The 48,595-nt window shown below is 73.1% G+C and carries 44 protein-coding genes; 22 read left to right on the forward strand and 22 right to left on the reverse strand.

From position 1 onward, the window contains the following. Both E4099_RS02090 and E4099_RS02095 read left to right on the forward strand, forming a co-directional pair. Positions 1 to 4,120 (forward strand): TIGR02680 family protein (locus E4099_RS02090; protein WP_245244513.1); only part of this gene is annotated, 4,120 nt, incomplete at its 5' end. After that, the gene (locus tag E4099_RS02095) at positions 4,111 to 5,421 is read left to right on the forward strand and encodes a TIGR02679 family protein (protein ID WP_135337154.1); all 1,311 of its coding nucleotides are present in this window, start codon (positions 4,111 to 4,113) and stop codon (positions 5,419 to 5,421) included. The genes E4099_RS02090 and E4099_RS02095, both read left to right, overlap by 10 nt. A gap of 111 nt (positions 5,422 to 5,532) precedes the next feature. Here E4099_RS02095 and E4099_RS02100 read toward each other — a convergent pair whose 3' ends face one another. The 3 genes from E4099_RS02100 to E4099_RS02110 form a co-directional block, all read right to left on the reverse strand. After that, positions 5,533 to 6,468 (reverse strand): D-alanyl-D-alanine carboxypeptidase family protein, encoded by a 936-nt coding sequence (locus E4099_RS02100; RefSeq protein ID WP_135337155.1) that lies wholly within the window; start codon positions 6,466 to 6,468, stop codon positions 5,533 to 5,535. Positions 6,469 to 6,565: 97 nt separating this feature from the next. After that, the gene (locus E4099_RS02105) at positions 6,566 to 7,276 is read right to left on the reverse strand and encodes an HAD family hydrolase (protein WP_135337156.1); all 711 of its coding nucleotides are present in this window, start codon (positions 7,274 to 7,276) and stop codon (positions 6,566 to 6,568) included. An 18-nt stretch (positions 7,277 to 7,294) separates the two neighbouring features. Next, complete coding sequence (locus E4099_RS02110) at positions 7,295 to 7,792, reverse strand: Lrp/AsnC family transcriptional regulator (protein ID WP_135337157.1); 498 nt, start codon at positions 7,790 to 7,792, stop codon at positions 7,295 to 7,297. A gap of 458 nt (positions 7,793 to 8,250) precedes the next feature. Here E4099_RS02110 and E4099_RS02115 point away from each other — a divergent pair, with 458 nt between their 5' ends. Beyond that, entirely contained in the window at positions 8,251 to 9,753 is a 1,503-nt protein-coding gene (locus E4099_RS02115; RefSeq protein ID WP_135337194.1) for an FUSC family protein, read from the forward strand. Positions 9,754 to 9,955: 202 nt separating this feature from the next. Here the strand turns inward: E4099_RS02115 and E4099_RS02120 are convergent, their stop codons facing one another. The 5 genes from E4099_RS02120 to E4099_RS02140 form a co-directional block, all read right to left on the reverse strand. Beyond that, positions 9,956 to 10,939 carry a sirohydrochlorin chelatase family protein gene (locus E4099_RS02120; RefSeq protein WP_135337158.1) on the reverse strand — a complete coding sequence of 328 codons (984 nt, stop codon included), beginning with the start codon at positions 10,937 to 10,939 and terminating at the stop codon, positions 9,956 to 9,958. A gap of 70 nt (positions 10,940 to 11,009) precedes the next feature. Continuing rightward, the gene (locus E4099_RS02125) at positions 11,010 to 12,062 is read right to left on the reverse strand and encodes an N-acetylglucosamine kinase (RefSeq protein ID WP_135337159.1); all 1,053 of its coding nucleotides are present in this window, start codon (positions 12,060 to 12,062) and stop codon (positions 11,010 to 11,012) included. Positions 12,063 to 12,066: 4 nt separating this feature from the next. After that, positions 12,067 to 12,879, reverse strand: coding sequence for an LURP-one-related family protein (locus E4099_RS02130; RefSeq protein ID WP_135337160.1), 813 nt, complete (start codon positions 12,877 to 12,879; stop codon positions 12,067 to 12,069). A gap of 121 nt (positions 12,880 to 13,000) precedes the next feature. Further along, positions 13,001 to 13,681, reverse strand: coding sequence for a uracil-DNA glycosylase (locus E4099_RS02135; RefSeq protein WP_386390872.1), 681 nt, complete (start codon positions 13,679 to 13,681; stop codon positions 13,001 to 13,003). Between the two features lie 254 nt (positions 13,682 to 13,935). Further along, a complete protein-coding gene (locus tag E4099_RS02140) occupies positions 13,936 to 14,601 on the reverse strand; it encodes a DUF305 domain-containing protein (RefSeq protein WP_245244517.1) in 666 nt (221 codons plus the stop codon). A 140-nt stretch (positions 14,602 to 14,741) separates the two neighbouring features. Between E4099_RS02140 and E4099_RS02145 the strand changes: the two genes are divergently transcribed. Continuing rightward, the gene (locus E4099_RS02145) at positions 14,742 to 16,208 is read left to right on the forward strand and encodes an LVIVD repeat-containing protein (protein WP_386390875.1); all 1,467 of its coding nucleotides are present in this window, start codon (positions 14,742 to 14,744) and stop codon (positions 16,206 to 16,208) included. Between the two features lie 43 nt (positions 16,209 to 16,251). Here the strand turns inward: E4099_RS02145 and E4099_RS02150 are convergent, their stop codons facing one another. Next, a complete protein-coding gene (locus E4099_RS02150; protein ID WP_135337164.1) occupies positions 16,252 to 16,884 on the reverse strand; it encodes a TetR/AcrR family transcriptional regulator in 633 nt (210 codons plus the stop codon). A gap of 409 nt (positions 16,885 to 17,293) precedes the next feature. Between E4099_RS02150 and dnaK the strand changes: the two genes are divergently transcribed. The 4 genes from dnaK to E4099_RS02170 all read left to right on the forward strand — a co-directional run bounded on the left by dnaK (position 17,294) and on the right by E4099_RS02170 (position 21,462). Then, entirely contained in the window at positions 17,294 to 19,171 is a 1,878-nt protein-coding gene (dnaK, locus tag E4099_RS02155; protein WP_135337165.1) for a molecular chaperone DnaK, read from the forward strand. Then, positions 19,168 to 19,752 carry a nucleotide exchange factor GrpE gene (grpE, locus tag E4099_RS02160; RefSeq protein WP_135337166.1) on the forward strand — a complete coding sequence of 195 codons (585 nt, stop codon included), beginning with the start codon at positions 19,168 to 19,170 and terminating at the stop codon, positions 19,750 to 19,752. The genes dnaK and grpE overlap by 4 nt, the downstream gene beginning before the upstream one ends. A 306-nt stretch (positions 19,753 to 20,058) precedes the next feature. Next, positions 20,059 to 21,090 (forward strand): zinc-dependent alcohol dehydrogenase family protein, encoded by a 1,032-nt coding sequence (locus tag E4099_RS02165; RefSeq protein ID WP_135337167.1) that lies wholly within the window; start codon positions 20,059 to 20,061, stop codon positions 21,088 to 21,090. Between the two features lie 126 nt (positions 21,091 to 21,216). Further along, complete coding sequence (locus E4099_RS02170) at positions 21,217 to 21,462, forward strand: hypothetical protein (RefSeq protein ID WP_167828272.1); 246 nt, start codon at positions 21,217 to 21,219, stop codon at positions 21,460 to 21,462. Between the two features lie 82 nt (positions 21,463 to 21,544). On the opposite strand, the gene E4099_RS02175 is transcribed toward E4099_RS02170, so the two are convergent. From E4099_RS02175 to E4099_RS02205, 7 genes are all read right to left on the reverse strand, one after another. After that, positions 21,545 to 22,300, reverse strand: coding sequence for an SDR family NAD(P)-dependent oxidoreductase (locus E4099_RS02175; RefSeq protein ID WP_135337169.1), 756 nt, complete (start codon positions 22,298 to 22,300; stop codon positions 21,545 to 21,547). A 152-nt stretch (positions 22,301 to 22,452) separates the two neighbouring features. Next, positions 22,453 to 23,319: a helix-turn-helix transcriptional regulator gene (locus tag E4099_RS02180; RefSeq protein ID WP_135337170.1), complete on the reverse strand. Its 867-nt coding sequence runs from the start codon at positions 23,317 to 23,319 to the stop codon at positions 22,453 to 22,455. Between the two features lie 488 nt (positions 23,320 to 23,807). Then, a complete protein-coding gene (locus E4099_RS02185; protein WP_135337171.1) occupies positions 23,808 to 24,773 on the reverse strand; it encodes a pirin family protein in 966 nt (321 codons plus the stop codon). Continuing rightward, on the reverse strand, positions 24,770 to 25,453 hold the full coding sequence (locus E4099_RS02190; protein WP_135337172.1) for a phosphatase PAP2 family protein: 684 nt from the start codon (positions 25,451 to 25,453) through the stop codon (positions 24,770 to 24,772). The genes E4099_RS02185 and E4099_RS02190 overlap by 4 nt, the downstream gene beginning before the upstream one ends. Positions 25,454 to 25,740: 287 nt before the next feature. Further along, positions 25,741 to 26,676 carry a M56 family metallopeptidase gene (locus E4099_RS02195; protein ID WP_135337173.1) on the reverse strand — a complete coding sequence of 312 codons (936 nt, stop codon included), beginning with the start codon at positions 26,674 to 26,676 and terminating at the stop codon, positions 25,741 to 25,743. A gap of 211 nt (positions 26,677 to 26,887) precedes the next feature. Beyond that, positions 26,888 to 27,454: a DUF5134 domain-containing protein gene (locus E4099_RS02200; protein WP_135337174.1), complete on the reverse strand. Its 567-nt coding sequence runs from the start codon at positions 27,452 to 27,454 to the stop codon at positions 26,888 to 26,890. Positions 27,455 to 27,906: 452 nt separating this feature from the next. After that, positions 27,907 to 28,287: a nuclear transport factor 2 family protein gene (locus E4099_RS02205; protein ID WP_135337175.1), complete on the reverse strand. Its 381-nt coding sequence runs from the start codon at positions 28,285 to 28,287 to the stop codon at positions 27,907 to 27,909. A 113-nt stretch (positions 28,288 to 28,400) separates the two neighbouring features. Here E4099_RS02205 and E4099_RS02210 point away from each other — a divergent pair, with 113 nt between their 5' ends. Continuing rightward, the gene (locus E4099_RS02210; RefSeq protein ID WP_135337176.1) at positions 28,401 to 28,991 is read left to right on the forward strand and encodes a TetR/AcrR family transcriptional regulator; all 591 of its coding nucleotides are present in this window, start codon (positions 28,401 to 28,403) and stop codon (positions 28,989 to 28,991) included. 171 nt (positions 28,992 to 29,162) lie between these two features. Here the strand turns inward: E4099_RS02210 and E4099_RS02215 are convergent, their stop codons facing one another. Both E4099_RS02215 and E4099_RS02220 read right to left on the reverse strand, forming a co-directional pair. Continuing rightward, positions 29,163 to 29,429 (reverse strand): hypothetical protein, encoded by a 267-nt coding sequence (locus E4099_RS02215; protein ID WP_135337177.1) that lies wholly within the window; start codon positions 29,427 to 29,429, stop codon positions 29,163 to 29,165. A gap of 39 nt (positions 29,430 to 29,468) precedes the next feature. Then, positions 29,469 to 29,861, reverse strand: coding sequence for a VOC family protein (locus E4099_RS02220; protein ID WP_135337178.1), 393 nt, complete (start codon positions 29,859 to 29,861; stop codon positions 29,469 to 29,471). A 149-nt stretch (positions 29,862 to 30,010) separates the two neighbouring features. On the opposite strand from E4099_RS02220, the gene E4099_RS02225 reads away from it, so the two are divergent. Beyond that, complete coding sequence (locus E4099_RS02225; protein WP_135337179.1) at positions 30,011 to 30,595, forward strand: GNAT family N-acetyltransferase; 585 nt, start codon at positions 30,011 to 30,013, stop codon at positions 30,593 to 30,595. Between the two features lie 286 nt (positions 30,596 to 30,881). Here E4099_RS02225 and E4099_RS02230 read toward each other — a convergent pair whose 3' ends face one another. Then, positions 30,882 to 31,565 (reverse strand): glycerophosphodiester phosphodiesterase, encoded by a 684-nt coding sequence (locus E4099_RS02230; protein WP_135337180.1) that lies wholly within the window; start codon positions 31,563 to 31,565, stop codon positions 30,882 to 30,884. Positions 31,566 to 31,780: 215 nt separating this feature from the next. Between E4099_RS02230 and E4099_RS02235 the strand changes: the two genes are divergently transcribed. The 3 genes from E4099_RS02235 to E4099_RS02245 are packed head-to-tail and all read left to right on the forward strand — an operon-like array spanning position 31,781 to position 35,063. Then, complete coding sequence (locus E4099_RS02235; RefSeq protein ID WP_135337181.1) at positions 31,781 to 33,178, forward strand: DUF6421 family protein; 1,398 nt, start codon at positions 31,781 to 31,783, stop codon at positions 33,176 to 33,178. Positions 33,179 to 33,204: 26 nt separating this feature from the next. After that, complete coding sequence (locus tag E4099_RS02240; RefSeq protein ID WP_135337182.1) at positions 33,205 to 33,990, forward strand: SDR family NAD(P)-dependent oxidoreductase; 786 nt, start codon at positions 33,205 to 33,207, stop codon at positions 33,988 to 33,990. Next, entirely contained in the window at positions 33,969 to 35,063 is a 1,095-nt protein-coding gene (locus tag E4099_RS02245; protein WP_245244515.1) for a threonine aldolase family protein, read from the forward strand. The genes E4099_RS02240 and E4099_RS02245 overlap by 22 nt, the downstream gene beginning before the upstream one ends. A 109-nt stretch (positions 35,064 to 35,172) precedes the next feature. Here E4099_RS02245 and E4099_RS02250 read toward each other — a convergent pair whose 3' ends face one another. Next, positions 35,173 to 35,901, reverse strand: coding sequence for a lysophospholipid acyltransferase family protein (locus E4099_RS02250; protein ID WP_135337183.1), 729 nt, complete (start codon positions 35,899 to 35,901; stop codon positions 35,173 to 35,175). A gap of 378 nt (positions 35,902 to 36,279) precedes the next feature. On the opposite strand from E4099_RS02250, the gene E4099_RS02255 reads away from it, so the two are divergent. The 6 genes from E4099_RS02255 (at position 36,280) to E4099_RS02280 (ending at position 41,843) form a co-directional block, all read left to right on the forward strand. Continuing rightward, positions 36,280 to 36,564 (forward strand): TlpA family protein disulfide reductase, encoded by a 285-nt coding sequence (locus tag E4099_RS02255; RefSeq protein WP_167828273.1) that lies wholly within the window; start codon positions 36,280 to 36,282, stop codon positions 36,562 to 36,564. 222 nt (positions 36,565 to 36,786) lie between these two features. Further along, complete coding sequence (locus tag E4099_RS02260; protein ID WP_135337185.1) at positions 36,787 to 37,293, forward strand: flavin reductase family protein; 507 nt, start codon at positions 36,787 to 36,789, stop codon at positions 37,291 to 37,293. A 270-nt stretch (positions 37,294 to 37,563) separates the two neighbouring features. Beyond that, positions 37,564 to 38,349 (forward strand): electron transfer flavoprotein subunit beta/FixA family protein, encoded by a 786-nt coding sequence (locus E4099_RS02265; protein WP_135337186.1) that lies wholly within the window; start codon positions 37,564 to 37,566, stop codon positions 38,347 to 38,349. Between the two features lie 203 nt (positions 38,350 to 38,552). After that, positions 38,553 to 39,515 (forward strand): electron transfer flavoprotein subunit alpha/FixB family protein, encoded by a 963-nt coding sequence (locus tag E4099_RS02270; RefSeq protein WP_135337187.1) that lies wholly within the window; start codon positions 38,553 to 38,555, stop codon positions 39,513 to 39,515. A 154-nt stretch (positions 39,516 to 39,669) separates the two neighbouring features. Further along, entirely contained in the window at positions 39,670 to 40,950 is a 1,281-nt protein-coding gene (locus tag E4099_RS02275) for a DUF6986 family protein (protein ID WP_135337188.1), read from the forward strand. 122 nt (positions 40,951 to 41,072) lie between these two features. Continuing rightward, the gene (locus tag E4099_RS02280) at positions 41,073 to 41,843 is read left to right on the forward strand and encodes an HAD hydrolase family protein (protein ID WP_135337189.1); all 771 of its coding nucleotides are present in this window, start codon (positions 41,073 to 41,075) and stop codon (positions 41,841 to 41,843) included. A gap of 138 nt (positions 41,844 to 41,981) precedes the next feature. Here the strand turns inward: E4099_RS02280 and E4099_RS02285 are convergent, their stop codons facing one another. Next, positions 41,982 to 42,974 carry a LacI family DNA-binding transcriptional regulator gene (locus E4099_RS02285; protein ID WP_135337196.1) on the reverse strand — a complete coding sequence of 331 codons (993 nt, stop codon included), beginning with the start codon at positions 42,972 to 42,974 and terminating at the stop codon, positions 41,982 to 41,984. A 227-nt stretch (positions 42,975 to 43,201) separates the two neighbouring features. On the opposite strand from E4099_RS02285, the gene E4099_RS02290 reads away from it, so the two are divergent. After that, complete coding sequence (locus E4099_RS02290; protein WP_135337190.1) at positions 43,202 to 44,155, forward strand: ROK family protein; 954 nt, start codon at positions 43,202 to 43,204, stop codon at positions 44,153 to 44,155. A gap of 333 nt (positions 44,156 to 44,488) precedes the next feature. Further along, positions 44,489 to 45,523, forward strand: coding sequence for an NUDIX hydrolase (locus E4099_RS02295; RefSeq protein ID WP_135337191.1), 1,035 nt, complete (start codon positions 44,489 to 44,491; stop codon positions 45,521 to 45,523). A gap of 179 nt (positions 45,524 to 45,702) precedes the next feature. On the opposite strand, the gene E4099_RS02300 is transcribed toward E4099_RS02295, so the two are convergent. After that, positions 45,703 to 47,061 (reverse strand): dipeptidase, encoded by a 1,359-nt coding sequence (locus E4099_RS02300; protein ID WP_135337192.1) that lies wholly within the window; start codon positions 47,059 to 47,061, stop codon positions 45,703 to 45,705. Positions 47,062 to 47,241: 180 nt separating this feature from the next. On the opposite strand from E4099_RS02300, the gene E4099_RS02305 reads away from it, so the two are divergent. Continuing rightward, positions 47,242 to 48,447, forward strand: a complete 1,206-nt coding sequence (locus E4099_RS02305) for a geranylgeranyl reductase family protein (protein ID WP_135337197.1) — start codon at positions 47,242 to 47,244, stop codon at positions 48,445 to 48,447. Positions 48,448 to 48,595 lie beyond the last annotated feature (148 nt).

The raw sequence follows: 48,595 nt of genomic DNA on the forward strand, positions 1-48,595 counted from the left end.
CCTCGTGACCCGCCTCCCCACCCCCAGGCGCTCCCGTTGGCAGCCCCTGCGCATCGGCCTCGTCGACCTGTTCCACTACGACGTGGAGGAGTTCCACTTCCGGGACGGGCGCCTGCTGCTCCGCGGCAACAACGGCACCGGCAAGTCCAAGGTGCTCGCCCTGACCCTGCCGTTCCTGCTCGACGGCGACCTGAGCCCCCGCCGCGTCGAACCCGACGGCGATCCCGGCAAGCGGATGGAGTGGAACCTGCTCCTCGGGGGCGAGCACCCGCACTCCGAACGGCTCGGTTACACATGGATCGAGTTCGGCAGGCTCGACGACACCACCGGTGAGCAGCACTTCCGTACGCTGCTGTGCGGGCTGAAGGCCGTCAGGGGAAGGGGCATCGCCCGCCACTGGTACGCCGTCACCCGCCAGCGCGTCGACCACGGCTCCACCGAGCCCGGGCAGGAGACCCTCCGGCTGCTCGACTCCACCGGCACGGCCCTGTCCCGGGACCGGCTCGCCGAGGCGATCGCCGCACACGGCATGGTGTACGACCAGGCCAAGGCGTACCGCAGGGCCGTCGACGAAGCACTCTTCGGCCTCGGTGAGCGGCGGTACGCCGCCCTGGTCGACCTGCTCATCCAGCTGCGCCAGCCCCAGCTCTCCAAGCGTCCCAACGAAGCCGCCCTCTCCCGCGCCCTCACCGAGGCCCTGCCGCCCATGGACCAGGCCGTCATCGCCGATGTGGCCGAGGCCTTCCGCTCCCTGGACGAGGAGAAGGACGAGCTGGCCGCCGCGTTGGCCGCGGAACGGGCCGCCTCCGCCTTTCTGGAGCACTACCGGCGCTACGCCCGCATCGCCACCCGCCGCCGGGCGCGGCTCCCACGGGCGGAGCACTCACGCTACGAGCGTGTGCAACGGGATCTGACCGAGGCGCACAAGCGCCGCGACGTCGCCGAGCAGAGGCGGGCGGCGGCGCAGGAGGAGATCAGCTCCCTGGCCGGGACCGCGGAACGCCTGCGGGCCCAGGAGAAGGCCTTGCGCGAGGCGCCCGAGATGCGCGACGCGCGGGAGTTGGAGCACGCCGCGCTGGCCGTGACGCGAACAGCGCGAGCGGCGGACCGGGCGCGGGAGGACGGGCGGCAGGCGGCCGCCCTCCACACCAAGGCGATCGGGCGGCTCGGCGCCGCCGGGAACCGACTCCGTGCCGCGGGGCTCAGAGTCCGGGAAGTCCTTGCCCAGGCGAGGCAGCACGCCACCGCCGCGCACATCACGCTGCCGCTGGACGATCGGCTGCCCGAGCCCGGAATGCGGCGCGCCGTCGAGGACGCGGCGGGCCGCGCCCAGCGTTCCCTCGCCCATGTCGAGGACCTCCTCGAAACAGCCGAGCGGGCCGCCGCCGCGCACCGCCGGGCCTCGGGCCGTCTCGACGAGGCGGAGACCGACCTCGCCCTGGCCGCCGCATCGCACGGTGCGGCGGAGGAGGACGCCGCGCGGGCCGGAGGGGCCCTGCTGGACGCCGTACGCGAACGCGCCGGGACCTGGGAGGAGCTGGCCTACCCCGACGAGACCGGCCTCCTCGACGAACTCCAGGAGTGGACCCGCCACCTCGACGGCCCCTACCCGGCACGCGTCCACGCGGCCAGGGCGCACACTGTCCGCTCGGCCGACCTGGCCGACCAGGCGGCCGAAGCCGCCCGACGGGCCGCGGAACTGGCGGAGCGCACCGACGAGGCGCGACGGGAGCTCGCCGCCCTCGAAGCCGGCGGCGGACGCGAGCCCCAGCCCCCCGCGACCCGCACCCCGGGCCTTCGCGAACAACTGCCGGGCGCCCCGCTGTGGCGCCTGGTCGACTTCCGTGACGAGCTGCCCGAACCCGAGCGAGCCGGGCTCGAGGCGGCACTCGAGGCCTCCGGTCTTCTGGACGCCTGGGTGCTCCCCGATGGCTCAGCCCTCGCCGCGAACGGGCACGACGTCCTGCTCGCCCCGTCGCCCGGACCGATCAGCGGCCCCTCGCTGGCCGAGGTGCTGCGCCCGGCCATGGACCACGGCGACCGGCGGACCGCGACCCTGGACGAAGCGGCGGTGAGCGGCCTGCTCGCCGCCATCGGCCTGGGCGGCGGGGGAGGAGCCGGGACGTGGGTGGCGGCGGACGGACGCTTCCGTGTCGGCGCGCTCACCGGCACCTGGAACAAGCCCGCCGCCGCGTACATCGGCGAAGGCGCGCGCGAGGCGGCGAGGAAGGCCCGCATCACCGTGATCGAGCACGAACTCGCCCGCCTGCACGAAGAGTCGGAAGCCGTTGCCTTCCGATCCAAAGCGATCACTGGCCGCCGCCGCACGCTCGACATCGAACTCGCCTCCGTACCCGACGAATCGCCGCTCACGCGGGCACACGCGCTGGTGAGCGCCGCCGCCGACACCGCGAGCAAGGCCCGCATGCGCTGCCAGGAGCGCGCCGCCGAAGTGGCCGAGGCGGCCGGGAAGGCCGAGTGTGCCGCCACCGAACTCACCGAGGCCGCCACCGACCTGGGGCTACCGGTCGACCGGGCCGGGCTGACCGCCGTGCGCCACGCCCTCGGTTCTCTCGCCGCCGCGCTGGCCGCCTTGTGGCCCGCGGTGCGCGAACACGGCGAGGCCGCGCGCCAGGTGGAGGACGAGCGCGCCGAGGCAACCGACGCCCAGGGGCGGGCCGAGGACCTCGCCCAGCGGGCGGAAGAAGCGGAGCGTGAGGCGGCGGCGGCGGACGAGCGCCACCTGACCCTGCGCTCCACCGTCGGTGCGGCCGTCGCCGAACTCGAACGACGGCTCGCCGAGACCGCCGAGGCGCAGCAGACCTGCGAGGCCGACCGGAAGACCGCCCTGCGGCGCCACACGGAGGCGGACCGGGAGGCCGGCCGGGCCGAGGGGCGGATCGAACAGCTGGAGGAGGATCTGACGGAAGCCGTCGGCGCACGCGCCGAGGCCATCGCCGCGCTCCAGCGCTTCACGGACACCGGCCTGGTCGCGGTCGCGCTGCCCGAACTCGCGGTCCCCGCAGCGGACGACGGCCCCTGGGCCGCGACCCCGGCCGTCGCGTTCGCCCGCGCCGCCGAGACCCGCCTCTCCTCGGTCGACGACACGGACGCCGCCTGGGAGCGCGTCCAACGCCGACTCAGCGAAGAGCTCAAAACCTTGCAGGACACCCTCTCCCGGCACGGGCACAGCGCCTCCGCCCGCATGGTGGAGGACGGCATGGTCGTCGACATCGTGTACCGGGGCCGCGAGCGGGCCGTACCCGAACTCGCCGAAGCGCTCGCCACGGAGGTTGGCGAGCTGACCCGCATCCTGTCCGCGCACGAACGGGAGATCCTCGAAACCCACCTGGTCACCGAGGTCGCAGGCACCCTGCAGGAACTCATTGGTGCGGCCGAGCGCCAGGTGCGGGACATGAACACCGAGCTGGAGGACCGCCCCACCTCTACCGGCATGAGACTGCGGCTGATGTGGCGCCCCTCGCGCAAGGCCCCGCCCGGACTCGCCCAGGCCCGTGAGCGGCTGCGCCAGTCCGCCGACGCGTGGACCACCGAAGACCGCGTGGCGGTCGGCGAGTTCCTCCAGGACCAGATCGCCCGGCAGCAGTCCGATGACGGCTCGGGCAGCTGGCTCGAACACCTCACCGCCGCGCTCGACTACCGCTCCTGGCACGAGTTCGGGGTCGAACGCCACCAGCACGGGCGCTGGATCCCGGCCACCGGCCCCGCCTCCGGCGGCGAACGCGTCCTCGCCGTGTCGGTGCCGCTGTTCGCCGCCGCTTCCTCCCATTACGCCAGTGCGGGCAGCCCGCACGCCCCCCGCCTGGTCACCCTGGACGAGGCGTTCGCGGGAGTGGACGACGACTCGCGAGCCAAGTGCCTGGGCCTGCTGAGCGCCTTCGACCTCGACGTGGTGATGACCAGCGAACGGGAATGGGCCTGCTACCCGCAGGTCCCCGGCATCGCCATCGCCCAGCTGTCCAGGATCGACGACGTGGCGGCGGTGCACGTCACCCGATGGGAGTGGGACGGTGCACGACGGCAGCGCCGCGAGGACCCCGCGCGGCAACCGGTACCGGACGCGGCAGATCGGCCGCAACGGCAGCCCCGATGGAGCTGACCTACGGCCGGCCTGCGGCATCCGATGCCGTACCGGAGCCGGTCACGCACGCCGCGGCCGACCTGCCCCGGCTGCGCCGCCTGCTGGGTGTGCCGGAACTCGAGTGGCTCGTCGAGCGGGTGCGCGGCCGGCTCGTGGCCGGGCGCCCCCTGACCGGTGTCGTCTCCCTGGCCACCCCCACCTCTGACCAGCGATCCGCGGTCGAACGGCTGCTGGCCCGACCCCCGGGTGGCGGCCGTTCCCTCACCGTACGACTGGAGGCGGTCGACGCCGTGCTGCGCCGGTCGGGCATCAGCCCCGAGGGCCTCGCCGCCGCCGTCACGGCGCTGATCGGCCCCATCACCCCGCTCGCCCAGGTCAGGGCAGAAGAGGAGGCCGCCTGGGATCGGGCGTACGCACCCCTCGACGCGCTCGTACGGGACCGGCCCGAGCTAGCCGCTTGGGCCGCCAGGGTGCGGACCGGGGGCCTCGCCCGGCGCCTGGCCCGCACCCCCGAATCCGCACACACCCTGCTCACCGGAGTGCACGCCGCTCTCCGCGCGCTTCCGGCCGATTCCGCCGTATCACTGGCCGCCTTCGCCGCCCGCACCCTCGGCTCGGCCCACGCGCTGGACGACGGCACCCCGCACGCCACCCTCACGCTGTCCGGGGTCCGCGCGCTGACCGGGTTCGCGGACGGCAGCGGCGCCGAATGGCGGCGGAACGCATGGGCGTCAGCGGGCCTGCTGAAGGACGAACTGTCCTCGACGGTCCTCACCCTGAACCTGCAGGGAACCCCCGCCCTCGACTGGATGGCCCACGAGGGGGAACCGTCCGTCCTGACACTTCGCCAGCTCATCCGACGGCCACCCTCCACCACTTCACCAGTGGTGCGGATCTGCGAGAACCCGGCCGTCCTCGCTGCGGCGGCGGACACCCTGGGCCCTGCCTGCCCGCCTCTGATCTGCCTCCAGGGCCAGCCCTCGGCCGCCGCCTTCGCCCTGCTGCGCCATCTGCACGGCAACGGCTCGACCTTCCGGTACCACGGCGATTTCGACTGGGGCGGGCTCCGGATCGCCGGTGCCCTGCTGCGCCGCGTCCCCTGGCGTCCCTGGCGGTACACCGCCGCCGACTATCGAGCGGCCCTGGCCGGAAGCGGCTCCAAACTCGCACCCACACCCCTCACCGGCGCACCGACCCGGACCCCGTGGGATCCCCACCTCGCCACGGCGCTCGCAGAGGCCGGCGTCCGGGTCGAAGAGGAGCGAGAACTGGACCTCCTGCTGTCCGACCTGCGGTCCGCGCCCGATGCGAATCCGTGAGATGGCCCTGCCCGGTTGCGGCGGAAGCTCACTGTCCGAGCGCCCATGGCGGCCGCCACGGCCGGACCGCGGCGAGGGCGCGATCCCCCCGGTACGGTCCGGCCGTACCGCTCAGTCGCGCTGGGCGGCCGGGGAGAGCTGGCGCCACTTCACCGCGGTGCGGGTGCCGAACGCCCAGTCGAGCATCTTCTTCGCGTCCGGGTAGCGGTTGGCGTCGTTGAGGACGACCCCGACCACCGTGCGGCTGCCGCGCTTGGCGGCGAAGACGATGCACTTGCCGGCCACGCTGCCGGTGCCGGTCTTGATGCCGATGGCCCCGTTGTACGAGCCCAGCAGCTTGTTGGTGTTCTCCCAGGAGTAGATCCTGGTCCGGCCGTTGGCCGCGGGTGCCTTCTGCTCGGTGTAGGTCGTCTTGACCACCGTGCCGAAGGTCTTGTTCCCCAGCGCGTGCCGGGCCAGCTTCGCCAGGTCGCGCGGCGTGCTGTAGTTGCCGTTGCTGGCCACGATGCCGTCGAAGGAGTCGTACCGGGTGTTCCTCATCCCCAGCGATTCGGCCTTCTTGTTCATCTGGCCGATGAACGACTTGGCGCGCTTGGCCAGGGTGTCGCCCTTGCCGAAGGTGTCGGCGAGGGCGTACGCGGCGTCGCAGCCGGAGGGCAGCATCATGGCGTACAGCAGCTGCCGGACCGTCACCTTGTCACCGGTCCTCAGATCGGCGGTGCTGGCCTTCTCCCGGGCCACGTAGTCCCGGTAGGACTGCTTGACGGTGACCTTCCGGTCCAGGTCCACGCCCTTGGTGTCCAGCACCACGACCGCGGTCATGATCTTGGTGGTGCTGGCCAGCTGCCGCTTGGTGTCCGCGCTCTTGGCCCACAGCTGCTTGTTGGCCCCGCTGTCCAGCAGGTACGCGCCCTTGGCCTGGATGCCGGACGGACCGGATGCCGCCTGTGCGGTGGTGGCCGGCAGTGCCATCGACAGTGCCGCGGCGGAGGCGATGACCGCCGCCCCCCAGCGCCGCACCGCTCTACCCCCACGTGCTTGTTCCATAGAGGCCCCCATCTTCTGGTCGGAATCGAGCGAGCGCATCGTCTCATCCGTTCATATGACGGTGCGGCGCTGGGGGCCGGCGCGGTCCGCCGAGGCGTCAGCCGCCGCCCTCGATCCAGGCGTAGGCCGCGTCCGGGTCGAACTCGCCCTGCCCGCCCGGGAAGAGCAGCCCCGCCCCGGCGAACCCGGGATCGTCCGCGGTCCGGGGCAGATACGGCACCGCGATGCAGCGCATCCCCGCCCGGCGCGCCGCCTCCGCACCCGGTGCCGCGTCCTCCACCACCACGCACTCCGCGGGTTCCGCGCCCAGCCGCCGCGCGGCCTCCAGGAACACATCCGGCGCCGGCTTGCCGCGGGCCACCTCCTCGGCCGAGACGGACACCGGCAGCAGCGCGGCCAGCCCGGTCCCGGTCAGCACCGCCTCGATCACGGCCCGGGAGGAGCCGGAGGCCACCGCCAGCCGGTACCCCGCCGTGTGCAGCCGCTCCACCAGGGCGCGCATCCGGGGGAAGACCACCGTGCCGGCCGCGGCCGACTCCAGATAGCGCCGGTCCTTCTCGGCCAGCAGCTCCCCCACATCGGCGTCGATCCGGTACTTCGCGCGCAGCGCCTCCATCGTCTCGCGGGTGCCGATGCCGATGAACCGGCTGTGCTCGGCCCAGCCGAAACCGGTCACCCCGTGCCGGGCCAGGGTCTCGCGCGCCGCCTCGAAGTAGCGGTGCTCGCTGTCCACCAGCGTGCCGTCCAGGTCGAAGACGACGGCGCCGCGGGGGTCGGAGACGGCGGAGGGGCTCACCGGGCCCAGCATGCCAAGGGAGCGCGGCCCTCAGGACCGGTGGCGGGGTGTGTCGCCGGCCGCCACCCGGCCGACCGCGTCCACCAGCGGCAGCACCCGGTACGCCACCCGCTCGCGCAGCGCCATCTCGGTTCGCGTGCGCACCACCCCGGGCAGCCGGATCAGCCGCTGCACGACATCCTCCAGATGCCCGTTGTCCCGGGCCACGACCCGGGTGAGCAGGTCCCCGGCGCCGGTGATCGAGAACGCCTCGATGATCTCCGGCACCTCGGCCAGCGCGTCCCCCACCTCGTCCAGATACCCCTGGGTCACCTCGATATGGACGAACGCCAGCACCGGATGGCCCAGCGCGGCGGGGGACAGGAACGGCCCGCTGCCGGTGATCACCCCGTCCCTCTCCAACCGGTCCAGCCGCGCCTGCAGGGTGCCGCGCGCCACCCCCAGCAGCCGGGCGTACTCCCGCACACTGGTGCGCGGCTGCTCCAGCAGCAGCCGCAGGATGCGCGCGTCGAGCGCGTCTACTGCCATGGCTCCTTCTCCGCGGCCGGGTCCACCGCCGCAGGCGGGGCTCATACGAACGCCCTCCCGGCGGCCGGGCCGGCGACGGCGGGCTGATGTGATCACTCACCCCGACCTTATCCAGGGACCCGGCCGCCTCGGACGCGTCCAGGGGCCGTGCCTGTCCGCGTGCCCCGGCCCCGACGGCGGCCGCGCACCGGTCGTCAGCCGGTACGGGACCGGGGCGGACGGCCGCCGAACCGCCCCGCCCCTCGCCGCGGCCCGCGGAGCCGGGCCAACGGCACGGTCGTGGCCCAGGTGAACCCGTATTCACTGTGCCAATGGCCCAGCCAAAAGGGACACACTTGAGCCAGTCTCCCCTTGGATGTTTTCCTTGCCACCTCGATGGCGTTGCGGGACCCCCGCAGCGCCTTTGCTCATCTCGGGACCCGTTCCGGCAGGAAGGACATCGCGCACCCTTGAAGAGGATGTTCGTCAGCCCCGACCCCGGGCTGCTCAGACTGCGGACCGCCGTACGCGCGGTCCTGGGCATCGGCCTCGCCGTCACCGCGGCGGAACTATGCGGTCTGTCCCTGCCCGCCTCGATCACCGCCGGTCTGGCCGCACTGCTGGCCCTCTTCAACGTCGCCGACCCGACCGTCGCCCGCCAGGCCGTCACCACCGCGCTGCTGCCGGTGGCCGGACTGCCGGTGCTGGCGGCGGCCACCGCCCTGCACGGGCAGCCGCTGCTGCGCGACGCCGTCTTCCTGGCGGTGATCGGCTGCGGGGTCGCCGCCCGCCGCTGGGGGCCGCGGGGCAACGCGCTGGGCATCTTCGCGTTCATGATGTTCTTCGCCGCCCAGTTCCTGCACCCGGTGCCCGAGCAGCTGGCCGAGCTGTCGGCCGCGGTGCTGGTCGCGATGCTCGCGGCGGCGCTCGTGAAATTCGGGCTCTGGCGCATCGAACGCCGCACCCTGCCGCCGGCCGCCCCCGCCCCGCTCGGCGGGCGCGGACTGGCTCACCCCACCACCCGGCTGGCCCTCCAGGCGACCGCTGCCTGCGGCTTCTCCCTCGCCGTCGCCCAGGCCCTCTTCCCGGAGCGCTGGTACTGGGCGGTCGGCGCAGCCTGGTGGATCTTCGTCAACACCGCCTCCCGCGGTGAGACGCTGGTCCGCGGCTTCCGCCGGGTGCTGGGCACGGTGTGCGGCCTCGCCGCCGGACTGGTCGTCGCGATACCGCTGCACGGGGCCCCGGTGCCGACCGCGGTGCTGCTGGCCGTCTGCGTGTTCGGCATCTTCTACAGCGCGGGGCCGTCGTACAGCTGGATGATGTTCTTCGTCACCGTGCTGGCGTCCCTGCTCTACGGCCTGCTCGGAGTGCTGGACGCGGGGCTGCTCGCGCTGCGATTCGGCGAGACCCTGGTCGGCGCGCTCGGCGCCGGGCTCGCCGTGGCGGTCGTGCTGCCCATCACCACGCACGCCGCCACCGACGCCTGGATCCAGCGCGCCCTGCGCTGCGTACGGCAGTGCGCCGCCCAGGCCGCCCGGCGGATCGCCGGCGACACCGGCGCGGACCCGGCTCCCGCCGTGGCCGAGCTGGAGCTGCTGCTGGGCCGGGTACGGCTGTCCCTGGGCCCGCTGCTGCACCCGCTCAACCCGATGCGCGCCCGCAAGGCCCGCGCCCGCCGGGTGCTGGTGCTGCTCGACGACTGCGCCCGGCAGGTGCGCGGGCTCGCCGAGATCGCCGCCGACCCGGACGCCTCGCACGACGCCCGGCTCACCGCCGCCTGCCAGCGGGTCGAGGCCGCCGTCCACCGGCTGGTCACCCCGGGCACCGCGCCCGCCGCGGATCCGGCGCACGCCACCGAGGCCCACCACCACCCGGGCGCCGAGCGCGCGCTGGCCCATCTGCACAGCCTGGAGGCGGCCCTGGCCGGCCTCGCCGCGCCGCTGCGCTCGGGCCCCCGCGCCCGCAGCGACGCCATGGCCTGAGCGGCCCGTACGGCCCGCGGGGGAAGGCCCCGGGGGCGCCGGGTGACCCGGGTGACCGGACGAGCCCGCACGGCTCCCTGATGACACCCTGACGCTTCACGGGTCCGGCGGGACCCGCCGCCCGCAGGTGGGGCAGACAGGCACGGGGCCCTCCGGAGTGATCCGGAGGGCCCCGTCGTGTGCCGGGTGGTGGCCGGGCCGGTCAGCTCGCGGTGAGGGAGACGCCCAGGGCCGCCGCGTACCGGGACAGCACCAGCTTGCCCACCGCCGGGTAGGCGCCCAGCGGCTCCGCCGCCGCGCAGCCGGCCTCCTCGGCGGCCGCGGCGGGTGCGTCCGGCGCCATCTCGGGGCCGATCAGGTACGGGGCCAGCGCCAGCCGCGTCGAACCGGAGGAGCGCAGCTGCTCGGCCACCCGCACCACCTCGCCGGGCTCGTCCAGGGCGGCCGCCAGCACCGGCACCGCCAGGCGCGCGGAGAGCAGCATGCCGGTGATCCCGGCGGCCTTCGCAGCCTCCGGCCCACCCGAGGTGGCCAGCACGATGCCGTCCGCGGCGGTCGCCACGGTGAACAGCCGGGCGCGGTCCGCGCGGGCCAGGCCCGCCTCCGACAGCTTCACGTGCAGCGCCTCGGCGAGCAGCGGGTGCGGGCCGAGGACGTCGGTGGTCTCGACGGTGGTGCCGCTGCCGTCCGCGGCCTGGGCTATCCGCTGCTGCAGCTCGGTGTCCGGGCCGGCCAGAAGCGGCACCACGACCGCCCCGGGCCCCTCGGCGGCGGCCCGCACCTGGGAGTCGTCGAACGGTATCTCGGCGGGGTCCACGCCCTCGGCCTCGGCCACCGCGCGCAGCTCCTCGGCGGCGGCCTGGGTGGCGGCCTCGGCTCGGCGGACCCGGTCCTCGCGCTCCGTGCCGGCCTGCTTGAGGACCGTGCCCAGCTGCGGGAACTCCTCGTCGTCCCCCTCGGCGTAGGCGATCCGGCCATCCAGGCCCGGCAACTCGGAGCGGGCGATGCTCAGGATCTCCTCGGCCAGCCGGCGCGCGTCGGCATCGGGCGTACCCGGCACGACGAGCACCAGGGGCGGTGCGCCGGCCGGGGCGGCCGCGGGCTCCGGGCGGCGGTGCCGTCCGGTTTGACGGGGACGAGGGGTTCGTACAGGCAGGCCGGACGCGGGCCCGGTGGGGGAGCTCATGGCGCCGCATGTTAGTCGTTCCGGGTGCCCCCTGGCTGGGGCAGGGTACGACTCGGTGACGTACGTCCCGCTATGCCGGATTATGGCCGGCGCCGAGCTGGCGGACGGTCAGCAGCGCGGGGTCGGCGGGCAGTCGAAGGGTGCCGTCGGCCAGCGCCGCCGCGATCCCCAGGGCGCCGGCCAGTGGATCGCCCGCCGGTGCCACCGCGGTGGCGTGCGGCAGCAGAGCGGCCAGCTGGGCGCGGAGCGGGCCCAGCAGCGGCTCGCCCATCCCCGTCAGCCCGCCGGTCAGTGCCACGGCCGCGCCGGTTGCATCGGGGCCGTCCCCCGCGGTCGTCCGCTCGGCGGGCGGGCACACCGCCTGCGCCGCCTGAGCGATGTGCCGGGCGGCGGTGCGCAGAATGCGGTCCGCCACCGGGTCCGTTCCGGCGCAGCCGCCCACCTGGGGGGCGAAGGAGGCCAGCACGGCCGGCCGGTCGGTGCGCGGGTAGAGCAGGCCGGGCAGCTCGCCGATCGGGCCGAACACCGCCTCGGCCCGGGCGAGCAGCGCGGGGGAGCCTCCGGCGCGCCCGTCGTGGGCGCGCAGCGCGGCTTCCAGCCCGGCGCGGCCGATCCAGGCCCCGCCGCCGCAGTCGCCCAGCAGATGGCCCCATCCGTCGGCCCGCCGCCAGCCGCTGACCAGATCGGTGCCCAGCGCGATCAGGCCGGTGCCGGCGGCCACCACCGCGCCGGGCCGCTGGCCCAGGGCGCCGGCGTAGGCGGTCACCCCGTCGGCGGCCAGCGCCAGGCGTCCGACGCCGAGGGCATCGGCCAGCGCCGCGGGCAGGACGGCCCGCAGACCGTCGCCCAGGGAGGCCATGCCGGCGGCGCCCACGCAGGCGGCGCCGATCCGCTCGGCCCCGACCCGGCGCGCCAGGTCCTGGACGGCCGGCAGCACCTGGGCGAGCAGGCCGTGCGCGTCGATGCCCTGGGCGCCGACCGCGACCGGCGTCGCCGAGGACCACACGGCGGGCTCGTCGGGCCTCTCGGCGCGGGCGACGGCGACCCGCAGGCCCGAGCCGCCGGAATCGATCCCCAGGACCGCGGTCCCGGGTGCCCCTGAGGTGTGCTCCGGGGTTCCCATCGGCTCAGCCGAATCCGCGGGCGTCCTGCTTGAGCGCCGTGTCCACGGTCAGCGCCGTGGCGATGACCAGGCTCAGCAGCGGGTCCTGCAGCGGCCGGTGGATCTGCAGCACGTAGTTGTCGGCCGTGGTGAACATGGTCTTCGCCAGGCCCTCCCAGGTCTTGGTGATCCGGGCGACCTCCGTGTCCGTGTGGTCCACGATGGCGAAGTTCCAGGCGCGCCAGTTCTCGGCCTTGATCGCGCCGAGCGTCTGGCCGCCGGACTCGATGGAGAAGTTGATCTTGCCGATGACGTTCTGCTGGACGATCTCGCCCACCGGCTGACCGTCCGGACGCTGCACCAGCACCCGGGACTTCATGAACTTGCGCGGGCGGGTGAGGACCAGCTGCGGCTGCCCGGAGGCGTCCCGGATCTCCAGGGTGTGGGTCATGAACTGGTCGAGGCTGCTGACGAAGCGCGCGACCTTCTTCAGCGCGCTCTGGCCCACCTCGACGACCGTGCCGAGGGTCTGCCCGTGCTGGTCGAAGACGCTGTACTCGTTGGTGAGCTCGATCAGCTTGGCCTTCTGGTTCACCACCAGGACCGGCTCGCTGAACAGCGTGCCCCCGCCGCCCATGACCGGGGTGACGCCCGCCTGCTTCTGCACCTGGCGCTGGATCTTGGTCGGGTCGGCGGGAAGCTGCTGCTGGGGCACCTGGCCCGGCTGACCCGGGTGGGTGTGCGGGGTCCACTGGGCGCCGTCCCAGTAGCGCAGCAGGTTCGGGGTGCCCTGCGGGTCCGCGTACCAGCCCGCAGGAGTGTTCGGATGCGTGGTCATGCTGCGCAGACTACCGGTCGTACGCCCCGTGACCAGCAGTCGAGACACCGCGTTGAGGGAGGGTGTCCCGGGCGGGCGGATGCCCTCGCGGGCAGCGGCGGCGGCCGGGACGCCGGGTGGCTCAGGGCAGTCGCCACTCCACGGGCCGCGCACCCTGCCGCACCAGCAGTTCGTTCGCCCGGCTGAACGGCCGGGAGCCGAAGAAGCCCCGGTCGGCCGACATGGGGGAGGGGTGAGCCGACTCCACGCTGGGCACCTCGCCCAGCAGCGGGCGCAGGTTGCGGGCGTCACGGCCCCACAGGATCGCCACCAGCGGGCCGCCGCGGGCCACCAGGGCGCGGATGGCCTGCTCGGTGACCTCCTCCCAGCCCTTGCCGCGGTGCGCGGCGGGCTTGCGGGGCGCGGTGGTCAGCGCCCGGTTGAGCAGCAGCACGCCCTGCTGGGTCCAGGGGGTGAGGTCGCCGTTGGCGGGCCGCGGATGGCCGAGGTCGGTGTGCATCTCGCGGTAGATGTTCTCCAGGCTGCCCGGCAGTGGCCGCACCTCGGGCGCCACCGAGAAGCTCAGGCCCACCGCGTGCCCCGGGGTGGGGTACGGGTCCTGGCCCACGATCAGCACCCGCACCTCGTGGAACGGCTGCTGGAAGGCGCGCAGCACATGCCCGCCGGCAGGCAGGTAGGTCCGGCCGGCGGCGATCTCGGCGCGCAGGAAGTCGCCCATCGCCGCGATGCGTTCGGCCACCGGCGCCAGGGCCTCGGCCCAGCCGGCCTCTACGATTTCGTTCAACGGTCGTCGTGCAGCCACGATCCGTCACTCTATCGGCTCAGCGTGTGAGTCCTGCCACCCGCCCCGGACGCCCCCGGCGTCCGCGACCCGGGGCGCGGCACGGCGGCCCGGGCCCCGGCGATCACGCCCCGCCGGCCGGCCGCCCCGCCGCACTCCCGCGCCAGGGGCCCGCCGCACCGGTCCTGGTGCCTGGTCCGCCACCGGCACCCGGTACGCGACTCGTACCCGGCCCTCCGCCGCGTCGGCCACTCGTCCCCGGTCCGCCGCCGCGGTCAGCCCAGCCGGCGCATCCGCTCGATCTCGGCGCTCTGCTGGGAGACCACCTCGTTCGCCATCTCCTCCACCCTGACGTTGTTGCCCGAGGTGAGCAGTTCGGTGGCCATGGTGACCGCGCCGGTGTGGTGGCGGATCATCAGCTTGAGGAAGAGCGTGTCGAAGGCCGCTCCATGGGCCGCGCGCAGCTGCTCCAACTGCTTCTCGGTGGCCATGCCGGGCATCGCTTCGTGGTCGTGCGCCGAGTGTCCCTGCCCGGGGTCGTTCTCGGCGTACTCGACCAACCAGCCCTTCATCGCCTCGATCTCCGGCCTCTGGCCGGTGGATATGCGCTCCGCCAGCTTCTTGACCCGGCCGGACTCCGCCCGGTCGGGGGCGAGCGCGGCCATCACCAGGGCCTGCCGGTGATGGGTGATCATCATCCGTATGTAGCGGAAGTCGGCGGAGTTGGGGGTGTCGTCCTCACCGGACTCGGCCGCCTCCTCGGCCGAGAGGGTCCGGGCGGGTTCGCCGGGCTTGCCCGGGGCGATCACCGCCGGGCCGCGGCCCTTGCCGTCCGCCGAACCGCCGTCCGAGGAGCAGCCGGTCGCCGCGAGCGACAGTGCCGCGAGGGCGGCCAGCAGGGCGGGGACGCCGGAGCGCGCCGTCGTACGCCGGGTGAACACGGTGACCACGGGGACCTCCAGGGGGGTCGGCAGGAACGGCCCGGCCGGACCGCGGCCGCGATCGTCCTCGGGCCTCGGCGGCGTCCGGTGGGGAGAAGAATCCATGACGTTTCTGTTGCCATCTATTGAGGTGTACATGCATGGCGCGATACTGCGGACTGATGGTTCCATCCCGAACGGAATCCAGGGAGTGTGCAGTGAAGTCGTGGCTCAGATCAACGGCACGGCATAAATACCTCGGCGCGACCTTTGCCGCATTCGGCCTGGTGGCGTCCCTCCTGGTGGCCGGACCGGCCGCCGCCGCGCCCGACGCGGACATCCCCGGGGTCGACGAGGTCGTGCACAGCGACAACGTGACCCACCTGGCCAATCTGCCCAAGCAGGCACTCAAGGGCACCAACTCCGACCTGGCCTTCCAGGACCAGTACGTGTTCGCGGGCAACTACGACGGGTTCGTCGTCTACGACGTGAGCGACCCCGCCGCGCCCCGCACCGTCAGTCAGGTGCTCTGCCCCGGTTCGCAGAACGACATCTCGGTCTCGGGCAACCTGCTCTTCCTGTCCACCGACTCCTCGCGCAGCGACGACTCCTGCAGCAGCACCACCCAGCCGGCCACCGAGAAGTCCTCCTGGGAGGGCATCAAGGTCTTCGACATCACCGACAAGGCCAACCCCCGGTACGTGGCCGCGGTGGAGACCGCCTGCGGGTCGCACACCCACACCCTGGTGCCGGACCGCAAGAACGTCTACGTGTACGTCTCCTCGTACTCGCCCAACGCGGCCTTCCCCGACTGCCAGCCGCCGCACGACGGCATCTCCATCGTCAAGGTGCCCCGGGAGCACCCCGAGCGGTCGGCCGTCATCGACTTCCCGGTGCTCTTCCCGGACGGCGGCAACCCCGGTGACAGCGACAAGCCGGACATGGTGCCCACCAGCGGCTGCCACGACATCACCAGCTTCCCCAAGCTGAAGCTGGCGGCGGGTGCCTGCATGGGCGACGGCATCCTGATGGACATCTCCGACCCGGCGAAGCCGAGGGTGCTCGACCGCGTCGAGGACCTGGAGAACTTCTCCTTCTGGCACTCGGCCACCTTCAACCAGCGCGGCACCAAGGTGGTGTTCACCGACGAACTCGGCGGCGGCGTGGGAGCCACCTGCAACGCCGAGGTCGGCTCGGACCGCGGCGCCGACGGCATCTACGACATCGTCGGCAAGGGCAACCACCGCAAGCTGGTGTTCCGGAGCTACTACAAGATCCCCCGCCACCAGGCGGACACCGAGAACTGCGTGGCCCACAACGCCTCGTTGATCCCCGTCAAGGGCCGGGACATCGCCGTCCAGGCCTGGTACCAGGGCGGCGTCTCGATCTGGGACTTCACCGACTCCGCGCACCCCAAGGAGATCGGCTACTTCGAGCGCGGGCCGATATCCGCGGACAAGCTGTCGGTCGGCGGCTCCTGGTCCGCGTACTACTACAACGGCCACATCTACTCGAACGACATGGCCAAGGGCTTCGACGTGCTGCGCATCGACGACAAGCGCACCGACGGCGCCAAGCGCGTCCACCTGGACGAGCTCAACGTGCAGACCCAGCCCGACTACCGCTGACCGCCGCCCGGCCCGGGTCGGACGGCCCGGGCCGAGACGGACCTCAGCCCTCGGAACGCGAGGGCGCCCCGCTGGGCGGTTCCGGGCACGGCGGGGCGCCCAGCGACCAGTCCAGCCCGTACCGGTGGAACAGTTCGGCGCGCAGCCGCTCCGGTGCCATCGGCGCACCCGGCAGCAGGATCGCCACCACCGCGCCCATCAACAGCGCGCGCAGCAGCACATAGTCCGCCTCCGGGTCGGTGGAGCCGAACTCGGTCACCGTCCGGCGCCACACATCGGCCAGACGCTGCTGCTCGGGGCACTGCACGAAGCCCTCGGCGGTGAGGATCCCCGCCATATGGGTACGCATCAGCCGCGGCCGGTCGCGGGCCAGCCCCAGGATCGCGTCGATCGCCCGAGCCAGGCGCTCCCGCCCGTCGGTGGTGAGCGGCTCCCGATTCAGCCCGGCTTCCATCTCCTGGTGCATCAACCGGTGCACGGCCGACTGCAACAGCTGCCGTTTGCCGGGGAAGTAGTACGACACCAGGCCACGGGCGGCGCCGGCCCGGTCGGCGATGTCGGCCAGCGTCGTGGCCTCGTAGCCACGCTCGTCGACCAGCTCGACCGTCGCCTCCAACAGGCGCGCCTGGGAACGTCGGCGCAACTCCTCATTGACCGATGCGCTGCGGGGGGACATCCTGAAACTCCTGCGTTGACTGGCTGCAGGCCAATATACTCAGCGCATCGTATATGGTCCCGCCCGTCGCCGGGCAGCGCGGGTCGCCTCAGCAGTCGTCGGTTTCGGACGAAACGGGGGATCGTCCGAAACCGACGGCCGCGGGGCCTGGCCGGTGCCCGAGGTGCTGTACCGATGGCACCCCTGATCCCTGGCGCGACCTCCCGCCTCCGTTCCCCGGCGGGTGCCCCGTGCCCGCGCGGGCCGCGGCGCCCGTACTCGCCGAAAGTGTGCGCCTCCCCACCGTACGTGCCCGGGGCCCCGCCTCCGCCGAAGGCGGTTTGACTCCGCGCCGGGGGCGTTCTATGCAGGATGTCAAGGGTGTTTCCCGCCGTGGGCGCGCGCGGGTGAGCCCACCCGGAGGTGCACCATGGCACGACCAGTGGGAATCGACCTCGGTACGACCAACTCGGTGGTCAGCGTGTTGGAGGCGGGTGAGGCCACCGTCGTCACCAACACCGAGGGAGCCAGGACCACCCCCTCGGTGGTCGGCTTCGCCAAGAACGGAGACGTCCTGGTCGGCGAGGTCGCCAAGCGCCAGGCGGTGACCAACGTGCAGCGCACCGCCCGGTCGGTGAAGCGCCACATGGGCGAGGCGTCCTGGCGCTTCCCGGACTCGGGCGACATCGACGGACGCCACTACACCGCACAGGAGATCTCCGCCCGGGTGCTGCAGAAGCTGAAGCGGGACGCGGAGGCGTATCTGGGGGAGGACGTGACGGACGCGGTCATCACCGTCCCCGCGTACTTCAACGACGCCCAGCGCACCGCGACCAAGGAAGCCGGGGAGATCGCCGGCCTGAAGGTGCTGCGCATCATCAACGAGCCGACGGCCGCCGCCCTCGCCTACGGGCTGGACAAGGAGAGCGACCAGACGGTCCTGGTCTTCGACCTCGGCGGCGGCACCTTCGACGTCTCCCTGCTGGAGATCGGCGAGGGAGTGGTCGAGGTCAAGGCCACCAACGGCGACACCCACCTCGGCGGTGACGACTGGGACCAGCGGGTCGTGGACTACCTGGTCAAGCAGTTCAAGAACGCCTACGGGGTGGACCTCTCGAAGGACAAGATGGCCGCTCAGCGGCTCCGCGAGGCCGCCGAGCGGGCCAAGATCGAACTGTCGGCGGCCACCGAGACCACGATCAACCTGCCCTACATCAGCGCGTCCCCCGAGGGCCCGCTGCACCTGGACGAGAAGCTCACCCGCGCCCAGTTCCAGCAGCTCACCGCCGACCTGCTGGAGCGCTGCAAGACCCCGTTCCACAACGCGGTGCGGGACGCGCGGATCAAGGTCGCCGACGTGGACCATGTGATCATGGTCGGCGGCTCGACCCGGATGCCCGCGGTGACGGACCTGGTCAAGGAGCTGACGGGCAAGGACCCGCACAAGGGTGTGAACCCGGACGAGGTCGTCGCCATCGGCGCCTCGCTCCAGGCCGGCGTCCTCAAGGGCGAGGTCAAGGACGTCCTGCTGCTCGACGTCACCCCGCTGTCCCTGGGCATCGAGACCAAGGGCGGCATCATGACCAAGCTGATCGAGCGCAACACGACCATCCCGACCAAGCGCTCGGAGATCTTCACCACGGCCGAGGACAACCAGCCGTCCGTGCAGATCCAGGTCTACCAGGGCGAGCGCGAGATCGCCGCGTACAACAAGCGACTGGGCATGTTCGAGCTGACCGGCCTGCCGCCGGCCCCGCGCGGTGTCCCGCAGATCGAGGTCACCTTCGACATCGACGCCAACGGCATCATGCACGTGGCCGCGAAGGACCTGGGCACCGGCAAGGAGCAGAAGATGACCGTCACCGGCGGCTCCTCGCTGCCGAAGGACGAGGTCGACCGGATGCGCCAGGAGGCCGAGCAGTACGCGGAGGAGGACCACCGCCGCCGCGAGGCCGCCGAGACCCGCAACCAGGCCGAGCAGCTCGTCTACCAGACCGAGAAGCTGATCCGCGACGACCGGGACAAGATCCCCGGCGAGGTGCGCGAGGAGGTCGAGGCCGCGGTCGGGGAGCTCAAGGAGACGCTCAAGGGCGAGGACACCGGCGCGATCCGCGCCGCCACCGAGAAGGCCGCCACGGCGGCGCAGAAGATCGGCAGCGCGCTGTACGCCCAGGCCCAGGGCCAGAGCGCGGGCGGCACCGGCTCCGCACCGGGCGGCTCGGGCACGGATACGGGCACCGGTACGGACGATGACGTCGTCGACGCGGAGATCATCGACGAGGACAAGCAGCAGGGAGGCGAGGGATGAACCGGCCCACCGGCACCGACCGCGGCGGCGCGCCGCTGACCGTCGTCCAGGACGGGCGCCGCCACCCGCCCGCGGCGCTCCCCGGCCCGCCGGCGACCCGGCGGCGACCGGCCGGGCGGACCGCGGCCCCGGCGCCCGGCCCCGCGGCGTCCCCGCAGGCGCGGCTGAGCGACGAGCTGTCGGAGCGCACCGCCGATCTGCGCCGGGTCAAGGCCGAGTACGACAACTACCGCAAGCGCGTCCGCCGCGACCGGCTGGCGGTCCGCGAGATCGCCGTGGCGAACGTCCTGGACAGACTGCTGCCGGTCCTCGACGCGCTCACCGCCGCCGAGGCGCAGGGCGCGGTCACCGGCGGGTTCCGGCAGGTCGCGGAGGCACTGCGGAGCGAACTGGCGGCGCTGGGCCTGCGGCGCTTCGGCGCGGTGGGCGATCCTTTCGACCCGGCGCTGCACCAGGCCCTCGGGTGCGACCTCGACGAGCGGGTGGAGCGCGCGGTGTGCGCCGAGGTGGTGCGCCCCGGATACCGGGTCGGCGCCCAACTGCTCCGCCCGGCGGAGGTCGTGGTCGCCAAGCCGCCGTGAGCGGCGCGGGGGCGCCGGCGGGGCCCCCGGGTGTGCGGGAGCGGGTTCCGTGGGGGCGCGGGTGCATCGGGTGTGCGGGAGCGGGGCGCGGGAGTATGGCGCGCGGGATCGCGGGCACGCGGGCACGTTGGGCAGTGGGTGGAGCGCGGGCGCGAGGCCAGTCGGGGCAGGGCCCCTGGGCCCCTCGGCACCGGCTGCGCGCCGGAGCGGTGAGCCGGTCGGGGACGGCGGGCTGGGGGCGTCGACCCGATACGTATCGTCCGCCCGTCTGATAGGGCAGCGGCGCGCCGTGGGTGAGGAGGGGTGATGGCTTCCAGGGCAGCGGGCAGGACGGCGTCGACGGCAAGAGCCTGGGTCGTGGAGCGGCCTGGGCCGATCGCCTCCGGACCGCTTCGGCTGGTGACGCGCGGCACCACCCCGCCCGGCCCGTACGAGCTGGGCATCCGGGTCCGCGTCTGCGGCGTCTGCCGCACCGATCTGCATCTGGCCGAGGGCGACCTGCCGCCCCGCGCCCCCCGCCGCACGCCGGGCCACGAGGTGGTCGGACGGGTGGAGGCGGTCGGGGAGCGGGTGAGCGGATTCCACCCCGGAGAACGGGTCGGAGCCGCCTGGCTGGCAGGCACCTGCGGCGACTGCCGCTACTGCCGCACCGGACGGGAGAACCTGTGCCCGTACTCCCGCTACACCGGCTGGGACATCGACGGCGGCTTCGCCGACCACCTCGTGGTGGACGCCCGGTACGCCTACCGCGTCCCGGACGGTTGGACCGACGAGGAGGCCGCGCCCCTGCTCTGCGCCGGAATCATCGGCTACCGCGCCCTGGAGCGGAGCCGACTGCCCTCCGGAGGCAGGCTGGGCCTCTACGGCTTCGGCGCCTCGGCCCACCTGACCGCGCAACTCGCCCTCGCCCGGGGAGCCGTGGTGCATGTGGTCACCCGCTCAGAATCCGCCCGCCACCTCGCCCTGGAGCTGGGCGCGGCCTCCGCCTCGCGGACCGCGCCACCGGAGCCGCTGGACTCCGCGATCCTCTTCGCGCCCGCCGGGCCACTGGTGCCGGCCGCCCTGGCGGCACTGGACCGGGGCGGCACCCTGGCGGTGGCCGGAATCCATCTGACGGCAGTGCCCCCGCTGGACTACGACCGGCATCTGTTCCAGGAGCGGACGCTGTGCAGCGTCACCGCCAACACCCGGCGGGACGGCCGCGCCTACCTCGCCGAGGCGGCCGAGCTGCGTCCCGCGGTACGGCTGAACCGCTATCCGCTGGACGAGGCCGACCGGGCCCTGGCGGATCTGGCGGCAGGCCGGATCACCGGGGTCGCGGTGCTGGACGCCCGATGAGAGCCCGCCCGGCGGCGGCCCCGGCGGGAACCGGGTCGGTGCGGAACGCGTCCCCGGGCCGATCTTGCCAGGGTGAGCATGTGTGCGACCCCTCGTCCGCATTCCTGTATCTGTGCCACCAAAGGCGTGCACAACCATGTCGGTTGCCCCTGCGCCTTCACTGATGGGCAGGCGGGCACGGCCACCGTGACCTTCCCCCTCCAGCCCGCCCACTACCTGCTGGCCAAGGACCGCCGGCTCCAGCCGGTCATCGACACCCACGACCCCTTCTTCACCACGGCCAACACCACCACCCCGGTGTTCACCCTCGACATCACCTTCCCGGAGGGCGTCGAGTCCTACCTCGACATCCCCCTCCACCCACTCGACTGACTCCACCCCGGCAGGTCGGCTCGGCCCGCCCGGACACCCTGGGGTGCGGTGCTCCCGCGGCGGGCGGTGGCTCCTCGTGGCGTCAGAGGCTGGGCACGGAGCCGACCAGGCCGCCGTCGATCACCAGGTCCTGACCGGTGATGTAGGAGGCGTCGTCGGAGGCGAGGAAGGCCACGGCGGCGGCGACCTCATCGGCGTGACCGACGGTGCCGAGCGGCACCTGCGCGGCGTTGCGCGCGTCGGCCTCGGGGTCGACGTTGGCACCGCGGTACATCTCGGTGTCGATGTAGCCGGGGCTGACGGAGTTGACGCGGATGCCGCGCGGGGCCAGGTCGGAGCCGAGGGTGCGGGCCAGATTATGGACAGCAGCCTTGGTTGCCGAGTAAACGGAAGCGACCGGCAGCCCGCGATACAGCGTCCAGGAGGCGTTCAGGACGATCGCGCCGCCCTCTTTCAGCAGCGGCAGGGCCTTTTGGACAGTGAAGAAAACACCTTTGAAGTTCACGTCGGTCAAGTGGTCGAAGTCGGCTTCCGTGACGTCGGCGCTGGGCTTGAAGACGCCCGTACCGGCATTGGCGAAGACGGCGTCCAGACTGCCGCGCCAGGTCTCGATGCGGCGCATCAGGACCTCCAGGTCGGTCAGGTTCGCGGCGTCCGCACGCACAGTCAGCAGGCGTTCCCCTGCGTTGAGGCCGGCTGCCGCCTTGGCCAGCCGGGACTCATCGCGTCCGGTGATGGCGACGTAGGCTCCCTCGTCGAGCAGGCGGCGGGCGGTGGCCAGGCCCATGCCGGAGGTGCCGCCGGTGATCAGGATTGTTCGATTGCTGAGTCGCTTCATGCGGATGATCCTCCGCCGGGCAGCCGAGGATCAGCAGTGCGGGACGAACATGGGTCTGTCACCACCACCTTCGCGGCCAGCGGTCGACGGAGCACCGCCGCACGGGTGCGTCTCGGGCAGCGTCCGGTCATCTGCGCCCAGGGGGCGGGCGGTCAGTCGAGCTGCGGGACAGCGGCCCCCAACAGGGCGGCCAGCCGTTCCTGCGACTGCGTGCCCGTCGCCGGGGTGTGCAGTATCAGGCGGTGGCCGGGGAGGTCGGGCAGCGTCAAGGTGGTGTAGTCGAAGATGAGCTCGCCGGCCTCCGGGTGGGCGACGGCCTTGCTGCCCGACGTGGCATCACAGATGCGGTGCTCGGCCCAGATCTCGGCGAACTCCGGGCTGGCGGCACACATGTCCGCCGCGAGCTGACCGAACTCGACATCGTCCGGGTAGCGTGCGGCGTCCGCTCGGAACTGGCCGACGATCACCTGCGCGGCATCCCGCCAGTGCACCAGCGAGGACCGATAGCGGGCGCCGGTGAAGAAGGTCACCAAGCAGTTGTGGTCGTGCTCGTGGTAGCCGAAGACCAGCTCGGCCGCACGGTTGACGGCCACCAGATTCCAGTGCCGGTCGATCAGGTAGGCGGGGCGGGGCAGCCAGGAGTCGATCACCCGGCGCAGCTCGTCCGGGACCCGACGACCGGACTTCGCAGGCGCCTGCGGCGGGTTCAACCCGGCCAGGAGATAGAGGTGTTCACGCTCGGCACCGTCCATCCACAGCACCCGGGCGATCGCATCCAGCACGTCCGCGGAGACGTTGATCTCCCGGCCCTGCTCCAGCCACGTGTACCAGGACACCCCCACCCCGGCGAGCACCGCGACCTCCTCGCGACGCAGCCCGGGCGTGCGCCGCCCACGCACGTCACCGACCGCCATGCCGGCATCGGCCGGGGTTACCCGAGCCCGCCGCGATCGCAGAAACTCCCGCATCTCGGCGCTCCGTCGGGCCCGCGCCGCGGCGGACAGCTTGGCGATCTCCATGGAGCCAGCGTAGGTCCCGCCCCGACGAGCAGATCATCGGCCGCACCGGATGCGACCTGTTTCGGCACAGCAGCGCACCGCACGGGCCGATCGACGGACGCCGCACTCAGCTGGGCTGCCCCGGAACCTCTCCCCCGTAGGCACGGTTAGCGAGCGCCTGGGGAATCACGTGACCAAGTCGGTGGGGAATTATGTGACCGTCCACACCAGGCCGGTTCGCTACCGAACGCCTCCCGCCGAGCGCCTGGAGGCGGAATACCCAGAGCCCCGATGATTCGACGATTCCGAGACACCTGATGCAGGGTCGGTAAGGTCAGCACTGGGTCAGCATGAGTTCGACCAGACGTCGTTGCAGATGGCCAGAGGCTGTGACGGTCAGGCCGCACGAGACGAGCGCCATACGGGCTGGGTCGAGGGTTCGCGGGAGAGTGCTGAGGCGGGGGTGCGGTGGGTTCGCTTGCCGCCTCTTCGCCGGCCGAATGCGCAGGTCAGCGTGCACGTCCGCGCGGTTTGAGGGGAGTGTTGGGGAGTTCGGGGGCGGGCAGTCGGTCGCCGGGATAGCCCTGTACCTCGCCGAAGCGGTCGGTGTTCATCCAGTCCCACCGCGCTTGGGTGATCTCGTCGTGCGACCGCCCGATGAAGTTCCACCACATCACGATGCGCTCCTCGAACGGCTCACCGCCCAGCAGCATCAAGGTGCTGTCCACGTCGGCCCGCAGGGGGAGTTCCCGGCGCCCGCAGCCCAGGTAGAACAGGGAGCCGGGGCTCAGCGGTACGCCGTCGACCACGGACTCCCCGGACATGGTGAGTGCCGCGTACTCGAAGTCCGGCTGGACCGGCAGCCGGGTGTCGGTTCCCGCCGTGAGGGTGATGTCGGCGCCCACCAGCGGGGTGAAGGTGGTGCCGGGGGAGACCGCCCCGTCCAGCTCGCCCAGGATGAGTGTGGCCTCCAGACCGCCGCCGCTGACCTGGGGGAGGGCGGAGTGGTGCTCCCAGCTCGGGGCGGTGTGCCGGGCGCTGTCGGGCAGCGCGACCCACAGCTGCGCGCCGTGCAGGAACGGGGCGTGCTCCCCGGGGGACTCCTCGGAGTGCGAGATGGCCCGGCCCGAGGTCATCACGCCCAGCTCACCGGGTCGCAGCGTCTGCAGGCTGCCGAGGCTGTCCCGGTGCAGGACCTCGCCCTGGTGCAGCCAGCTCACCGTCTGCAGGCCCATGTGGGGGTGCGGGGGGACCTGCATCCCCGGCTCCTCGGCGATGTCGTCCGGTCCGTAGTGGTCGACGAAGCACCAGGCACCCACCATGCGCCGGCCCAGGCTGGGCAGCAGGCGGCGCACCACCGTGGACTCGCCCAGCGGTACGTTCCTGCCCGGCAGCAGGTCGCGTACCGGCTCCGCGGTGACCTCCGCGCGGCCCCCGCACACCGTTGCCGTGGGCCGTAGGTCGAGGTTGCTCATCGAGGACGCCTTTCGTCGTACGGACGTACCGGCGCGCCGAAGCGTGCCGCGAACGCCGGATACGCGGCGATCGCGGCGGCCACCAGCGCACCGCCCAGCAGCCAGCCGCCCAGCACGTCGCTGGGCCAGTGGACTCCCAGATACACCCGGGTGAAGCCGACACCCAGCACCGACACGACCGCCAGCCCCACCAGCAGGCGCCAGACCGGGCCCCGCACCCCGTGCCGGGCGGCCAGCCACAGCAGCAGCCCACAGGCGACGGTGGCGGTCATCACGTGCCCGGAGGGGAAGGCGGCGTTGTTCGCCGAGTCGACCGGGTGCGGCCACACCGGCCGCTGCCGGCCCACCGCGGCCTTGACGCCCTGCTGGAGCACCAGGGCGAGCGCCGTGGCGAGCGCCACCCACAGCGCGAGCGGCCACTCCCGCCGCCAGAGCAGCCAGGCCACGGCCGCCAGCAGCAGCGCCCGCATGGTGAAGGGATCCCAGATCCAGTCGGTGAGCACCCGGTTCGCCTTGGTCCAGCCGTGGTGCGCCACCGCCCAGCGGTGCAGCGTGTCGTCCACCCCTCGGTCGAAGGAGAGCAGCGGGTGCCAGTCGACCGCGATCAGGGTCAGCAGCAGGAGGAAGAGGACGGTGAGCACCACGGCGACCGTGGCGGCACGGGAGTTCGCGGCCGGCATGCTCCGATGATCACGGATGTGCTCCCGCAGGACCAGTGCGCTGTGCGGCGAGCCGGGATCAGCCGAGGGCGCCGGGCGGGAGCAGGCGTCCACGGTGTGGGCGGCTCGGCGACCTCGGCACGCCTGACGTGGTGGGGCGGAGCTTCGGTCTCGTACCGGCCATCGGCCTGGGCTGTGAGGCCGGAGTGGGGATCGAGGTGGTCGGTGCCGGGATGGCCGGCGCTGGTGCTGCCACGGCTGTGCGGGGGAGGCGGCGCGGGACGGGGGCCGGGTGCCGCCCCCGGCCCTCAGCCCAGTACGCGCAGTGCAGGAACGAAGGCGACCAGCACCGGGATGACCGGCACCAGTGCCGCGGCGGCCGTCAGGCGGAGGCGGCGGGAGACGGGGAGCCGGGGGGCCGGGGCCAGGAGTCGGTCCACCCGCTCGGGAACCTCGGCGAGTTGGGTCGGGCAGGGGCCGAAGGAACCCCGCTCCTCGTTGAGTTCGACCAGGGCCAGGGCCGTGGTGAGGCGGCCGAAACGGCGCGAGGCGGCGTCGTCGGCAGCCATCTCCACCAGCCGGTGCACCTGGTCCCGGAACGCCGCGAAGACCGGCACCTGCGGAAACCCGCCGGCCAGCGCGCCGGCGCAGTGCAGCAGCCAGTCGTGGCGGGCGCGGGCGTGGCCCTGCTCATGGGCGAGTACCGCGTCGAGTTGTCGCCCCTTCAGGCGGCGCAGTGCCGCCGTGGTGATCACCAGCTGCGGAGTGGACCCGGCCAGCCACCAGGCGCTGGGGCGGTCGCCCTCCAGTACCACCAGCCGGTCCGTGCTGGGCGTTTCGCCGGGCAGCAGCGGGGCGCGTACCAGCAGTTCGGCGCGCCGTTGCCTACGGCGGGTACGGGCGCGGTAGACCTCACGGGTGAGCATCACCGCCGTCCATACCGCGCCACAGGCCAGCGCCACCGCGACCGCCCCGGCCCACGGACCGTGGGCGCTCAGCGCATAGGCCTCCACCACCCCCTGGGGGGCGGGTGCGAAGACATTGCCGCGCACCGCCTCGGAGGCCGCCGCCGCGCTCAGCGCCATGGCCAGGCCGCAGCACATCAGTACGGCGACCACGACGCACTGCCATATCCACAGGGCGAGCACGGGTTCGTGGTCGAGCCAGGCGGAGCGGGTCAGCAGGCGCGGTGCCATCGCCGCCGCCACAGCGCCGAGGACCAGCAGCGCGAGCGGGACCATCATGGTCGTCAGCCTATGAGGGGGCGCGGCGACTGGGTACGCCCGTGTCAGCGAAGTGACGCACGCCACGGTTTCGGGGGAGGGGCGCCGGAGGTGTTCCCTCGCAGGGGCGGCGGCATCGGGCCCAGAGGGTGCCCGCTCGCAGGGTCGGCCGTCTCGGGTCCCAGGGTGCCCGCCCGCAGGGCAGCCGTCTCGAGTCCCGCGGGGTGCCCGCTCACAAAGTCAGCAGCATCGCGCACATCCCGGTGGCCATGGCGAGTCGGCAGGCGTCGGTCAACTCCGGCCGCCGCGGCCAGGCCGCACTGTCCGCCCCGGTGGCCGCCACCGGCACCAGCCGGACCCCGGAACGCAGCGCGTACCCGGTGAAGTACAGCAGCAGCGCGCCGGTCAGCAGTGGCAGGCCGGCGGCGGATGGGTGCCCCGGATGCCCGGCGTGGCCGGCTCCGGAGCCCTGGAGCATCGCCGCCCCCATGTACGCCATGGTCCATGCCTCGACCACGTGGTGCGGACGGCTTCGCCGCGGCCGGCCGCGGCATACCGGCAGCAGGGCGCCCGCCCCGGCGGCGCCGAACACCACCGCGTACAGGGGCGGGCCCCACGGGTGCTGGTCCAGCACTCCGGCCGGGACCGCCATCAGTGCCATGCCCCAGCCCAGCAGTGCCTCGGAACCGGCGCCCCACCGCGCCCCGGCCGGCGCCGTCAGCCAGTGCGCGAGGCAGTACGTGCCGGTGGCGGCGCCCAGCGCCACCAGCAGCCACCCCGCCAGCGGTGGTCCATGCACGGCGCACCTCCCCGGGAGGACAGCCCCGGCCGCGCGGTGCGGACGGAGCCCGCCGGGAGGATGCCCGGCGGATCGGGACCGTACGGCAGCGCGGGGAGGCACCGGGGGGAGCGCTCGGGCGCATCGGGGCGTGGCAGGGCGCGGAGTGAGGGGCCTGTGCCCGCTGCGCGACCCGACGCTCCCGGGCTCGACCGAGACGAGGCCCGGGCGGACGAGTGATCCGGCCCCGGCGTCCCGGCCGCCCCTCGAACGCGTGACCTGATCGGAGCGGGTACCGGGAAGCGTGACGCCCCGAAGCGCACACGACGTTCAGACGGGTGCCCGAGGCCGCAACCGGCTCGGACACCCGTGCCACGTGGAGATCACGCCGACGGGCGCGGGGATCCGGCGGCGGACCGTGAGACCGGTCGAGGGCCCCGGCCCGACGGCACGGGTGCGGAACCGGGTTCTCGTCAGACGAAGAAGGCGTTCATGCCGGGAACGTCGGACAGGTAGGTCTCGATGTCGGCGATCCTGCCGTCGCGCAGGCGGCAGACGGTGGTCAGGTACTCGTCGAGGATCGCGTCCGGGCGCCGGGCGGTGTTGTGCAGTGACAGGGCCATGTTCTCGCGGCTGACCAGGACGTGCAGCAACTCGAAGGACAGGCCGTAGGAGGCGATCTTCCGGGCGCGTTCGACCACGGCGTGCGCGCCGACGACGGTGCCGCTGATGGTGTTGTCGCCCGGCAGGGTCCAGGTGGCGTCGTCGTGGAGCATGGACCGGATGGCCGGCCAGTCACCGGAGACGAGTGCGGCGTGGAAGCGCCGGCCGAGGTCGTGGGCAGTGGTGGTCATGGCGGGCCTCTTCGGAGTGCGAGCGATGGTCAGCTAAAGCAGGTTGATTTGCTTTAGCGAGGTTAGCGCCCTCCGTCCGCTAAAAGCAATCCGATCTGCGTTAGTCTGGGGGTGTGCCTACCGAACCCCTCGCGAAGCGTCCCGGCGGCCGCAGTGCCCGCGTCCAGGCGGCCGTCTACCAGGCCCTCACCGACCTGGCCGGTGAGCGCGATGTGACCCGACTGACGATTCCCGCGGTGGCCGAGCGCGCCGGGGTCAACCCCACCACCATCTACCGGCGCTGGGGCACGCTGCAGGCGCTGCTTGCCGAGGTGGCGGTCGCGCGCGGGACGGATGCCCCGCCTTCCTCCAGCGGCGATCTCCGCACGGACCTGGAGGCGTACGCGGTCCGGACACTGGCCGATCTGACCCGGCCCGGCGGTATCGCGTTCTTCCGGGCGGAGGTCTCCCCCGACATCGACGAGCGCCGCAGCGGCCTGCGGGAATGCCTGCAACGCGCCACGGCCGGCCTCGACATGGTCCTCGAAGCCTCCCGCGGCCGGGGCGAAACGCCGCCTCCAGCGGAGCGGCTGCTCGACCAGATCGTCGCCCCGCTCTACTTCCGCGTCGTCTTCTCCGTGCCGGACACCGACGAAGCCTACGCCCGCGCCTTGGTGGCCGACCTGTTCAGCGGGACCTGGCATTCGGCGGTCGAACTCCACTGAGATCCGCCCACCTTCGCCGAGACGGGTCAGGCATCCGAGCGGCCTGGGGTCCGACGGCCTTCGAGCACCCCTTCACAGCACCTGGGTCATTCAACAACCTCAGGCAACCGCTTCTGACGTGACCCGGAGCCATGACCGTCCGGGTCCGGCTGGTTCGGTCGTGAAGTCGGCTCAGGCGCCTCGGTCGTGGTCCTGCCGGCCGAATCGCAGGCCCGCCGCCGCCGTCACGCCCGCGGGGGAGAGCCCGGTGACCGTCGGCGGCCCGTCGGTCCGGCGCACCAGGATCCACCCCCTGTCCTGGAGGGCGGCGACCTCGGCCGTGACGTCCCGGCCGACGTCGAGGGCCAGTTCGTCCACGGCGGGGGTGTTGCCCTCGTCCAGGTGTCCGACGATCAGGAACAGCAGTTCGCGCTCCTGTGTCGTGATAAGGCTGCCCACTTCTTCCACGGTACGTCGCCGCGGTCGGCGGCGGCGGGCTCAGATGCCGGGCCGGGAGCGGAGCGGATGGTCGGCGGGCACCTCCACCACGCAGATGCGCACCCCGTCGGGGTCGCTGATCCACATCTCCAGCAGCCCCCAGGGCTCACGCCGCGGCTCGCGCAGGACCGGCACCCCGCGCTCGGAGAACTCGGTGTGTGCTGCATCAATGTCCGCGACCTGAAGCCAGAGTTCGAGGTTGGGGCCGGCAGGGGCGTCGGCCCGGCCGGACACCTCCAGGAAGCCGCCGCCGAGGAAGTAGACCGTGCCGCGCTCCGGACCGGTACCGAACTCGCGGTAGACGGACAGTCCCAGCGCCTCGCCGTAGAAGGCCCGGGAACGCTCCGGATCGGTGGGACGCAGCAGCAGTCGACTGCTCAGTACATGCACCATGTCCGCGACCCTATGCAACGGACCCGCGCTAAGGTCGGCAGTCGTGGTGACGGCAACCCCCGCGTACCACCCGCACAGCCCCCTGTCACCCGTACGCCCCGCACCACCGGTACCACCGCGCACAGCACATGGAAGGACCGCCGGACGCCATGGAGAACACCTCGACCGCCACCCGCCCCGCCGCAGGACTGGACTTCCGGACCGCCGCCCTGGCCGATGTGCCCGCGCTGGTGGAGTTGGTGGAGAGCGCCTACCGGGGAGAGGGCAGCAAGGCCGGCTGGACCACGGAGGCGGATCTGCTGGGCGGCCAGCGCACCGACCCCGAGGGGGTCGCGGCGGTGGTCGGCGACCCGTCCGGCCGGATGCTGGCGGTGGAGCGGGACGGCGAGCTGATCGCCTGCTGCCAGCTGGAGCGGCGGACCGGTGAGACGGGTGAGACGGTGGCCTATTTCGGCATGTTCGCGGTACGCCCGGGGCTGCAGGGCGCGGGTGTGGGCAAGCTGATCCTCGCCGAGGCGGAGCGTTCCGTGGCCGCCGAGTGGGGCGCCCGCGAGATGCACATGACGGTGCTCACCGCCCGGGAGGAGCTGATCGCCTTCTATGAGCGGCGCGGCTATGTCCGCACCGGCCGGAGGACGCCGTTCCCGTACGGAGACGAGCGCTTCGGCATCCCGCGCCAGGCCGGTCTGGAGTTCGAGCTGCTGGTGAAGCCGCTGGTGGCGGCCTCGGCCTGAGGGAGTCCACGGGCGCGGCCGCGCGCCCCGGGCCGACGGGCGGTAGGCCGAAGCCGGTGAGGCGAGCCCCCACCTCAGTGGGCCCCGCGCCCTGGATCGGCTGACGGCAGGTGGGCAGAGGCCCGTGAGGCGGGCCGCCACCTCGGTGGGCCCCGTACCCCGGGGCCGACGGGGGCGGGCGGAGGCCGCTGAGCCGGCCCCCACCTCAGTGGCCCCGTGATCCGGCCGATCCCGAGGGGCGGAGGCCCGGCCGGTGAGGCAGGCCCCGCCCAGGGCGCGGCGGCCGTTACGCCGTGTAGCGCGTGGCCCGGCGGATCGCCGGGTAGTCCGTGGTGCCGCCGTCCAGGCCGAGGCCGCGGGCCAGCCGCAGGTGGTCCGGGGTGTTCACGGTCCAGCCGATGACCCGCAGGCCGGCGGCGTGGGCGCGCTCCACCAGCTCCAGGGTGAGCCGGCGGAGGTTGAGCACCAGGGTCGCGGCGCCGACCGCCTGGGCCCGGTCGATCACGTCCAGCTTGTACCGGCTGGCCACCAGGGCGCTGCGCACCTCCGGCAGCAGGGTGCGGATCTCGGCGAGCGCCTCATCGTGGAAGGACAGCACCTCCACCCGGTCCAGCAGATCGCGGCGGCGCAGCACCTCGGCGAGCGCGCGGGCCGCCGCCCGGTCCTTGATCTCGGCCTGCAGCGGTGTCGAGACCGCGTCCAGGACCTCCTCGAAGACCGGCACCCGCTCGCCCCGGCCGGCGTCCAGCTGGCGCAGCTCGGACAGGGTCTGGTCGCCGATCAGGCCGGTCCCGTCGGTCGTGCGGTCCACCTCGGCGTCGTGCATCACCACCAGCGCGCCGTCCTTGCTCAGGTGGAGGTCCAGTTCGATGACGTCCATGCCTTCGCGTTCGGCGCGGACGAAGGAGCGCAGGGTGTTCTCCGGCTCGACGCCCATCACTCCGCGGTGTCCGATGGTGAGGAAGGTCAACGCTGTCTCGCTTCTGTCGGGGGCGGCTCCACAGGCGGCGGCCAGCCTAGCGGCCGCCGTCCCGATGGCCGGCGAGCGGCACGACCCCACGGCGGCCGTAAAATTATCGGTCTGCATGCGGCTGCGCAGGATAATTTTTCGTTCCCCCTCTTGAGTGGAAGATCCGGCAAAAGATACGGTGCCTTTACGCGAGGTTCTCCTGTGGAGGTTGTGTCATGACGGAAATTCTTGCGACCGAGGCAATAGGCACAGATGCTCTGCCCGGTGCGCGCGTGATCGAGCACCCGTCGTGGCCGGTGCTCAAGGCCGCTGTGGAGGAGATCCGCCCCTGGCAGTCCAAAGACGGCTCGATCGATTTCGAGGCCGAATCCGCCCCCACGGGCGACACGGCGCGGGCCGCGGTTGACCGCGTGATCGCCGCGGTCGAGGAACTGTCCCCGCTGCTGCCGCATGACGCCGCCTACCACCGCGCGCTCGTCGCCGACCTGCGCCGCTGGGCCGACGACGGCTTCGGGGTGCCGGACTTCCTGGACTCGCTGCTGGCCTTCGCGCCCGCGCGGGACCGGCTCGACGGCCGCCAGCACCTGGTCGTCTTCCCCATGTACACGCAGAACGGCAACCTGGACCGCAACTTCGAGGCCGTGGTGCTGCGCCTGGTCTGGCCGGAGTGGCTCTCCGAGCTGGAGCGCACCCGCTACGACAACCCGCTCTTCCTCGGCATCACCTTCGAGGACTTCACCGCGGGCTACGACACCAACTCCGCGGTCCTCTTCCCCGAGACCATCGCCGTCCGCGAGGTGCCCGAGAGCTTCACCTGGGGCGGCATCTTCTGCGACCGCGAGGCCGCCCGCTTCCGCCGGGTCAGCCTGGCCGCCGCCGACGTGCTCGGCATCGAGCTGCCCGAGGACATCACCGCCCTCCTCGCCGACCAGGAGCGCTGCCAGCAGGCCTTCGTCCTGTGGGACATGGTCCACGACCGCACCCACAGCCACGGCGACCTGCCCTTCGACCCGTTCATGATCAAGCAGCGCCAGCCGTTCTGGATGTACGGCCTGGAGGAGCTGCGCTGCGACCTCACCGCCTTCAAGGAGGCCGTGGCACTGGAGGCCGAGGGCTTCGCCCAGGCCCGCGACGTGCAGTGGGCGGTGATCTTCGACCGGATGTTCCGCTTCCCGATCACCGGCGACCGCAACCGCAACTACGACGGCCTCGGCGGCCAGCTGCTCTTCGCCTACCTGCACCGGCACGACGTGGTCCGCTGGACCGACAACACCCTGCGCATCGACTGGGAGCGCGCGCCGCAGGTCACCAACCAGCTCTGCGCCGAGATCGAGAAGCTCTACCGGGACGGCATCGACCGGCCGAAGCTGGTGCACTGGCTCAAGGCCTACGAGCTGGTCTCCGAGTACCTGGCTCCGCACCCCGGCTCGACCTGGGCCAAGGGCCCCGAGGCCCTGGACACCTCGCTGCCGCCGCGCAAGCTGGTCGACGACGTGCTCCCCGACGAGTTTCCGCTCAGCATGTTCTATGAGGCCCTTGCGAAGAAGCTGCGCGATGTGATCGCGTCGACCAAGGGAATAACGGCCGACAGCGACATCCGAGCCGCCGCGTGAGCGCGGGGCACGAGGAGGCAACCACCATGACCACTCCCACTTCCAGCCCGACCCCCAACGAGGGCAACGGCAAGGGACCGCTGGACGGCGCCGTGGTGGCCGTGGCCGGAGCGGCCGGCCCCGCGGGCCGCGCCGCGCTGCTGCGGCTCGCCGAGGCCGGAGCCACCGTGGTGGGCGCGGACGCCGACCCGGCGCGGCTGGCCGAGGCGGTCGACGCCGCCCGGTACGCCCACGGCGGCGCCACCGTCACCGGCGAGACGGTCGACCTGCTCGACCTGGACGCCACCCGGGCCTGGGCCGACCGCATCGAGAAGGAGTTCGGCCGGATCGACGGCCTGGTGCACCTGGTCGGCGGCTGGCGCGGCAGCAAGACCTTCGCCGACGCTCCGCTGGCCGACTGGGACACCCTGCACAACCTGCTGATCAAGACGGTGCAGCACACCTCGCTGGCCTTCCACGACGCCCTGCAGAGCAGTGGCAAGGGCCGCTACGTGCTGATCAGCGCCGCCGGCGCCAGCCAGCCCACCGCGGGCAACGCCGCCTACGCGGCGGCCAAGGCGGCGGCCGAGGCGTGGACCCTGGCGCTCGCCGACTCCTTCAAGAAGCTGGGGGGCGACAGCGGTCCCCAGGCCGCGGCTACCATTCTGGTGATCAAGGCGCTGGTGCACGACGCCATGCGCGCGGAACGCCCGAATGCCAAGTTCGCGGGCTTCACGGACGTCAAGGAGCTGGCCGAGGCCATCGCCGGTGTCTGGGACCGGCCCGCCCCGGAAGTGAACGGAACCCGCCAGTGGCTGACCCCGAAGCCGTGATCACCGACGCCCGCACCGACGCCAAGCGTCGCCACGACCCCGCACTGCGCGGCTTCGCCAGCGACAACTACGCCGGCACCCATCCGGAGATACTCGCGGCCCTCGCCCTCGCCAACGGAGGTCACCAGATCTCCTACGGCGAGGACGACTACACCGCGCACCTCCAGCACCTCATGCGCAGCCACTTCGGTCCGTACGCCGAGACCTTCCCGGTCTTCAACGGCACCGGCGCCAACGTGGTGGCACTGCAGGCGCTGACCGACCGGTGGGGCGCGGTGATCTGCGCCGAGAGCGCGCACATCAACGTGGACGAGTGCGGCGCGCCGGAGCGCGTCGGCGGGCTGAAGCTGCTGACCGTACCCACCGAGGACGGCAAGCTCACGCCCGAGCTGATCGACCGCCAGGCCTGGGGCTGGGACGACGAGCACCGCGCCATGCCGCAGGTCGTCTCGATCACCCAGACCACCGAGCTGGGCACCTGCTACACGGTCGAGGAGATCCGGGAGATCTGCGACCACGCCCACGAGCGCGGCATGAAGGTGCACCTGGACGGTGCGCGCATCGCCAACGCGGCCGCCACCCTCGACGTGCCCATGCGGTCCTTCACCAATGTCGCGGGCGTGGACGTGCTGTCCTACGGCGGCACCAAGAACGGCATGCTCTTCGGCGAGGCCGTGGTGGTCGTCAACCCGGACGCGGTGCGGGCCATGAAGCACCTGCGCAAGCTGTCGATGCAGCTCGCCTCCAAGATGCGCTTCGTCTCCGTGCAGTTGGAGGCGCTGCTCGCCAAGGACCTGTGGCTGCGCAACGCCCGGCACGCCAACGCCATGGCCAAGCGCCTGGCCGCGGGCGTACGCGCCATCGAGGGCGTCGAGGTGAAGTACGCCGTCGAGTCCAACGCGGTCTTCGCCGTGCTGCCGCACGACGTGGCCGAGCGGCTGCAGAAGCGCTACCGCTTCTACTTCTGGGACGAGCCGGCCGGCGTGGTGCGCTGGATGTGCGCCTTCGACACCACCCCGGACGACGTGGACGCGTTCACCGAGGCGATAGCCGAGGAGATGGGCAAGCGCTGACCCGCTTTCCCCGCGGGACGGCCTCGCTTTCCCCGCAGGACGGAAAAGGCACCCGGTCGCGGATCCCCGCGACCGGGTGCCGTGCGTCGGCGGCGGGCCGCCGGCCGGGTCAGCTCCGGCCCAGCGCGGCCGCCTGCTCCGGGGTGGGCGCGCTGCCGCCCAGGTGGGCGGGCATCCACCAGGTGTCCTCGGCATCGCGCGGACGCACCGGATAGGCGCGCTGGGCGGCCTCCAGCAGATCCTGGACACGGTGGCGCAGCCGGTCGGTGATCGAGTCCGGGTGCTCCGCGGCATCGGCCTCCACCGGCTCGCCCACCCGTATGGTGATCGGGAAGTGGTTGCGTCCCATGTCCCGCTTGTGGCCCTTGGTCCACAGCCGCTGGGTCCCCCACAACGCCATCGGCAGCAGCGGTACGCCGGACTCCTGGGCCATCCGCGCCGCCCCCGACTTGAACGACTTCAGGGTGAACGACTGCGAGATGGTGGCCTCCGGGAAGACGCCGACGATCTCACCGGAGCGCAGCGCGGTCAGCGCCTTCTGATAGGCGGCCATGCCCGCCGCGCGGTCCACCGGGATGTGCTTCATGCCCCGCATCAGCGGCCCCGACACCCGATGACGGAACACCGACTCCTTGGCCATGAAGCGCACCAGCCGCTTGGCCGGCCGGGCGGTGAGACCGCAGAAGACGAAGTCCAGGTACCCGATGTGGTTGCTCACCAGAACCGCCCCTCCCTCCCGCGGGATGTTCTCGGTGCCCTTGATGTCGAAGCGCAGGTCCAGCGCCTTGAACATGGTGCGGACGACACCGATCACGGGCGGGTAGACGAGCTCTGCCATGGTGAGAGGACCCTTCAGCGTCTTCTGGGAGGGTTCTCCCGAGGGAAGTTACGCGGCCGTAGGTTGGGGCTTTCGGGAATGGTGCCCCAACTCGCGCCGGTCTGCTACCGCCAGGACCGCTCTGGCCAGGAGATTCTCGTCACGTCGGGGCGGGCGAGGGGACCAGCGGGGAATTTCCGCGCCCTCTGGGAACGCTGCACACAGCGGAATCGGCCCCAGCGGAATCAGCCACGGCGGGACAGGTCACAGCGAATCGGGAGGATGCGGGTGAGCGGGCGGGACGCCGCGGCGGCGCGGGCGGGGGCACCCCCGGAGGGCACCACCACCACCCGGACGGGGCCTCAGGGCGGAGACCCCGAGCGGCTCGACGCCGACCGGATCGGCGCCCCGCTGGGCCGGCGGGCCACCCTGCTCCAGTTCTCCACCGCCTTCTGCCAGCCCTGCCGGGCCACCCGACGCACCCTGGCCGAGGTCGCCGGCATGGTGGACGGCGTGGCCCATGTGGAGATCGACGCCGAGGCGCGGCTCGATCTCGTACGCGAGCTGGGCATCGCACGCACCCCCACGGTGCTGGTGCTGGACGCCGCCGGGCGGGTGGTGCGCCGGGCCGGCGGCCAACCGCGCCGGGTGGACGTGATCGCCGCGCTCGGCGAGGCGGTGTGAGCCGATGGCCGGACCCGTGACGGATCTCGCAGATCACCGAGCGGCCTTGACGCTGCGTATCCCGAATCGTCAGTCTGACGCCATGCGGCCCGGGCGACCCCTTCTCCACAGGTGCGCGCACATGGATCCGCCGCGTACCGCGAGCGCGCGCTGTTCGAGTCCCCCGTGAGTGCCTCCCACGGCACCACTCCCGGCTCGAAACCCCACCAGAAGGACAACTCCATGACCGCCACCCCCGACCTCGGCGCGCCCCGGCTCACCACCTCCGACCTGTTCCGCTCCGTCTTCCGACGGCACGCGGCGGGCGTCGCGGTGATCACCGCGCAGGGCGCTCGCCCGGTGGGTTTCACCGCCACCTCCCTCAGCTCGGTGGCCGCCGAGCCGCCGCTGATCTCCTTCGGCGTGGGCACCGGATCCTCGAGCTGGCCGACCATCTCGGACGCCGAGCACCTCGGCGTGCACATCCTCGGCGAGCACCAGCGGGAGCTGGCCGCCACCTTCGCGCGCAGCGGCGCCGACCGGTTCGCCCCGCCCACCAGCTGGCGGCCCGGGCCGCACGGGGTACCGGTGATCGACGGCGTACTGGCCTGGCTGGTGTGCCGGGTGGTGGCCCGAATACCGGCCGGCGACCACCGGGTGGTCATCGCGGAGGCGGTGGCCGGCGACCCCTCCGGCGCGGGCCGCCCGCTCCTCTACCACCAGGGCGGCTTCAACGCACTGCGGGACTAGGTCCTGTCCGGCCGATCATTGCCGGCCTCGCGTGCCCTGGCGCGCACTCCCCCAGCTGCCTCCCGCTCAGGGCGGTGGCGGAGGCCCGGGCCCTCCCCCTCGTTGGCAAGGTCACAGTTCACCGAGCTTGCCTCAGGGGAAGAGGGTGGGTGTACTGACGAGTAATATTTCGTTCGGCGAGTGGGCCACCCCAACCGGGGTCAGGGTCACAAGGCGCCTATGCTGCCAGCACAAGGCAGCTCAAGAGACGATTGCAGTAGGAGAGCCGGCGTGAGCTTGAGGATCGTTGTCTGTGTGAAGTACGTGCCCGACGCCACCGGCGACCGGCACTTCGCCGAGGACCTGACCGTCGACCGCGACGACGTGGACGGCCTGCTCTCGGAGCTCGACGAGTACGCGGTCGAGCAGGCGCTGCAGATCGCCGACGAGGCGGACGACGCCGAGATCACCGTGCTGACCGTCGGCCCCGAGGACGCCAAGGACGCGCTGCGCAAGGCGCTGTCCATGGGCGCCGACAAGGCCATCCACGTCGAGGACGACGACCTGCACGGCACCGACGCGCTGGGCACCTCGCTGGTGCTCGCCGCGGCCATCGAGAAGGCCGGCTTCGACCTGGTCGTCTGCGGCATGGCCTCCACCGACGGCTCGATGGGCGTGCTCCCGGCGATGCTGGCCGAGCGGCTGGGCGTCCCGCAGGCCACCCTGCTCTCCGAGGTCTCGGTGGCGGACGGCAAGGTGACCGGCCGCCGCGACGGCGACGCCGCCAGCGAGCAGCTGGAGGCCGCGCTGCCGGCCGTCATCTCGGTGACCGACCAGTCCGGCGAGGCCCGCTACCCCTCCTTCAAGGGCATCATGGCCGCCAAGAAGAAGCCGGTGGAGTCCTGGGACCTGGAGGAGCTGGAGATCGAGGCCGACGCCGTCGGTCTGGAGGGCGCCTGGACCAAGGTCGACGAGGCCGCGGAGCGCCCGGCCCGCACCAAGGGCACCATCGTCGAGGACGAGGGCGAGGGCGGCAAGCAGCTCGCCGCCTTCCTCGCGGAGCGGAAGTTCATCTGACAAGGCCGGGGCGGGCCGCACTCGACCCGCCCCAGGCGGTGTGCGCTCTCGTAGCAGAGCGGCACCGTGACTCCGCCTCTCAGGAGCTTCTCACCGCCCATGACGGACAAGCCCTGCCCGATGCCTTGCGGCACAGGCCGGAGCCGTAGCAGTGCAATCGCCTCACCCGGCAGAGAACCGGGATTTCCCGCGCAGGAGTAGTAATGGCTGAAGTTCTCGTCTACGTCGACCACGTGGATGGCGCCGTCCGCAAGCCCACCCTCGAGCTGCTGACCCTGGCCCGCCGGATCGGCGAGCCGGTCGCCGTGCACCTCGGCGCCGGCGCCGACACCGCCGCCCCGGTGCTCGCCGAGCACGGTGCGGTCAAGGTGCTCACCGCCGACGCGCCCGAGTTCGCCGAGTACCTGGTGGTGCCGAAGGTCGACGCGGTCGCCGCCGCCTACAAGGCCGTCTCGCCGGTGGCCGTCCTCTTCCCGTCCTCCGCCGAGGGCAAGGAGATCGCGGCCCGCCTCGCGGTCCGCATCGGCTCCGGCATCATCACCGACGCCATCGACCTGGAGGCCGGCGACGAGGGCCCGGTGGCGACCCAGTCGGTCTTCGCCGCCGCGTTCACCACCAAGTCCCGGGTCACCACCGGCACCCCGGTCATCACCGTCAAGCCCAACTCGGCCGCGGTCGAGGCCGCCCCGGCGGCCGGCGCGGTGGAGCAGCTGGAGGTCTCCTTCGGCGAGCAGGCCACCGGCACGAAGGTCGTCTCCCGCACGCCGCGCGAGTCGACCGGCCGCCCGGAGCTGACCGAGGCCGCGATCGTGGTCTCCGGTGGCCGTGGCATCAACGGAGCGGAGAACTTCCCGGTCATCGAGGCGCTGGCGGACTCCCTCGGCGGTGCCGTGGGCGCCTCCCGGGCCGCCGTCGACGCCGGCTGGTACCCGCACACCAACCAGGTCGGCCAGACCGGCAAGTCGGTCTCCCCGCAGCTGTACATCGCGGCGGGCATCTCCGGTGCCATCCAGCACCGGGCCGGCATGCAGACCTCGAAGACCATCGTGGCCATCAACAAGGACGAAGAGGCCCCGATCTTCGAGCTGGTCGACTACGGCGTGGTCGGCGACCTGTTCGACGTCGTGCCGCAGCTGACCGAGGAGGTCAAGGCCCGCAAGGGCTGATCGCGCGCAGCGACTCCCGGACGGCCCCCGTACGCACCCGCGTACGGGGGCCGTCCCGCTGCCCGGCGGGTGTTGACCGGCGACCGGGCCCCGGATAGCTTCGCCACGGCCCGCGGATCACTGGGTCCGCGCGGCGGAGCAGAAGGGTGCGCAGATGGGGCAGCAGCCGGTGCCGACCAGTCTGACCAGTGCCGTGACCCGCGAGATCGACTCCGCGCTGGCCGGGGTGGACGCCGAACTCGCCCGCCGCTATCCGGGCGATCCCGGCACCCGCCAGCCGGTGCACACCGTCTACGTACCCGCCGACGCCTTCGCCGCCGACACCGTCACCGACTGGGGGCGGCGGGCACTGGCCGCGCTGGACGCCCACGCACCCGACGCCCCGGCGCTGGCCGCCGTCCTCGGACTGCCCGACCGGCTGGCCACCGCGGTCCACGACCGGGTGCGCGCCAAACTGCGCCGGGAGCCCGTCGAGGACCTGCGCATCGACTTCGAGGACGGCTACGGCCGGCGCCCGGACGCCGAGGAGGACGCGGCCGCCGCCCGCGCCGCCCGCCTGGTCGCCGAGACCACGGCCCAGGGCACCGCGGCCCCCTGGGTGGGGATCCGGATGAAGTGCATGGAGGCGGCCGTCCGCGACCGGGGCGTCCGCACCCTGGACATCTTCCTGACCGGACTGATGGAGGCCGGCGGGCTGCCCGAGGGCCTGCGGCTCACCCTGCCCAAGGTCACCTACCCCGAGCAGATCACGGCGATGGTCCGGCTGTGCGAGGAGTTCGAGAAGGCCCGCGCCCTGCCGGCCGGCCGGATCGGGTTCGAGATCCAGATCGAGACCACCCAGTCCATCCTCGGCCCGGACGGCCGGGCCACCGTCGCCCGGATGATCGACGCCGCCCAGGGGCGCGCCACCGGCCTGCACTACGGCACCTTCGACTACAGCGCCTCCTGCGGGGTCAGTGCCGCCCACCAGTCACCGGACCACCCGGTCGCCGACCACGCCAAGGCGGTGATGCAGGTCGCCGCGGCGGGCACCGGGGTACGCCTCAGCGACGGCTCCACCAACGTGCTGCCGGTGGGCCCCACCGAACAGGTGCACCAGGCTTGGCGACTGCACCACCGGCTGGTCCGCCGCTCCCTGGCCCGCGCCTACTACCAGGGCTGGGACATGCACCCGGCGCAGCTGCCCACCCGCTACGCCGCGGTCTACGCCTTCTACCGGGAGGGTCTGGAGGAGGCCGCCGCCCGGCTCACCGCCTATGTGCGGCGCGCCGGTGGCCAGGTGCTGGACGAGCCGGCCACCGCGAAGGCGCTCAGCGGCCATCTGCTGCGCGGCCTGGACTGCGGCGCGCTGGACGCCGACGAGGTCACCGGATCGACCGGACTGGACCGCCCGGCGCTCGACCACCTCGCCGGCCGCGGCCCGACGGTGAACTGACGGGGCGCCGGCCGGCCCCTGTCGCCCGCCTCCGGCGCACGTCGGGTACCGGAGGCAGCCGCGGGAGCCGTTCACCGGTGGGCGGTAGGCCACCCGCGGCGGCGGCTGGGTACGCTTCCGCAGTGATCACCTCCAGCGCCCGCACCACGGTCTTCGACATAGACGGCACCCTCTGCTTCGACGGACGGACCATCGACAGCCGGATCCTCGCCGCGATCGAGGTCTGCGAACGCGCCGGCCACCAGGTGGTCTTCGCCTCCGCCCGGCCGGTCCGCGACATCCTGCCCGTCCTCGACGGGGCCTTTCCCGACGCCCCGCTGATCGGCGGCAACGGCAGCCTCGTCTCCCTCGACGGCCAGGTCCGAGCGAGGGCCGCCTTCGCGCCCGGCGAACTCGGCAGGCTGCTGGTGGAGGTCGAGCGGTTCCGGGCGGGCTACCTCGCCGACGGCCCCTGGGACTACGCGTACACCGGACCGGCCGACCATCCGATCCGCAGCCGCGTCGACCAGGGAAACCTGGCCCGCCGGGTGGAGCTCGCCGACCTTCCGGCGGTCGTGAAGTTCCTCGTCGTCGAGGCGACGGACCTGCCGGCCCTCGCCGAGGCCGGCCGCACGCTCGGGATGTCCGTCAACCACCACCTCGACGAGGGCATCATCGACTTCGCCCCGGGCACCACGACGAAGTGGGAGGCGCTGACCTCGCTGGGGATCCAGGAGTACAACGCCTTCGGCAACGACATCAACGACCTCGACCTGCTGCGCAACGCGCGGCACTCGGTGCGGGTCGGCGCCCATCCGGGCCTGGAGGGCATCGCCGGGGTGACCGTCGCCCCCGATCCGGAAGCCGTCGCCGCGGAGATCTCCCGGCTGGCCACAGCGGTGCCCGTGGTCTGAGGACCGCCCTTTCCCACGAGGAGACACCGCTGGTCGGCTGCGGCCGCGAGGTGCGGTCTCGCCGGTCGTGGCTCGGGCGAGGAACCGCCGGGGTGGCCTTCGGCCCCTCGCTCGGCTACCGGAAAGGCCTACGGCCGGTCAGCCCCGGTCGGCCGGGGGGATCTCGCCGGAGCCGCGGGCGATCAGCCGGGTCGGCAGCTCCACTCGGCGCGGCTCGCCCGCCGCGCCGTCCAGCCTGCGGAAGAGCATCTCGGCGGCGGTACGGCCGAGTCGGGCGGCGTCCTGGGCGACCACGGTGACGGCGGGGGAGAGCAGGTCGGCGAGCTCGAAGTCGTCGAAGCCGACCAGGGCCACCGGCAGGGTCCGGCCGGCCAGCACCCGTACCGCGGTCACCGTCACCCGGTTGTTCCCCGCGAACAGCGCGGTGATCGGGCCAGGCCCGTCCAGCATGGACCGGGCGGCGGCGCCCACCCTGTCCGGATCGGTCGGACCCAGGGAGATCCAGGAAGGGTCCACCGGGAGCCCGGCCTCGGCCATCGCGGTCCGATAGCCGCGCAACCGCTCGGCGGCGGTGTGGATGCCGGGCCGGTCGCCGATGAAGCCGATCCGGCGGTGGCCGTGGGCTATCAGGTGCGCCACCGCGGCGCGGGAGCCGCCGAAGCAGTCGGAGAGCACCGCGTCGGCCTCGATCCGTGCCGCCGGCCGGTCCACGAAGACGGTGGCCACCCCGGCCGCGAGCTCCGGTTCCAGATAGCGGTGGTCCTCGCCGGCCGGGATGATCACCAGCCCGTCCACCCGGCGCGCGCACAGCGCCAGTACGAGCTCCTGCTCGCGCGCGGGGTCCTCGGCGCTGGAGCCGTTGATCAGCAGCGCCCCGTGGGCCCGGGCGACCTCCTCCACGGCGCGGCTGAGCGGCCCGTAGAACGGGTCGGCCAGATCCTCCAGCACCAGGCCGATGCTGGCGGTACGGCCCTTGCGCAGGATCCGGGCGCTGTCGTTGCGCCGGAAGCCGAGCGCGGTGATCGCCTCCCGGACCCGCCGCTCGGTGTCCGGGGTGACCCCCGGCTCGCCGTTGACCACCCGGGAGACCGTCTTCAGCCCGACGCCGGCGCGGGCCGCCACGTCCTTCATGGTGGGGCGGTTCCCGTAGCGGTGAGGGACGGGGCTGCCGGCGGCGTCGGCCACGGTGCGCGGTTCCTGTCTGTCGCTGGTCGGATCTGTCGCTGGTTCGGAGGGGAGGCGCCTGGGATGTCCAGGGGAGGGAGGCTGATGAGCATAGCGCCTGGACAACGTTGTCAGAGCACGGGAGACTGTGCGGGCACCTCCCGTACACCCGCCTGTCTGGAGAGCCGACTCCCATGCCACCTGACCTCATCGCCGCCCTGGACATCGGCGGAACCAAGATCGCGGGCGCCCTGGTGGACGGCGGCGGGAAGCTGGTCGCCCGGGCCCGCCGGGCCACCCCGGCCCAGGAGGACGGGCCCACCGTGCTGCGCGCGGTCACCGCGGTGCTCCGGGAGCTGGCCGCCGGTGAGCACTGGAGCCGTGCCGCCGCGGTGGGCATCGGCAGCGCGGGCCCGGTGGACGCCTCCACCGGCACCGTCAGCCCGGTCAACATCCCTGGCTGGCGCGGCTTCCCCCTGGTCGAGGGGGTGCGCGAGACCACCGGCGCGCTGCCGGTGACCTTGGTCGGAGACGGGGTGGCGATGGCCGCCGCCGAACACTGGCAGGGCGCCGCCCGCGGTCGCACCAACGCCCTGTGCATGGTGGTCTCCACCGGCGTGGGCGGCGGGCTGGTACTCGACGGCAGACTCCACCCCGGCCCCACCGGCAACGCCGGCCACATCGGCCACATCAGCGTGGACCTGGACGGCGATCCCTGCCCCTGCGGGGGGCGTGGCTGTGTGGAGCGCATCGCCAGCGGCCCGCACATCGCCCGCCGCGCGCTTGCGGCGGGCTGGCGCCCGGGGCCGGACGGGGACGCCTCCGCCGCGGCCGTGGCCGCCTCCGCCCGGGCCGGGGACCCGGTGGCCGCGGCTTCCTTCGCCCGCGCGGCGCAGGCCTTGGCGGCGGGGATCGCCGCCACCGCGAACCTGGTGGAGATCGAGGTCGCGGTCGTCGGCGGCGGTGTGGCAGGCGCCGGCGAGGTGCTGTTCGGGCCGTTGCGACGGGCCCTGGCCGACTACGCGACGCTCTCCTTCGTCCGGGACCTGACCGTGCTGCCCGCCACGATGGGCGGTGACGCCGGGTTGATCGGAGCCGCCGCGGCAGCCGCCCAACAGGCCCGCCTGCCCGGCTTCGCCACCGGCTGACACCACCGGGGTCCACCCGCCCCACGGAACCAGTCGGACCAGCCCGGGACCTCTTCCGGCTTCGGGGTGGCGGACCCTCCGGGGCGTCGAATCGGCCGCAGGCGCACCGATCGGGGGGCGGTGGTGCGGCTGGGGGAGCGGGGTGTTGCGGCGTTGGACGGTGCGGCCGGTGGAGTGAGGCGTTCCGCCGCGGGCGATGGTAGTTCCCGCGGGGGTGGCGGCACCTCTGGTACGGGCCGCCGGTTGGGGAGATCCGTTCGCTCCCGGGGCGCCGGGCGTTTCCGTGGCAGGGTGGTGCGGGCAGCTCTCTGGGGGCGATGGAGGAGGGGGAACGTGATCGTCTGGCTGAACGGTGCGTTCGGTGCGGGCAAGACCACAGCGGCCCGGGCTCTGGTGGACCTGCTCCCCGGCAGCACGCTGTACGACCCGGAGCTGGTCGGCGACGGACTGCGCAGGATGCTGCCGGCCGAGCGGCTGGCCGGGGTCTCCGACTACCAGGACCTGCCTGCCTGGCGGCGGTTGGTGGTGGAGACCGGCGCGGCACTGCACGCCGAGACGGGCGGCCCGCTGGTGGCGCCCATGACACTGCTCAGGCAGGAGTACCGGGACGAGATCTTCGGCGGCCTCGCGGCGCGCCGGATCCCGGTGCGGCATGTGCTGCTGCGCCCCGACGAAACGATCCTTCGTCAGCGCATCGACCAGCGGGTGGAGGTACCCGGCGATCCGGAGGCCAGCGAGTCCGTGCGCGCCTGGTGCCGGGAGCACCTGGCGCCCTACCGCGCGGCGCTGCCCTGGATCAGTGCCGAGGCCCACGTGGTGGACACCACCGGCCTCACCCCGCGGCAGACCGCGGAGCGGGTCGCCGCCGGGGTCCGGGGCGGGGCGGGGGCCTGCGAGATCGTGCAGACCCCGGAGCCCACGGCCCCCACGCTGGCGGCCGGGGTGCTGCTCTTCGACGAGCGGGACCGGGTGCTCCTGGTGGACCCGACCTACAAACCCGGATGGGAGTTCCCCGGCGGAGTCGTCGAGCCGGGGGAGTCACCGAGCCGGGCCGGGATCCGCGAGGTGGCGGAGGAGCTGGGGATACGGCTGGGCGGCCCGCTGCGGCTGCTGGTGGTCGACTGGGAACCACCCCGCCCACCCGGCCACGGCGGCCAGCGCCTGCTGTACGACGGGGGCCGGCTCGGCGAGGCCGCCGCCCGCGGGCTGCTGCTGCCCCGCGAGGAGTTGCGCGGCTGGCGCTTCGTCACCGAGGCCGAGGCCGCGTCCCTGCTGCCGCCGGTCCGGCTCCGCCGCCTGGGGTGGGCGCTGCGCGCCCGCGAGCAGGGACGCACCATCAACCTGGAGTCGGGCGTACCGGTCGGCTGAACGGAGTGGGGAGGCGGCCCGCACCGCCGGTGCGGTTCGGCCCTGCCGGCACCGGCCGTACGGGGTGCGCTGGGGCGTGGGTGCGGCAGCCCTCCCGCACGTGCCCGCGAAGGTGAGACCGGTATGCCGAAGCCCGCGGGTGCCGCCGGTGTGGCGGCACCCCCGGGCTTCGGGTGGTGTCAGCCGCGCTCGGCGGTCGCCGCGTACCTGCGCAGGAACAGCGCCTCGGTCAGCGAGAGCCGCTCCAACTCCTCAGGGGAGACACTCTCGTTGACGGCGTGGATCTGCGCCTCCGGCTCGCTCAGCCCGATCAGCAGGATCTCCGCCTGCGGATAGAGCACGGCCAGCGTGTTGCACAGCGGGATCGAGCCGCCCTGGCCGGCGATGGCCATGTCCACCCCGTCGTAGGCCTCACGCATCGCCTCGCTCATCGCGGCATACGCCGGGCTGCTGGTGTCGGCCTGGAACGGCTGGCCCTGACCGACCTGCTCGACCTTCACCCGAGCGCCCCAGGGGGCCGCGTTCTCCAGGTGGGCGGTGAGCAGCTTGGTGGCCTCGGCGGCGTCCACCCCCGGCGGCACCCGCAGGCTCACCTGCGCCCGCGCGCTGGCCTGGACGGAGGGGGTGGCGCCGACCACCGAGGGGCAGTCGATGCCGATCACGGTCACCGCGGGCCGGGCCCAGAGCCGGTCCGCGACCGTGCCCGAGCCGATCAGCTCCACCCCGTCGAGCACCTTGGCGTCGGTGCGGAACTGCTCCTCCGGGTACTGGAGTCCCTCCCAGCTCGCCTCCCCGGACAGGCCCGCCACGGTGGTGGAACCGTCCGCGTCGCGCAGCGAGTCCAGGATGCGGATCAGTGCGGCCAGCGCGTCCGGCGCGGCGCCGCCGAACTGCCCGGAGTGGAGGTTGCCGGCCAGGGTGTCCACCTGGACCCGCAGCATGGTCATCCCGCGCAGGGTGGCGGTGACGGTGGGCAGCCCCACCCGGAAGTTCCCGCAGTCCCCGATGACGATGGTGTCCGCGGTGAGCAGCTCCGGGTGCGCCTCGGCGTACCGCTCCAGGCCACCGGTGCCCTGCTCCTCCGAACCCTCCACGATCACCTTGACGTTGACCGGGACGCCGCCGTGCTGCTTGAGCGCGCGCAACGCGGTCAGGTGCATGATCAGACCGCCCTTGCAGTCCGCCGCGCCGCGCGCGTACCAGCGGCCGTCGCGCTCGGTCAGCTCGAAGGGCGGGGAGAGCCAGGCCGCCTCGTCCAGCGGCGGCTGCACGTCGTAGTGCGCGTACAGCAGCACTGTCGGGGCGTCCGCCGGGCCGGGCAGGAAGCCGTACACGGACTGCGAGCCATCGGGGGTGTCCAGCAGGGCCACATCCTGGAATCCCTCGGCCCGCAGCGCGTCCGCGGTCCAGCGGGCGGCCGCCTCGCACTCACTGCGAGGGAACTGCGCCTCGTCCGCGACCGAGCGGAAGGCCACGAACTCGGCCAACTCGGTGCGGGCACGGGGGAGGAGTGCGGCGACTGACTCGGCGAGATCCATGGGAACGCTCCTGGGGTGCGCGGCGTTGGGCACGTATGTACGAGCTTGGGTGTGTCGTCGATCATCCCACAGCGGGCCGCGGGAGCACCGCGCCGTAGGATGCCGCACGAGCGGTTCAGGCAGTTCAGGTCGGTCGAGTGGGAGCGGAAGGCACACGTGAGCAGCGACAGCGCAGCCGGGATGGAGAACTCTTCGGCGGAGCGTGAGGACCAGTCGGTGTGGGACGTCGTGGTGGTGGGCGCGGGCCCCGCGGGTGCCTCCGCCGCCTACGCCGCCGCCTGCGCCGGGCGCCGGGTGCTGCTGCTGGAGAAGGCCGAGCTGCCGCGGTACAAGACCTGCGGCGGCGGCATCATCGGCCCCTCCCGAGAGGCGCTGCCGCCCGGCTTCGAACTGCCGCTGCGGGAGCGGGTGCACGCCGTCACCTTCTCGCTGAACGGCAAGCTGACCCGCACCCGCCGCTCCAAGCAGCCGCTGTTCGGGCTGATCAACCGGCCGGAGTTCGACGCCGGGCTGGTGGAGGCCGCCAGGGAGGCCGGGGCCGAGGTGCGCACCGGGGCCGCGGTCAGCCGGGTGGAGCAGCACGGCCCACTGGTGCCGGACCGCCGCACGGTGGCGGTGGTGCTGTCCGGAGGGGAGACGGTGCTGGCCCGCGCGGTCGTGGGCGCCGACGGCAGCGCGAGCCGGATAGGCGCCCATGTCGGGGTCAAGCTGGACCATGTCGACCTGGGCCTGGAGGCCGAGATCCCGGTGCCGCCGACCGTGGCGGAGGACTGGGCCGGTCGGGTGCTCATCGACTGGGGACCGATTCCCGGCAGTTACGGCTGGGTCTTCCCCAAGGGCGACACGCTGACCGTCGGTGTCATCTCGGCACGCGGCGAGGGCGCGGGCACCAAGCGCTATCTGGAGGACTTCATCGCCCGGCTGGGTCTGGCCGGCTTCGAACCCAGCATCTCCTCCGGACACCTGACCCGCTGCCGCTCGGACGACTCGCCGCTGTCCCGCGGCCGGGTGCTGGTGTGCGGGGACGCGGCGGGGCTGCTGGAACCGTGGACCAGGGAGGGCATCTCCTTCGCGCTGCGCTCCGGCCGGCTCGCGGGGGAGTGGGCGGTGCGGATCGCCGAGGCGCACGACGGGGTGGACGCCCGCCGGCAGGCGCTGAACTACGCCTTCGCCATCAAGGCGGGGCTCGGTGTGGAGATGGGCGTGGGGCGCCGGCTGTACGGGGCGTTCGCCCGGCGGCCGGGGATGTTCCATGCGGCACTCACCGGCTTCCGCCCGGCCTGGCGCGCCTTCGCCAAGATCACTCGGGGGTCCACCAACCTCGCCGAGATCGTCCGCACCCACCCGATGGCCCGCCGCCTGGTGAGCGGAATGGACCGCGGCTAGTACTGCAAGGGTGCTCGACATGATGAGGCTTCAGCTCTCGGGCTGTGGCCTCGTCTCTTGTAGTGACTGGTCCGGGCTTGCGGAAGGAGCCTCCCGGCGGCGTCGACATCGAACCCGACGATCACGGCCTCGGACGCTCGCGCGGCGG

The organism is Streptomyces palmae (genome assembly GCF_004684805.1).
Taxonomy (GTDB): Bacteria; Actinomycetota; Actinomycetes; order Streptomycetales; family Streptomycetaceae; genus Streptomyces; species Streptomyces palmae.

Coding starts and splice junctions, on each gene's coding strand:
- E4099_RS02095 (WP_135337154.1), top strand. CDS start 4,111: ATGGAGCTGACCTACGGCCGGCCTGCGGCATCCGATGCCGTACCGGAG.
- E4099_RS02100 (WP_135337155.1), bottom strand. CDS start 6,468: ATGGAACAAGCACGTGGGGGTAGAGCGGTGCGGCGCTGGGGGGCGGCG.
- E4099_RS02105 (WP_135337156.1), bottom strand. CDS start 7,276: ATGCTGGGCCCGGTGAGCCCCTCCGCCGTCTCCGACCCCCGCGGCGCC.
- E4099_RS02110 (WP_135337157.1), bottom strand. CDS start 7,792: ATGGCAGTAGACGCGCTCGACGCGCGCATCCTGCGGCTGCTGCTGGAG.
- E4099_RS02115 (WP_135337194.1), top strand. CDS start 8,251: ATGTTCGTCAGCCCCGACCCCGGGCTGCTCAGACTGCGGACCGCCGTA.
- E4099_RS02120 (WP_135337158.1), bottom strand. CDS start 10,939: ATGAGCTCCCCCACCGGGCCCGCGTCCGGCCTGCCTGTACGAACCCCT.
- E4099_RS02125 (WP_135337159.1), bottom strand. CDS start 12,062: ATGGGAACCCCGGAGCACACCTCAGGGGCACCCGGGACCGCGGTCCTG.
- E4099_RS02130 (WP_135337160.1), bottom strand. CDS start 12,879: ATGACCACGCATCCGAACACTCCTGCGGGCTGGTACGCGGACCCGCAG.
- E4099_RS02145 (WP_386390875.1), top strand. CDS start 14,742: ATGGCGCGATACTGCGGACTGATGGTTCCATCCCGAACGGAATCCAGG.
- E4099_RS02150 (WP_135337164.1), bottom strand. CDS start 16,884: ATGTCCCCCCGCAGCGCATCGGTCAATGAGGAGTTGCGCCGACGTTCC.
- dnaK (WP_135337165.1), top strand. CDS start 17,294: ATGGCACGACCAGTGGGAATCGACCTCGGTACGACCAACTCGGTGGTC.
- grpE (WP_135337166.1), top strand. CDS start 19,168: ATGAACCGGCCCACCGGCACCGACCGCGGCGGCGCGCCGCTGACCGTC.
- E4099_RS02165 (WP_135337167.1), top strand. CDS start 20,059: ATGGCTTCCAGGGCAGCGGGCAGGACGGCGTCGACGGCAAGAGCCTGG.
- E4099_RS02175 (WP_135337169.1), bottom strand. CDS start 22,300: ATGAAGCGACTCAGCAATCGAACAATCCTGATCACCGGCGGCACCTCC.
- E4099_RS02180 (WP_135337170.1), bottom strand. CDS start 23,319: ATGGAGATCGCCAAGCTGTCCGCCGCGGCGCGGGCCCGACGGAGCGCC.
- E4099_RS02185 (WP_135337171.1), bottom strand. CDS start 24,773: ATGAGCAACCTCGACCTACGGCCCACGGCAACGGTGTGCGGGGGCCGC.
- E4099_RS02190 (WP_135337172.1), bottom strand. CDS start 25,453: ATGCCGGCCGCGAACTCCCGTGCCGCCACGGTCGCCGTGGTGCTCACC.
- E4099_RS02195 (WP_135337173.1), bottom strand. CDS start 26,676: ATGATGGTCCCGCTCGCGCTGCTGGTCCTCGGCGCTGTGGCGGCGGCG.
- E4099_RS02205 (WP_135337175.1), bottom strand. CDS start 28,287: ATGACCACCACTGCCCACGACCTCGGCCGGCGCTTCCACGCCGCACTC.
- E4099_RS02220 (WP_135337178.1), bottom strand. CDS start 29,861: ATGGTGCATGTACTGAGCAGTCGACTGCTGCTGCGTCCCACCGATCCG.
- E4099_RS02225 (WP_135337179.1), top strand. CDS start 30,011: ATGGAGAACACCTCGACCGCCACCCGCCCCGCCGCAGGACTGGACTTC.
- E4099_RS02235 (WP_135337181.1), top strand. CDS start 31,781: ATGACGGAAATTCTTGCGACCGAGGCAATAGGCACAGATGCTCTGCCC.
- E4099_RS02240 (WP_135337182.1), top strand. CDS start 33,205: ATGACCACTCCCACTTCCAGCCCGACCCCCAACGAGGGCAACGGCAAG.
- E4099_RS02250 (WP_135337183.1), bottom strand. CDS start 35,901: ATGGCAGAGCTCGTCTACCCGCCCGTGATCGGTGTCGTCCGCACCATG.
- E4099_RS02260 (WP_135337185.1), top strand. CDS start 36,787: ATGACCGCCACCCCCGACCTCGGCGCGCCCCGGCTCACCACCTCCGAC.
- E4099_RS02270 (WP_135337187.1), top strand. CDS start 38,553: ATGGCTGAAGTTCTCGTCTACGTCGACCACGTGGATGGCGCCGTCCGC.
- E4099_RS02275 (WP_135337188.1), top strand. CDS start 39,670: ATGGGGCAGCAGCCGGTGCCGACCAGTCTGACCAGTGCCGTGACCCGC.
- E4099_RS02285 (WP_135337196.1), bottom strand. CDS start 42,974: ATGAAGGACGTGGCGGCCCGCGCCGGCGTCGGGCTGAAGACGGTCTCC.
- E4099_RS02290 (WP_135337190.1), top strand. CDS start 43,202: ATGCCACCTGACCTCATCGCCGCCCTGGACATCGGCGGAACCAAGATC.
- E4099_RS02300 (WP_135337192.1), bottom strand. CDS start 47,061: ATGGATCTCGCCGAGTCAGTCGCCGCACTCCTCCCCCGTGCCCGCACC.
- E4099_RS02305 (WP_135337197.1), top strand. CDS start 47,242: ATGGAGAACTCTTCGGCGGAGCGTGAGGACCAGTCGGTGTGGGACGTC.